63 protein-coding genes and 1 pseudogene (1 of these 64 running past the window's edge) are annotated in these 57,671 nt (G+C 39.8%); 10 read left to right on the top strand and 54 right to left on the bottom strand.

Annotated features, from left to right (window positions below; translation table 11 throughout):
* The 8 genes from POF51_RS29775 to POF51_RS29740 form a co-directional block, all read right to left on the bottom strand.
* Positions 1-4,283, bottom strand: partial view of a polymorphic toxin-type HINT domain-containing protein gene (locus tag POF51_RS29775; protein ID WP_271756640.1) — the 5' portion only. It extends 1,237 nt beyond the left edge of the window; only the first 4,283 of its 5,520 coding nucleotides appear in the window; its start codon is at positions 4,281-4,283; the stop codon falls past the left edge of the window.
* Between the two features lie 645 nt (positions 4,284-4,928).
* Positions 4,929-6,623 (bottom strand): YcdB/YcdC domain-containing protein, encoded by a 1,695-nt coding sequence (locus tag POF51_RS29770; RefSeq protein WP_271756639.1) that lies wholly within the window; start codon positions 6,621-6,623, stop codon positions 4,929-4,931.
* Positions 6,624-8,304: 1,681 nt separating this feature from the next.
* Positions 8,305-8,577, bottom strand: a complete 273-nt coding sequence (locus POF51_RS29765; RefSeq protein ID WP_271756638.1) for a hypothetical protein — start codon at positions 8,575-8,577, stop codon at positions 8,305-8,307.
* A 32-nt stretch (positions 8,578-8,609) separates the two neighbouring features.
* On the bottom strand, positions 8,610-9,098 hold the full coding sequence (locus POF51_RS29760) for a hypothetical protein (RefSeq protein ID WP_271756637.1): 489 nt from the start codon (positions 9,096-9,098) through the stop codon (positions 8,610-8,612).
* A 412-nt stretch (positions 9,099-9,510) separates the two neighbouring features.
* Positions 9,511-9,954 (bottom strand): LPD11 domain-containing protein, encoded by a 444-nt coding sequence (locus POF51_RS29755; protein ID WP_271756636.1) that lies wholly within the window; start codon positions 9,952-9,954, stop codon positions 9,511-9,513.
* 476 nt (positions 9,955-10,430) lie between these two features.
* Positions 10,431-10,856 (bottom strand): hypothetical protein, encoded by a 426-nt coding sequence (locus POF51_RS29750; RefSeq protein ID WP_271756635.1) that lies wholly within the window; start codon positions 10,854-10,856, stop codon positions 10,431-10,433.
* Positions 10,857-11,369: 513 nt separating this feature from the next.
* Complete coding sequence (gene dinB, locus POF51_RS29745) at positions 11,370-12,611, bottom strand: DNA polymerase IV (protein ID WP_271756634.1); 1,242 nt, start codon at positions 12,609-12,611, stop codon at positions 11,370-11,372.
* Positions 12,612-12,826: 215 nt separating this feature from the next.
* Positions 12,827-14,632 carry a DUF4365 domain-containing protein gene (locus POF51_RS29740; protein ID WP_271756633.1) on the bottom strand — a complete coding sequence of 602 codons (1,806 nt, stop codon included), beginning with the start codon at positions 14,630-14,632 and terminating at the stop codon, positions 12,827-12,829.
* Positions 14,633-14,763: 131 nt separating this feature from the next.
* Here POF51_RS29740 and POF51_RS29735 point away from each other — a divergent pair, with 131 nt between their 5' ends.
* Together POF51_RS29735 and POF51_RS29730 are read left to right on the top strand one after the other, a co-directional pair.
* Positions 14,764-15,645 carry an ATP-dependent DNA ligase gene (locus POF51_RS29735; protein ID WP_271756632.1) on the top strand — a complete coding sequence of 294 codons (882 nt, stop codon included), beginning with the start codon at positions 14,764-14,766 and terminating at the stop codon, positions 15,643-15,645.
* A gap of 229 nt (positions 15,646-15,874) precedes the next feature.
* The gene (locus POF51_RS29730; protein WP_271756631.1) at positions 15,875-16,828 is read left to right on the top strand and encodes a hypothetical protein; all 954 of its coding nucleotides are present in this window, start codon (positions 15,875-15,877) and stop codon (positions 16,826-16,828) included.
* 236 nt (positions 16,829-17,064) lie between these two features.
* Here POF51_RS29730 and POF51_RS29725 read toward each other — a convergent pair whose 3' ends face one another.
* On the bottom strand, positions 17,065-18,588 hold the full coding sequence (locus POF51_RS29725) for a hypothetical protein (RefSeq protein ID WP_271756630.1): 1,524 nt from the start codon (positions 18,586-18,588) through the stop codon (positions 17,065-17,067).
* A gap of 544 nt (positions 18,589-19,132) precedes the next feature.
* On the opposite strand from POF51_RS29725, the gene POF51_RS29720 reads away from it, so the two are divergent.
* Complete coding sequence (locus POF51_RS29720) at positions 19,133-19,303, top strand: hypothetical protein (protein WP_271756629.1); 171 nt, start codon at positions 19,133-19,135, stop codon at positions 19,301-19,303.
* Positions 19,304-19,324: 21 nt separating this feature from the next.
* Here POF51_RS29720 and POF51_RS29715 read toward each other — a convergent pair whose 3' ends face one another.
* The 18 genes from POF51_RS29715 to POF51_RS29630 form a co-directional block, all read right to left on the bottom strand.
* Complete coding sequence (locus tag POF51_RS29715; RefSeq protein ID WP_271756628.1) at positions 19,325-19,498, bottom strand: hypothetical protein; 174 nt, start codon at positions 19,496-19,498, stop codon at positions 19,325-19,327.
* Positions 19,495-20,637, bottom strand: a complete 1,143-nt coding sequence (locus POF51_RS29710; RefSeq protein WP_271756627.1) for a hypothetical protein — start codon at positions 20,635-20,637, stop codon at positions 19,495-19,497. Before POF51_RS29710 ends, POF51_RS29715 begins: the two co-directional genes overlap by 4 nt.
* Before the next feature lie 222 nt (positions 20,638-20,859).
* Positions 20,860-21,018, bottom strand: coding sequence for a hypothetical protein (locus POF51_RS29705; protein ID WP_271756626.1), 159 nt, complete (start codon positions 21,016-21,018; stop codon positions 20,860-20,862).
* A gap of 160 nt (positions 21,019-21,178) precedes the next feature.
* Entirely contained in the window at positions 21,179-22,159 is a 981-nt protein-coding gene (locus POF51_RS29700; RefSeq protein WP_442869624.1) for a DNA adenine methylase, read from the bottom strand.
* 100 nt (positions 22,160-22,259) lie between these two features.
* Entirely contained in the window at positions 22,260-22,865 is a 606-nt protein-coding gene (locus POF51_RS29695) for a hypothetical protein (protein WP_271756624.1), read from the bottom strand.
* A 118-nt stretch (positions 22,866-22,983) separates the two neighbouring features.
* Complete coding sequence (locus tag POF51_RS29690; protein WP_271756623.1) at positions 22,984-23,562, bottom strand: hypothetical protein; 579 nt, start codon at positions 23,560-23,562, stop codon at positions 22,984-22,986.
* Between the two features lie 89 nt (positions 23,563-23,651).
* The gene (locus tag POF51_RS29685) at positions 23,652-24,008 is read right to left on the bottom strand and encodes a hypothetical protein (protein ID WP_271756622.1); all 357 of its coding nucleotides are present in this window, start codon (positions 24,006-24,008) and stop codon (positions 23,652-23,654) included.
* Positions 23,992-24,336, bottom strand: a complete 345-nt coding sequence (locus POF51_RS29680; protein ID WP_271756621.1) for a hypothetical protein — start codon at positions 24,334-24,336, stop codon at positions 23,992-23,994. Before POF51_RS29680 ends, POF51_RS29685 begins: the two co-directional genes overlap by 17 nt.
* Positions 24,337-24,495: 159 nt before the next feature.
* Positions 24,496-24,960 carry a single-stranded DNA-binding protein gene (locus POF51_RS29675; RefSeq protein ID WP_271756620.1) on the bottom strand — a complete coding sequence of 155 codons (465 nt, stop codon included), beginning with the start codon at positions 24,958-24,960 and terminating at the stop codon, positions 24,496-24,498.
* Positions 24,961-25,262: 302 nt separating this feature from the next.
* Positions 25,263-25,676, bottom strand: a complete 414-nt coding sequence (locus POF51_RS29670) for a hypothetical protein (RefSeq protein WP_271756619.1) — start codon at positions 25,674-25,676, stop codon at positions 25,263-25,265.
* A 109-nt stretch (positions 25,677-25,785) separates the two neighbouring features.
* Positions 25,786-26,136 (bottom strand): hypothetical protein, encoded by a 351-nt coding sequence (locus POF51_RS29665; RefSeq protein ID WP_271756618.1) that lies wholly within the window; start codon positions 26,134-26,136, stop codon positions 25,786-25,788.
* A 681-nt stretch (positions 26,137-26,817) separates the two neighbouring features.
* Positions 26,818-27,177 carry a hypothetical protein gene (locus tag POF51_RS29660; RefSeq protein WP_271756617.1) on the bottom strand — a complete coding sequence of 120 codons (360 nt, stop codon included), beginning with the start codon at positions 27,175-27,177 and terminating at the stop codon, positions 26,818-26,820.
* Positions 27,178-27,398: 221 nt separating this feature from the next.
* Positions 27,399-28,904, bottom strand: coding sequence for a hypothetical protein (locus POF51_RS29655; protein ID WP_271756615.1), 1,506 nt, complete (start codon positions 28,902-28,904; stop codon positions 27,399-27,401).
* 266 nt (positions 28,905-29,170) lie between these two features.
* Positions 29,171-29,836 carry a hypothetical protein gene (locus tag POF51_RS29650; protein ID WP_271756614.1) on the bottom strand — a complete coding sequence of 222 codons (666 nt, stop codon included), beginning with the start codon at positions 29,834-29,836 and terminating at the stop codon, positions 29,171-29,173.
* A 23-nt stretch (positions 29,837-29,859) separates the two neighbouring features.
* Positions 29,860-30,063 carry a hypothetical protein gene (locus POF51_RS29645; protein WP_271756613.1) on the bottom strand — a complete coding sequence of 68 codons (204 nt, stop codon included), beginning with the start codon at positions 30,061-30,063 and terminating at the stop codon, positions 29,860-29,862.
* 211 nt (positions 30,064-30,274) lie between these two features.
* Positions 30,275-30,526 (bottom strand): hypothetical protein, encoded by a 252-nt coding sequence (locus POF51_RS29640; RefSeq protein ID WP_271756612.1) that lies wholly within the window; start codon positions 30,524-30,526, stop codon positions 30,275-30,277.
* 80 nt (positions 30,527-30,606) lie between these two features.
* Positions 30,607-31,332, bottom strand: a complete 726-nt coding sequence (locus POF51_RS29635) for a hypothetical protein (RefSeq protein ID WP_271756611.1) — start codon at positions 31,330-31,332, stop codon at positions 30,607-30,609.
* Positions 31,333-31,365: 33 nt separating this feature from the next.
* Complete coding sequence (locus POF51_RS29630; RefSeq protein WP_271756610.1) at positions 31,366-31,707, bottom strand: hypothetical protein; 342 nt, start codon at positions 31,705-31,707, stop codon at positions 31,366-31,368.
* A gap of 308 nt (positions 31,708-32,015) precedes the next feature.
* On the opposite strand from POF51_RS29630, the gene POF51_RS29625 reads away from it, so the two are divergent.
* Both POF51_RS29625 and POF51_RS29620 read left to right on the top strand, forming a co-directional pair.
* The gene (locus POF51_RS29625; RefSeq protein ID WP_271756609.1) at positions 32,016-33,080 is read left to right on the top strand and encodes a tetratricopeptide repeat protein; all 1,065 of its coding nucleotides are present in this window, start codon (positions 32,016-32,018) and stop codon (positions 33,078-33,080) included.
* 220 nt (positions 33,081-33,300) lie between these two features.
* The gene (locus POF51_RS29620) at positions 33,301-33,771 is read left to right on the top strand and encodes a DinB family protein (RefSeq protein ID WP_271756608.1); all 471 of its coding nucleotides are present in this window, start codon (positions 33,301-33,303) and stop codon (positions 33,769-33,771) included.
* A gap of 151 nt (positions 33,772-33,922) precedes the next feature.
* Here POF51_RS29620 and POF51_RS29615 read toward each other — a convergent pair.
* Together POF51_RS29615 and POF51_RS29610 are read right to left on the bottom strand one after the other, a co-directional pair.
* Positions 33,923-34,164, bottom strand: a pseudogene (locus POF51_RS29615) (hypothetical protein).
* 12 nt (positions 34,165-34,176) lie between these two features.
* Positions 34,177-34,518: a YolD-like family protein gene (locus tag POF51_RS29610; protein WP_271756607.1), complete on the bottom strand. Its 342-nt coding sequence runs from the start codon at positions 34,516-34,518 to the stop codon at positions 34,177-34,179.
* Between the two features lie 491 nt (positions 34,519-35,009).
* On the opposite strand from POF51_RS29610, the gene POF51_RS29605 reads away from it, so the two are divergent.
* Genes POF51_RS29605 through POF51_RS29595 form a run of 3 tightly spaced genes read left to right on the top strand, consistent with a single transcriptional unit; the run spans position 35,010 to position 35,824 of the window.
* Positions 35,010-35,279, top strand: a complete 270-nt coding sequence (locus tag POF51_RS29605; RefSeq protein ID WP_271756606.1) for a hypothetical protein — start codon at positions 35,010-35,012, stop codon at positions 35,277-35,279.
* A 42-nt stretch (positions 35,280-35,321) separates the two neighbouring features.
* Positions 35,322-35,525 carry a hypothetical protein gene (locus tag POF51_RS29600; RefSeq protein ID WP_271756605.1) on the top strand — a complete coding sequence of 68 codons (204 nt, stop codon included), beginning with the start codon at positions 35,322-35,324 and terminating at the stop codon, positions 35,523-35,525.
* A complete protein-coding gene (locus tag POF51_RS29595; RefSeq protein WP_271756604.1) occupies positions 35,522-35,824 on the top strand; it encodes an AsnC family protein in 303 nt (100 codons plus the stop codon). The genes POF51_RS29600 and POF51_RS29595 overlap by 4 nt, the downstream gene beginning before the upstream one ends.
* A gap of 673 nt (positions 35,825-36,497) precedes the next feature.
* Here POF51_RS29595 and POF51_RS29590 read toward each other — a convergent pair.
* The 24 genes from POF51_RS29590 to POF51_RS29475 all read right to left on the bottom strand — a co-directional run bounded on the left by POF51_RS29590 (position 36,498) and on the right by POF51_RS29475 (position 53,445).
* The gene (locus POF51_RS29590) at positions 36,498-36,716 is read right to left on the bottom strand and encodes a hypothetical protein (RefSeq protein ID WP_271756603.1); all 219 of its coding nucleotides are present in this window, start codon (positions 36,714-36,716) and stop codon (positions 36,498-36,500) included.
* A 16-nt stretch (positions 36,717-36,732) separates the two neighbouring features.
* Positions 36,733-37,584 carry a hypothetical protein gene (locus tag POF51_RS29585; protein ID WP_271756602.1) on the bottom strand — a complete coding sequence of 284 codons (852 nt, stop codon included), beginning with the start codon at positions 37,582-37,584 and terminating at the stop codon, positions 36,733-36,735.
* A 381-nt stretch (positions 37,585-37,965) separates the two neighbouring features.
* Positions 37,966-38,202, bottom strand: coding sequence for a hypothetical protein (locus POF51_RS29580; protein ID WP_271756601.1), 237 nt, complete (start codon positions 38,200-38,202; stop codon positions 37,966-37,968).
* Positions 38,192-38,830, bottom strand: coding sequence for a hypothetical protein (locus tag POF51_RS29575; protein ID WP_271756600.1), 639 nt, complete (start codon positions 38,828-38,830; stop codon positions 38,192-38,194). Before POF51_RS29575 ends, POF51_RS29580 begins: the two co-directional genes overlap by 11 nt.
* A gap of 78 nt (positions 38,831-38,908) precedes the next feature.
* A complete protein-coding gene (locus POF51_RS29570; protein WP_271756599.1) occupies positions 38,909-39,649 on the bottom strand; it encodes a hypothetical protein in 741 nt (246 codons plus the stop codon).
* A gap of 441 nt (positions 39,650-40,090) precedes the next feature.
* A complete protein-coding gene (locus POF51_RS29565) occupies positions 40,091-40,942 on the bottom strand; it encodes an HNH endonuclease (RefSeq protein ID WP_271756598.1) in 852 nt (283 codons plus the stop codon).
* Between the two features lie 152 nt (positions 40,943-41,094).
* The gene (locus POF51_RS29560; RefSeq protein ID WP_271756597.1) at positions 41,095-41,526 is read right to left on the bottom strand and encodes a hypothetical protein; all 432 of its coding nucleotides are present in this window, start codon (positions 41,524-41,526) and stop codon (positions 41,095-41,097) included.
* 122 nt (positions 41,527-41,648) lie between these two features.
* Positions 41,649-42,596, bottom strand: coding sequence for a helix-turn-helix domain-containing protein (locus POF51_RS29555; RefSeq protein WP_271756596.1), 948 nt, complete (start codon positions 42,594-42,596; stop codon positions 41,649-41,651).
* A 251-nt stretch (positions 42,597-42,847) separates the two neighbouring features.
* Positions 42,848-43,048, bottom strand: a complete 201-nt coding sequence (locus POF51_RS29550; protein WP_271756595.1) for a hypothetical protein — start codon at positions 43,046-43,048, stop codon at positions 42,848-42,850.
* A gap of 92 nt (positions 43,049-43,140) precedes the next feature.
* Positions 43,141-43,434, bottom strand: a complete 294-nt coding sequence (locus tag POF51_RS29545) for a hypothetical protein (protein ID WP_271756594.1) — start codon at positions 43,432-43,434, stop codon at positions 43,141-43,143.
* A 33-nt stretch (positions 43,435-43,467) separates the two neighbouring features.
* A complete protein-coding gene (locus tag POF51_RS29540; RefSeq protein WP_271756593.1) occupies positions 43,468-43,764 on the bottom strand; it encodes a hypothetical protein in 297 nt (98 codons plus the stop codon).
* Positions 43,765-43,803: 39 nt separating this feature from the next.
* Positions 43,804-44,160 carry a hypothetical protein gene (locus tag POF51_RS29535; RefSeq protein ID WP_271756592.1) on the bottom strand — a complete coding sequence of 119 codons (357 nt, stop codon included), beginning with the start codon at positions 44,158-44,160 and terminating at the stop codon, positions 43,804-43,806.
* 388 nt (positions 44,161-44,548) lie between these two features.
* Complete coding sequence (locus tag POF51_RS29530; protein ID WP_271756591.1) at positions 44,549-44,788, bottom strand: hypothetical protein; 240 nt, start codon at positions 44,786-44,788, stop codon at positions 44,549-44,551.
* A gap of 136 nt (positions 44,789-44,924) precedes the next feature.
* Positions 44,925-45,971 (bottom strand): phosphoadenosine phosphosulfate reductase domain-containing protein, encoded by a 1,047-nt coding sequence (locus POF51_RS29525; RefSeq protein WP_271756590.1) that lies wholly within the window; start codon positions 45,969-45,971, stop codon positions 44,925-44,927.
* 195 nt (positions 45,972-46,166) lie between these two features.
* Complete coding sequence (locus POF51_RS29520; protein WP_271756589.1) at positions 46,167-46,475, bottom strand: hypothetical protein; 309 nt, start codon at positions 46,473-46,475, stop codon at positions 46,167-46,169.
* Between the two features lie 143 nt (positions 46,476-46,618).
* Entirely contained in the window at positions 46,619-48,103 is a 1,485-nt protein-coding gene (locus POF51_RS29515; protein WP_271756588.1) for a DNA cytosine methyltransferase, read from the bottom strand.
* Between the two features lie 43 nt (positions 48,104-48,146).
* Positions 48,147-48,413, bottom strand: coding sequence for a hypothetical protein (locus POF51_RS29510; protein ID WP_271756587.1), 267 nt, complete (start codon positions 48,411-48,413; stop codon positions 48,147-48,149).
* Positions 48,414-48,560: 147 nt separating this feature from the next.
* The gene (locus POF51_RS29505) at positions 48,561-49,124 is read right to left on the bottom strand and encodes a hypothetical protein (protein ID WP_271756586.1); all 564 of its coding nucleotides are present in this window, start codon (positions 49,122-49,124) and stop codon (positions 48,561-48,563) included.
* 175 nt (positions 49,125-49,299) lie between these two features.
* Positions 49,300-50,286, bottom strand: coding sequence for a DNA cytosine methyltransferase (locus POF51_RS29500; protein WP_271756585.1), 987 nt, complete (start codon positions 50,284-50,286; stop codon positions 49,300-49,302).
* 202 nt (positions 50,287-50,488) lie between these two features.
* Positions 50,489-51,010 (bottom strand): hypothetical protein, encoded by a 522-nt coding sequence (locus POF51_RS29495; RefSeq protein ID WP_271756584.1) that lies wholly within the window; start codon positions 51,008-51,010, stop codon positions 50,489-50,491.
* 257 nt (positions 51,011-51,267) lie between these two features.
* Positions 51,268-51,699: a GNAT family N-acetyltransferase gene (locus POF51_RS29490; RefSeq protein ID WP_271756583.1), complete on the bottom strand. Its 432-nt coding sequence runs from the start codon at positions 51,697-51,699 to the stop codon at positions 51,268-51,270.
* A gap of 85 nt (positions 51,700-51,784) precedes the next feature.
* Positions 51,785-52,153 (bottom strand): hypothetical protein, encoded by a 369-nt coding sequence (locus POF51_RS29485; RefSeq protein WP_271756582.1) that lies wholly within the window; start codon positions 52,151-52,153, stop codon positions 51,785-51,787.
* A gap of 572 nt (positions 52,154-52,725) precedes the next feature.
* Complete coding sequence (locus POF51_RS29480; RefSeq protein WP_271756581.1) at positions 52,726-53,007, bottom strand: hypothetical protein; 282 nt, start codon at positions 53,005-53,007, stop codon at positions 52,726-52,728.
* Between the two features lie 3 nt (positions 53,008-53,010).
* Positions 53,011-53,445 carry a DUF6884 domain-containing protein gene (locus tag POF51_RS29475; RefSeq protein ID WP_271756580.1) on the bottom strand — a complete coding sequence of 145 codons (435 nt, stop codon included), beginning with the start codon at positions 53,443-53,445 and terminating at the stop codon, positions 53,011-53,013.
* 464 nt (positions 53,446-53,909) lie between these two features.
* On the opposite strand from POF51_RS29475, the gene POF51_RS29470 reads away from it, so the two are divergent.
* Entirely contained in the window at positions 53,910-54,182 is a 273-nt protein-coding gene (locus tag POF51_RS29470; protein ID WP_271756579.1) for an HU family DNA-binding protein, read from the top strand.
* A gap of 150 nt (positions 54,183-54,332) precedes the next feature.
* Entirely contained in the window at positions 54,333-55,082 is a 750-nt protein-coding gene (locus POF51_RS29465) for a helix-turn-helix transcriptional regulator (RefSeq protein WP_271756578.1), read from the top strand.
* Between the two features lie 207 nt (positions 55,083-55,289).
* Here POF51_RS29465 and POF51_RS29460 read toward each other — a convergent pair whose 3' ends face one another.
* The gene (locus POF51_RS29460; protein ID WP_271756577.1) at positions 55,290-56,729 is read right to left on the bottom strand and encodes an amidohydrolase family protein; all 1,440 of its coding nucleotides are present in this window, start codon (positions 56,727-56,729) and stop codon (positions 55,290-55,292) included.
* Between the last annotated feature and the right edge of the window lie 942 nt (positions 56,730-57,671).

Raw genomic sequence — 57,671 nt, 5'->3', positions numbered from 1 at the left:
CTAGATATGCTGCTGTTGTAGTGAGAGATTAGGTACTGGACATCATATTCTTCAGTTGGGTTTGTATTTACTACACTTATCGGTAAAGTAATTGGATACTTTGGTGCATCAGAAGCCACGATCTTGATAAAGTATACGTCGGTTGGAGCCCATTGGCCGGGGTTTACTTTTGTATAGCGGCCATTCCAAGTAAACGTTTGAGACGTAGCCTCTAGGTTAGTTCTAGTCTCTTCATATACGACTGTATTCTGCCTTAGAACTTGAATTTTGACACTTTGATGGGGATCAGAAAATCTCCATTGTACTGTTAACGATTTTTCAAAGCCTGGCGTGGTATCCAGGGCGAAATTACTGGAAATTCGTTTTGGCTCATGAAAGCCTGCCTGATAGCTGCCACCTATCTCCGTCGATAATGTGGATATATCCGATTTAGTAAGTATTTTTTGGTCTTTATTCCAAACAACTTTTGCATAGTAGGTTCCAGATGTCTCAGTCACAAATAACGTATTTTGTTCATCCGCATGGAATGTTTGGAGCATATTACCGTGGGAGTCTTCCAGGATTAACATGTTATTTGTGACATAAAGGTTCATGTAAGCCATTTCTTTTGCTGTGAGAACGAAGTAATCAACGTCATAACGGGATGATAATTGATCAGTGTATATTTCGTCCCACTCAGCAGGAATGGCTCCTTCTCTTTTGCTATCAGCATCCACAGCTTCGACTGTAATACGAGTATTCAGACTGCCATTGGGAGCGCTTAATTTCAAATAATATGTCGTACCTGCACTCAAGTGATTTTCAAGCTTCGAGAAGAGTTTTCCATATGGACCATCCGGAACGTTATCGTTTTCTGCCAATAATGTTGTGAATGTTGCATCAGAATATAATTGAAGGTACGTATCGTTTTCGGGTCCTTCATTCTTATTTGGGCTGGTAAAAAATCGATAGTTCCCAGAAGCCGAAGGAGTAAATTTGTAGTACAAGCTCTTACCAGAGTTTGCTGTTACATCTATAGACTCATTTTCTTTCAAAATTTCAATATTTTCAGGGTCTGGGTTAGGAGATGGCGATGTAGAGGAGGGCTGCCATGGTTCTACCCCTTCTATATTGATCGTAACCACATCACCAGAAGCTTTGTTTTGATCGGTTATCCGAATAAAATATATCCCTGAACTCAAGGGAGTATAAGTAAGAGTATCACTCGAAGAAGATATAATTTTTGAACCATTTGGGTCATCTAAAAGAGTTATTGATCCTGTCCAACTGAGTCCTTTTTGCACTATTTTGATAGTTTGATTTGCTTGTGCCTTTACAATGTACCAAATGTCTTTAGATGAGCCAAAAGTATCTGTCTGAGGCGATGGGAACGATACTGGTGTGGATACGAGCCATTCATACTTATTTTCTCCACCACTTCCTCCAGTTAGCATCTTGATATAGTACGTTCCACTTGTCGCGATCCTTACATCCATACGTGAAGTAGTATCGGATAGGATTTCTTTTTTTGCACTATCATACAAAACCCAGCCTTCAATCGGAGAGGTACCTTTCCCCCAAAGATGATAATTGAAGCCTGCTTTTAATTCCGTCCGAAAGAAGATACTATCATTACTCGGAGTGGAAAAAGTAGCAATCGTTCCTTTTATCCCATCTAAAGAAACAGAATATGCTTGGTTAAGATCAGATCCATCACCAGCTGTGATAGAAAATGTCTTTCCGCTACTCCCCGAAACTACTACAAAATAGGTACCTGTTTCCGTAGGCATAAAAGTAAGAGTGTCTAAAGAAACCGTTTTTAGAGCAGCTTTGTTCGGATCATCGTATAAGTACTTACCGGTACCAAAACCACTCAAACCTGGTGTATAAACTCTTAAGGTATGATTCGCTTTTGCTTTCACTTGATACCATATTTTCTTTTCAGGCCCAATCGTATAGCTTTGAGGCGTAGATATAGATATAGGGATAGATTTAAGAATATAGTATTGATGCTCCCCAGCATTCTCACCGGTTAACAATTTAATGTAGTACGTTCCACTTGTATCAACTTTGATATCAGTACGTGCAGTAGTACCAGATAAAACCTCTCGTTGTGTGCTATCGTACAAGACCCAGCCTTTAGCTAATGGGTCTCCCCAAATGTGATAGTTATATCCCTTTGTCAACTCCGCAGTAAAGTATATACTGTCGTTTCCAGGACCTGAGATTTTCCCTATATCCTTCTTGTCGTCTTTATCAAAAACGATTGCATATGGTTGCTCAAAGCTAGATCCATCACCAGTAGAGATAGTAATTTTTTGTCCACTGTTGCCCTTTATTTTAATATAGTAAGTACCGCTGGTTTTGGGTGTATATGTTAAGGTATTCTTTGTTGTGTAAGCTAATGATAGTTGAGTTGGATCACTGTAAATGTCTTTAGAGGTCCCACTCCCCTGAAGATCTGGTGTAAATATGCTAAGCGTATGATTCTCTTGTAGTGTAATAGAATACCAGTTATTGCCTGAAGCTCCGATCGTGTCTTCGACAGGACCAGGTGTTCTTAATGGTTTGATCTCCTCTGGAAGAACGGAATTCAATGCATTCTTTTGTGAGGTAATTTCTACCTCATTCGAGAGAATCATTTCACCGGTTTCAGTCATACCAGTTACTACATAGTATCTAGATTCATTTGTAATTTGATCAGAGGCATGATCTACATAGGAGGTTTCCGTTATTTTTGAAATTATCTCTTCATAACTTTTAGAATTGCTACTGCGAATTTTTACACTATAACTTTTAATTTTGTCATCCGTATTCCAACTAAGAGCATTTCCATTAGCAGTAGGAGTTACATCAAGATGAATACGTTTTTGAGAATCTGCTACAGAAATCCCAATTTCTGTCATCTTGTCTTCATAGTAAGCACTAATCAGTGTTGTTCCTTCAGCATGTGCAGTTATCTTGCCATTACTAACACTAATTATCGTTTCGTCTTTTACCTTCCAAAGAGCCTCGTTTGTAACGTCTTTCATTGTGCCATCTGGATTTTGCAGCTCAACGGTTACGTGTTTTTCACCACCTACATGCAAAGCCACATTGTCAAGAGAAGGAACTAGTATTGATTTATCCTGATGTATCTGTACAGAAGTTACATTTGATACGGTTTGTGATCCTTGGGCGTTTACCCCCATAATCCGATACTCATAAGTGGTTCCCTCTTGTAATGAGGAATCCTTATAATTTGTTTCCAATATTTCATCCGTTATTTGTTCAAAGTCCTCATTCCCAACTCGACGTTGCACAATATACTTTACGTTTTCTGACCATTTACTCCAGGACAACTTGATTTCCTCATCTTCTTGTTGCGCAATGAGGTGGATGGATTCATTAGTACTAACGAAAACTTCCATTTGGATTTCTTTTTGATTATAAAAACCGGTTATCTTCGTTTTCCCTGCATGGAGTGCCCGGATCTCGTCGTTGGATATTGAAATAATACTTTCATCTTCGACGTTCCATTTTACCTTACTGCTGACATCTAGAAAGGTACCCTCTGTAAACTTCGCGATTATTTCTACTGATTTGGATTCGCCGACTTGAAGGTCAAGACTAGTAGAATCTGTTTCTAATGTAAAGTCATTATGTCCTTTCTTCATTTTGATTTTTACTGGCTTTGAAGCAACGGTATTGCCATTAGATAAGTGTGCTTCAACCATATAGTAATAGGCTTTGCCAGGTTCAACGGTATCATCAGAAAAGCTATTGTCCCTCAGATCATCTGCAACCTCTTCGTATTTCCGGTTATTTACTCCCCGCTTCACTGTGTAACTTGCAGCATCTACATTTTCCCAGCTTAGAATGGCATTTCCGTCATTTTCACTTGCCTTAATCTCTAGGCTTGATTTAACTTGAACGGGAATTTGTATTTCCTGTCCCCCATACTGAGCAGTCACAATAGTCGTCCCAATAGCTGTAGCTGTAAACTTTCCGTTTTCTATAGATACAATCTCTTTCTTTTTTTGGTTCCAAGAGACGTCTTGAGTAACGTCATCTCTATTGCTACCGGAGTCATTGTAAATGCGAACTTTCTTCCATTCCCCGATTAGTAATTCCACTTTTTCATGAGATGCGAATAATGAAATTGTTCTACTCTCATCTGATACTTCTTCATTGATACTTGGGAGATTTAACTTTTGCAAATCAGATGCTGATACTCTTTGCACAGTATTTTGCAGAGAACCTGTAGGAATTAAAAGTGTTAGTAATAAGACGGTAACTAAAAATATTCGTAGGTACTTCTTCAAAAAAACACCCTCCACTCTCCTTGTTTTTTACATAACAGATAAATGATAGGGCAAATTACAATATTTTTATATGAGTCTTTATTCCGATTTTTCCATAAAATCATAAAGTATCCGTAGCATCCACACTAACGACGAAAATATAAAGTAAACAGCAACCAACTATATTCCTTACTATTTTTATAGTCGATTCGATAATCTTGTTAATTTGCCAAATATTTATACCTGAGCAAATGTATTTTGGTATCACCCTTAGCAAAATAGGATGAAACCTATGCCAACCTTCTAAAAGGAGTACCAGCGTTACTGTCACCATCCGCAAAGTAGCGAGAACAAACTGCTTTTACAACCTTAAGGGCACCTTAAAACAAAACCAACCAGTTTTCACCGACTAAGGTGTAACTGGTTATTTAAAGTTTATCTAATTTTTGTTGCTCTATGTCTCCATTGATCCAATTAGTTATTTTCTATAATCCAAAGGATGCTTCGGTTAGAACCAACCAATCATATATGCTTTTTTGACTAGAAGGATTTGATGTATCGATGATATCCCAAGTGTTTCATCAAATTATTGATCATCACGACGCCCGTGCTAGGCGCACCAAAAAAGCCGATATTGCTGCGAGAGCAAATCGGCTTTTACGTCATTTATTGGCGGGACACCTTGACGAGATCCCCTGTCGAAGCATCGATAAAGCTATAGCCATTCTTCCATTTGCGCTGATAGACCAACTGTGGTTCGGGAGCTCTTTGACCATCATACTGCTCCCACACGTAGACCAGTTCCAGGTCAATTTCTTGTTGGATCGTTTCTTTTGCTTCTGCTGCACTTACCATCTTCTTCGAATCTGGAAGGGTAATGCTCGGGTTGAGAGGGTGGAGGTTTAAATCTGTAATCGTACCCGTTGCCTTATCTACACCCACCATATATGACTCGTCAGATACTTCGATCCCGTTGCGCTTTCCGAGGAAAGTGAATGAATACTCTTTATCATCTTCCTTATCCAGCTTGTTCTTGTCTACCCACTCCGGAATATCATCTTCAGGAGTCTCTACGATAAGCGATAGCTCCGTTAACGCCGGGTCAAGATATGGTACGAGTGCTGCGATCGCTCTTTTCTTCGCTTCCTCTACATTGATTTTCTGCTCTGTTTTTCGTTCGTCGAGCAAATTCAGATTGAAGTCGATGAGCCGATCACTCTGTTCATCTGTCGTGAGGCTAACCATCTCAAATGCAGGCGTACCTTTATTTGAATCGTTCATCCAACGATAGGATTCAATTGTCTGAAGTCCTTCTAAAAGATTGTCCTTGTGATCATCGTAATCAAAGGTCGCACCTGAAACATCAATACCAAACTGTGTTTTCAACCATTTCTCTCCTTGTTCGCGGGAAGCTATTTTGATGCTTTTCCCTTCTCCTTTTACACGAACACTCTCCTCTGCCGGTTCGGCTTCTTCCCCTATGACTTTGCCGGTTAGAGCATCGATCCAACCAATGGTATTCAGTTGATAAATAAGCATCGGTTTCTTTTCTGCCGGTTTTCCATTTTGAGCATAGGAAATCGGCTGCCTCGATACGTATATCAGGTCCATCTTAAGCTTGTCCTTATAGATTTTGATAGCTTCCTCAAGTGTTATCGCTTTTTTCGGATCAGGCCAATTCACTTTGCTAGGATCGATGAAATTATACGCTTCATAGCTAATAATATGGCCAGCATGATCAACGAATACGGATATAGAGTTGTTGGACAGAGGGAGGTTATTGATGAGAGAGTGGTATTTCACAGTGGAGTGAGCCCATTCCAGCTTGTTGCCCTTCCCGTCACCTGATCCTGCTTTTCCCCTGCCAAGTTTTTGTTCGGCTTTCAGCTGTTTTGCTTCCGTACCGAATAAGTCCTCAATAAAAGTTGAAGCCTTGTCTCTAGCAAGCTTTTCTTCCGGATAATCAGCTGAAGCCCATGCTGGATTTTGGATATCCATGAAAAGTAGTCGGCCCGTATGCGCATCCAGCTCAAGGGTAACGAATGAGTATGCGTCATACTCTTCTTTTTTATCTGTTTTTGGCATGTTGGTGAGCCTCAAGCTCCAGATCGGTGCCGGATAACGGCGAAAGCTGTCTTCCTCATAATGTTTATCAATTAGTCGATACCCTTTTAACTCTGGAATCGCCGCAAATAGCTTGTCCAGAGAATTCTGAACATCTTGGGAATAATCATTTTTTTGAGACTCTGCCTTTTTCATATCGCTTGCTGCTTGTACCGTTGGTTGATGGGGAGTCCATGCAGGTGCAGAGGCAAGTAAGCACGCCGCTATAACCGTCAACATTGATGGATTGAGTTTCATTGGGCACCTCCAAATAGTGTTCAGATTTGCGGATAAGTTAGGATTGACCTCACCAATGGTAAGACGGAGGGGCAATTAATCATGTCACATATCTTTCCATCTTTTCAACATAATTCTATTGTTCTATTTAAAAAACGACCTCGTGTTCAATGAGGACGTGTTGGTAACCACTCTATTTTTGAACATTTGTTTGGCTTACTCAAAATCAAGCCCACCCTTCATCTTCTTAGTATGCACCTGAGGTAGATGAATTCATTAGTCCTAACCAATATAGAAAGAATTAGGTCTCTCAAGCTAACATAGGTCTTCTATAGCAACGCTCAAGCCCGAACTATCCCCATCTCTTTCGTGCAACTGATAATGAATAGCATCTATTCAAATAAACCGGATCTATAAATTACAAATACTAGAGTTATGCGTAATTTTTATACATATACACATTAAAGAAATGGTAAAGGATGTGTAGTATAATTATATAGAAAGACTACTTCCCCCATTTCAAAAATTAACTTATATTGCTCAGTTATGCTTGAGCTTCTGGTGTATTATAGGCATTACTGATTTTCTGAACTACTTGAAAGGAGATCGTTATGAATTATTTCACCTTTTTAAAAAATCATTGGAAGATGTATTTAATAGGTGCCGTAGCTGTTTCCTTTATTGCGATCGTGATCAGAAGCTTACTCGCATTCTTTCTGACAGGGAATCTTCCATTCGGATTATATTTAATAGAACTTGTAATTTATATTATTGGTTCATTCTTCATTTCTCTGCTATTTACATATTCTAAAGTTAGAAACGAATCTAAGTCTTAGTTGGTTATCTCGTTTGTAACTTCTAATCTATTACACAACCAGTTAGCCATTAGATGATTGAGTTTGGCAAAAAGGGCCCGCAATAGGCCCTTCCTGGTATGCCGTATTAGACCGGGATTCCCTTTCTACCACCAAGGAATCCTGGTCATGTTAGGGCATTAAGAGGCCCTTTTTTCAAGCACAGATTTAAAATGACCTACTTCACTGTCTACCCTTCTACCTTTGATCCACAGTTCAGCATCTTCCGGAATAGTAATATCCTCTTCTACAACTCGTTGAGCTCCAGTCCACCAGAACATCCATCCCTTTAAACCATTGGGACGCCTTATCTTTGATCTTGGAATCTTGAAAATGATGCATGCCTCGTTTCTCTCAAACACCATGCCCGAAAAGATGGCATTAATCCAAGTTGGTCTTCCAAGTGATACCCAAACGGCCATCCTGCTATGATCAATGAATCGTGTCATCTTGTTATTGGGTATAGGATAATTCGCTTGAAGGGAGCGGGAAATCCATTTAGATTTGATGCTTTTTAGGGTACCTCTGTGTGTTACTACTACTGTTCTTTCGATAAAAATCCCTCCTTTTCTGTTCTGGTTATCATAATACACAGCCTTGAGTAGATTTATTCAATTTAATAGATTAATAGATTTGATTTTGACTTCTTTGTAGATGTAACAATTAAAATATACAGATAAGGAACATCCATCTAAATTGCTTCCCATTTATTGGTGATTCAGATTATAGAGTTAATTCCCTAAATGTTTATACCTAAGTAAATGTATTTTGGCATCTCCCTTAGCAATGTAGGAATGAAACCTATGCCATCCATCTAACAGCCATTCACCTTCCAAAGTAGAAACTATTCATGGATATTTACTGTCACCATGATCTGTGTTGTCACCCGACCTATATGTCGCATGATAGTCTTCAAAGGTAGAAAATTCCTCCATGAGATCAGGTGTTTTTTCCATACAGAGTTTTCTTGCCTGTTGATTAGAGATAGTTTCAAGCTTAAAAAGTATGTCCCCGACATTCCCTTTACCTTCTTCATCAAAGTATGGGCAAACATTTACAGCCATTTTTGCTATGTCAGGTAATTGGGAGTAATTCATCCACTCTAAATGAATATTTTCCAAACAAATATCAACCTTTCATTCGATCTTTCAGGCTACCTTCTAAATCTACTTTGGACATATCCTGAGACTGCGCGAATTTGTTCTCCCAACCAATTTGTATCTTGTAATTTTGTTTGTCGAATCTCTGTTTTGAAGGAGAATCTCACTGGCTTTCCATTTAGAAAATAGGTTCGTTCCCAGTGGCATTCTATGATAGGTTCTGCGGAGCCTGATTCAACATAACAATCACATTTCCCATCAGAAAAATAGGATACATCGTTATAACCGAAATCCTCTAAGATTTCCTCTACCAGGTTCTCTATAGAATCGAGATAACTTAGTCCTAAGCAGCAAAGAACTTCGATACGTGTCTCAGAACAAGTAATCATATTTAATCCATCATGACTTATTATGCGTCCATTAAAGTCATTAGGTAGTTTTCTCACTTCACTGTTCGAGTTATATTCAACGTGGTCGATAAATTGATAGTTCAAATCATCCTGAAATGAGATTATGCAAAGATTTGACTCATGTATTTTCATGTATTTCCTCCATTATCGTATTAGGGAAAGAAAAAACGCCACCTATGGGCAGCGCGTTTTCGTCTGTCTGGTAATCCATCCTTTCGCTTGCTATCGTCTTTTGGCTCTATAAACAAGCTTATTACCGAGCCACACGTCAAAATCGTAACCGTCTGGTGTATTGGGGTTATGAAGAGTCTTGTATTTCATAAAATCAGATCTCCCTTTCAAATACATACATGCTTACTTGAAAAGCCATGAATGTGGCAACTTATTCTACGGTGTAAGAGTCATTTCGTAATGAGGAACCGTAGGAAACTCCTGCGTGAGTTCGGAATACCTTACTTGAAGTCCTCGCGCATAGTCAATTTTTCTCTCGTTCTATATTGCAGTCCCTGTTATTTACCGGAAACGAAAAACATCCTTCTTGCGCTCACTCGCTCATTCGTTTTTCGTAGTCAAGGATGCCTTCGTACGTCAACCATTCCGGCTTCTGCCCTTCAGTGAAGGAATTATGAATCTCCTTCATCCTCTCGATATGCTCCTTCACGCTCCCCCCGCACAGACGGCTCTTGTTCCTGTTTCCATACCCAAGATAGTAGTCACAATCGCTTCTTAACCTGTCCAGCATCATGTAGTTAAACCTGTGCGGGTTCTCTGCATACTTCGTCTTGAACACCACAACCAAGTCGCTCTTGATTGGAGAACACGGTTCGCCGTCGAAGTCGTTCCCACAGCTATACAATGCGGGCGTGTCGCACTTACCAAGCTCTATGTCCTTCCATAGCGAACCCGTTTCGATGCACTTATAGACGGGTCTGTCCCAGTCGTCAACAGCCATGTATTCCATCGTTCTTACGTTTGCCGTTGCTTCCATTCTTACCAACTCCATTCGTTTGTTTTAGGGGTAGGCTCCCCAATGGGATACAAGTCAATTAGACTCCCGTTCAACTCAATAATCCGAATACCCATATTTTCTAACTTCATTTGCCCACAATAAGAACAACGTTCATTATTAAAAAAGGCAGCAGTTGAAAGAGCTTCCCCTCATTTATCGAATGGACCATGCCAGAAGATTTCTTCGATCGTAGTTTCCACACTATCGAATAGGTTAAGAATGCTTGAATAACCATGCTGTTTAGCGTAACTTTTGAATTCCGCTAGAATCGCACAATATATCCATCGACTTGCTCCATTAGGGTTTACATGCGAGGGTATACGCCCTAGATTCTTTTCTGCTATTTGTTTACCTACTTTTAGCACTTCGTTTCTAATTCGAACCTGTTCAATATCATTCATGGCTGCACCTACTTCATCAAGAATGAGAAAAGCCTACATAATTGAAAGAGCCATTTAAAAGACATCAACTTGAGTAAAAATCTTCATTAAGTCTTGTAAAGTAGGTACATAAACATCTTTAATCTCCAGCTCAATTACATACTCAGCATGATAGATTTGAATACCGGCATAATGATCAGCAATGCTTGCCTCACTTCCGTTCTCATTCTCCGTTCTCGTATAGATAATCACATTATTATGCTCAGAGAGTGTGAATGAATCATCTCTATAGTCCGTGACAACGTTATAGCAGCTTAATACCTGAAGAAGTACTTCGGGGATCTCTTCCGGGCTACTAATCCCGATTGTTTTAACTTCTTCAAATATAATCTTGGTATGAGAATCTTCAGTACCGTTTAGTCTATATCCGACTCCCTTTTCCGCATGATCAAATTCCACTTGTTTTACGATGGAAAGCTCTACTTGTTTAAAACCTTGCATATGAACAGCTCCTTCTCCTAATTCTTTTTGATCTAAGCACTAATCCAAAACAAATAAGCAAGAAGACAAAATTTATCTTCTTGCTCGCAATTCACAACGTTCTACTTAGTACGATACAAAGGCTTGCTATACTTTCTCCCTCCTTAATAAAGTTCACCTAACACCTTTTTGGACAATAAAAAAACGACCTGAAGGTAGCACAATGGAAATCCATTCATGCGACCAACAGGTCGATTCATTGAACCCGATCTCTATCGGGTGAAAAGGCACATAGGCATTCGTTAACAAAAAACACTTAATACTCAATACATCTATAATATACCATGCTTCCATTTTCAATGAAAGCAATAACACCCTACAATAATGATCTCTATCTTATACCTATTATGCTGAGTGAGCTGTGGTGCGCTACTTAGTAAGAATAAACTTGGGTATCCAGGTAGGTTGTTCCAATGCTATTCGAAAGGTGATCATTTCGTGAGTCCTACAATGATCGGACATATTGTACTTCAGTTACTTGTAATGGCCACCGATCTTCCGAGCTCGTTCTTTCGCCTGACCTGATTCTAACAACGAGGAGGCTCTCAAGATAGCAGCAGTACCATATCGGTCCCGGATATCATCCATGGCATGGGCTAAAGACTGTCTTTTCACATTGTCTGTAAACAAATTCAATTGCAGGACGTTATCAGGGACAAGTTGACCGAGATTGACACCAATACTGCGTACCGGAGTTTGTTCCCAATGGCGATTAAAAAGGAAACAGGCAGCCTGGTATAATGTCATAACATCATTCGTCTGCTCTGTGAGCTTCATTTGCCGATTAAAACCTGTTCCTGCAACCAAGTCAGCCCCTCGACAACCGACAGTCAGAACCGATCCCATTAATTCTTTGCTCCTCGCACGTCTACAGACTTCCTCCAGGAGCTCCAATAGAATTGTCTTTATGTCAGCAAAGGTGTGAAAATCTCTAGGGAGCGTTATCTGTTGGCCGATTCCTTTTTGTACATCATACGTATCCATTGAGACAGGAGAGTCATCGAGGCCATGTGCTGTACGCCATAGAACCTCGCCATTTACTCCCCATCGACGAGCTAATATTTGTGGTGAGAGCTCCGCTAACTCTTTGATTTGATAAATTCCCATGCGATGGAAATGACGTTTCATTCGAGAACCGACACCAAACAACTTATCGATTGGTAACTTCCAGAGTGTATTGGAGAGCTCCTCCTTCTTTAACCAGAAAACACCCTCTTCATTTTTCTTGGCGAAATTGTCACACGCCATTTTCGCGAGCACCTTGCTCGTCCCAATTCCTACCCTACAGTTGACTCCGGTCTCCATCCATACACGCTGCCGAATCTGTGCGGCCATCTGCAACGCATCACCAAACAGGTGAACACTGCCCGTTACGTCAAGAAACTGCTCGTCTATTGAAAACGGCTCTACCAAATCGGTAAATGACTCGAAGATCCTTGTAATCTGCATCGATCGTTGAATGTACACTTCCATGCGTGGTCGTATCACTACAAGCTGCCGACATTTTTGCTGAGCTTGCCATAACGCTTCAGCTGTAACAACCCCATATGATTTTGCGATTGGGCATGCTGCTAAAATGATACCGCTTCTTCTCTCTGGGTCTCCAGCAACAACAACAGGTTTATTTCGAATTTGTGGATTAGCAGCTTTTTCTACACTCGCATAAAAACTTTGCATGTCGATTAAAAAAATGATTCTCTTTTTTAATCCGCTCATAAAATACACCCCTAAAATAAGATCGTACGTTCGCATTTATTAATCAGTATATCAAACATACGTTCTTATTATAAGTGCTTTTTTAGCAGTTAATTGTATTGGCCATTAGTCCCTGTAAAAAAGATGTAACAGTTTATTGGACATTAAAAGACATCCCTTCGGATTCCTTTGTAATGGGTTTGGATCACCATGTGTAGAAGCTGGGAAATCAAATCCTACTCCTTTATTATGTCTTTATACAACTGATAAATAGGGTAATCCACATAAGTATCTCGCTTTTGCTGATCCATTCTTCCATAAGCCATTTTTGCTTCAAGTTTACTTTCTAGCAATACGCTAATGCAGAAGTGTAAATCTAAATATGCTTCATACTTAAATTGTGTCTTCAGTTTAATTAATGATTCCATTTCATCTAAAGAAAGTTGTCCGTTCTTTCGTTTTCTTATTTGGTTTAAATTAACATTGATAATAGCTTTGTTAAATTCGTTGTATGCCGGGTACCTTTCGTCACTGTAAATCATATAGATATGCTCTGCGGTATCCAAGAAGATACTGTCATTAGTCAAATCATATGCCCTAATACATGTTATACAAAACTCATTTGTTAATTCAAAAGCGGAATCATTTCTATAAGGATCAATCTGATCAAAAGAAGCACGTAATATCTCATGATTAACATTTAACCCAGCAACTAGGTCATCTAGTGGCATAAGGGCATAAATACTATGTGGAAACTCATCCTCCCCATCTACTACCAACTTGCATGGCAATTTAATTACTTCCTCGGAGAATGCATTCACGAGTTTCTTCTGACCTGAGTTCGTGCAGTAAAAAACGATCCACCGGTCGCCAACTTTTAATCTATGCATACAACTGTCGGTTAGCTCATTGATGCCATCCCAATTTGCGCGTAGTATGACATTAACCAATAATCTAAACATTTCTTTTAAACTTGGGGTAGAGTCATCTTCAGTAATTATCGTGTTTTCGTTAATATCTAGAAGGGTGAACACCTTCAGTACATTTACATAGAGCTGATAAGATTGTTCCAAATCTTCAATAGTTTTCTTTAAATCTCCAATATAATGATTCAATGAAAACTCTGAACCTGCTAAGTTAATAGTCTTACCTGTAAGTAAATTTTTTATTAGAGGGATGACTTTCAATTGGGTAGGTAAAGAGTGAAATTTTAAGAATCTTAGCGAAAAATTACTGGTAAATTTCTTATCGAAAGCAAATTCCAGCACATCATCTATCACTAGCCTAATTGTATTCTCTTCCTCTGTTGATTTCACATAGTATGTGTATGTTGTACCATCAATTTCGATATTCTCATCTGTTTTAGTAGTCACTGAAGAAATGCGCCCGATATCTAACGGAACTTTTAAAGTATCAATGATTCCATAAAGCGTCCAGTCATGATCAAAGATATTGCTCGTCGCTTCATTGTGAGGATTAAAAGTTACGCTAGAGAAAGTAAAGCCACCTGGGTATGCTTTATCTGGAATAGGTTTGTTTTCGATAAGCACTTTAGGCTGATTATCTCTTTCTTTTAGGAATCTTCTGCATATCTCTTGTAAAGAAGTTTCGTAAAGAGGCCTGAGATCGATACTTTTGCTTTTTTGTTCTTTGATTTCGCAAAACTTAATGATTTTCGCTAACTCAACCGGTAATAATTGCTTATAATATATTTTCGATTCGTCCTTTTCATTTACTTCGACTACCAGCAAAAGAACTCCATTGCTATTGTAATAATTTTGATAATGACTGACTTTCAAAGAAAATGTCCTTTTATTCCCAGAAAACTCTTCCACTTGATTTCCTTTAACTTGTATTGGAACTGAACCTATCAGAGATTCAACGGTTTCTGAATCATCAATGAACACATCGATACTTCCATCAAACGATACTCCTTTATCACCCTCTGGTATGCTTGCGATTAAGAATGAACCTGGTTTGTTCGCTTCATGTTTGATCGCTTGTACCGCAAGTCTTTCAATTTTTCCATTCGACAGCTTCATTCTAGCGATCCCTCATTTACAATAAAGATGATTACATTTAGTATATCTCATCTACACTAAATTCTCTTCCATTGATTCCATATACATAACGAAGCTCCTGCATGATAACTTGGCAGTAGGAGGCTTTTAGAATGCTAAACAAACCAATTAAACCAATGCTACTACAACCGTCAGGTGAGGTCATGGCCGAAACAGGCTGGTTACACTCTCTAAAATGGGACGGAATCAGAATACTGCTTCATTATGATAATGGTAAGACTCGCGCTTTCACGAGACATGGAAACGAAGTCACTCAGAGCTTCTTTCCAGAATTGGATCGAATCAAATTGCCAATCCAAAATGCCATATTTGATGGAGAGGCGATTTGTTTAAATCCTCAAACATCTCCTCCATCTCCTTGCTGGGAGGATGTCATGAGTAGATCACAGACCAAAAAGGAACAAGCAGTGCGTCAAGCATCAGTGTCTAAGCCCGTACACTTTATCATTTGGGATATGTTGTTTTATAATAATCGATCCATCTTAATAAGGGATTTCCTAGAGCGTAGACAATTGCTGGAACGAGCAATTGTTAACACAGACGAGATTTCGGTCACGACACTATATGAAGATGGCCAATCGTTATTTATGCGTGCAAAAGAACTTGGACTTGAAGGAATTTGCTCTTACAATGTAAAACCTGGTGGAAACTCGCACTATTATTTAGATTCGAGACCAGGGAATGTATGGGTCAAGACCAAAGCTTATCAGTACGCAAAATGCCAGATTACCTCAATTAGAAAGAGTAAATTTGGGTGGGGATTATCCGTAGATGGCAGATATGTTGGAATGCTTGAATTTCCTCCATCATCAAGCATAGTCAAAGAGGTCTATAGAAGAACGAATCAAATAATTCGTGAAGAAAACAATGAGTGGATAATCCTCGATCCAGGTGTAAGTGCTCGGATTAAGTTCCAATGCTATACAAAAGCAGGCAAACTACGATCGCCAAAATTAGAAGAGTTATGTAGTTAAAACGCTTGCTTATACTTCGCTTTACACGGCCATAGGTCAAAGAATGCCAATGCAGGATAATCTCCATGCTCTTTCGAATAACTCCTCCCTTTCAGCCTGAGGATTCTCAGGCATTCTACATATACACTCCTGAAGAAAAAGCGTTGTCATTAAAGGTAAACTTTCATACAATGACTTCAAAACCTAACTACCATCATTACTACAATTTATAATCTGAAGGAATGAGATAATGAGCAAAAACAAAAAAGGTCCGAAGAAAGGTAAGCAAGGTCATGAGCAACCAGAAAAAGAGGGCACCTCACAAGCCTCTCCCCTAAGATGGCCTTCTTTTTTTGATGCATCAATTCTATTAGCATCCTTAACAGCTGTAGCATACATATCAGCGTACTTCTCCCTTCTTTCAAAATACCGTATTGCCAATATTCCCAAAGAGTTTATAGATGTTTCTCTTAATGATGTCATACATCTGGGTAGTATCTTGTATATGCTTGTATTTGGATTGATCTATGTATCTTGCCTATTATATCCATTTAATAAGACAGCAACTAGAAAAGGCTTGTTTGTAACTAGGATTACATACCATAGTGTTCCTCAATGTTTCCTGATCATTGCATACGTTTACTTTCCAATAACGCCTTACACTTATATGATTCTAGTAGTTGTCACACTAATAATTTTGATGTTACTTGACCTGTTTATAGGTATTACCTCAAAGCTAAGTGCATTAGTTATGAAGTACGTTGGTGGTCCGTTTTTGCTTGTTCAATTCCTGCTAGTTGCTCCTATTGTAGCTACTTCATTTAACGTAGTGTATATCTTTAATCAGCGCGAATTTGTAGAAATAATACCGAAGAATACTAACTTAGAGTCATCCTATACAATAGAGAACGGTATAAAGAAAGGTATGACAATTACTAAGGTGACGACCAAAGATGCTGTTTCAACCAAAGACGCTTCTGAGATTCTTCGCCAGTTAAATGAAGATGAAAAATTGCTATCTTATGCAAAAAGACAAATTATTCTCGGACAATATGGGGACAAGTTTATTGTACGCACGCTAAAGATTTACAAGAACTCGAACCGCATAGAATATACACCTACAATCGAATTGATACCGAGAGGATCAGAATATGACTTAAGTGTAATTCGATTGCCTTCTCAACTCCCAATGTCCGGTTCATAACCGTTGTAAGGTGATACATAAACCTCTAACTGTTCACTGAAAATAAAGTATTAGACCGGAATCCCTTATGGTACAAGGAGTTCCGGTCTTCTATTTCAATAGAAATTTGAAGTTAGTTTAAGACTCAACGTTAGAATGAAGCAACCAATGGTTCTAAACAGAATAATAGGTTTTAGACTGACTCATTTAACTATCGAACCCGATAACTTAAATAATATGGCTGGATGGATGATGTTTTACTGTTGCACAGGTTCGATGTTAACAATCATATCGAGATACGTTGCAGCCCTTTGCTCCTTTTTCCCATCCGCTGTCTCAAAAAACACTTGAACAACCGCTCGTACAGTCTCTCCCGTATCATTTGTTTTCAGTAGAATGGCACGCCGATGATCTTTTGTTATTCTTATATATTTTTGCCCAGTTTCTCCAAATACCCATGACACTCTGATAGATACTTCTTTATTTGGTATCATGCCATCCTTAAGTTGTACGATCCTGTCTGTAATGTCTTCTCCAGCGACCACTTCAGGTGTAATCGTGGCACGATCATTGTACTTTAACATTTCTTGTCTGATTATATCAAATGCAATTTCGTCAACGATTATACCATCTAGTCTCTTTTGGACATCTTCCCTAGATTTAAAAGGTTCTTGCTCAACCGTTGCAATCATTTTCCTATAGACGAAATATTTTATATCCTCCGATAGTTGCTCGAAATCTTGACTAAAACCAAGATTTAGTGCAGGCGAATACAACGCTTCTCTCATCAATTCAATACCGATCATAAGTTCGCTTGTTTCTCTTGAATCTTGCCAATTTTGCACATGGATTGCATTAATTTTTGCCAAAGCCTTAGCAACTTCGTCATCATCAAGGTTAATTACTCTGACCGTAAGCGTAGTACTTCTTCCACCATAAGATATCGTAACATTCGTGCTTCCTTCTTTTACTCCCGTTACCGTCCCTTCGAACACAGTGAAGAGCGTTTTATCTTCTGGCGTCCACTCTGCTACTGCTGAAACGCCAGATACCCTTTTGTCATTAAATATTGCCTCTACATATACATACTCGCTCTTGCCAACCGGCACTTCAATTGATTTCTGGCGAAGTACCAATTTGGAAGGCTCTTTGCTTAGTTGGACTTTTACATACATCTTGACAGTTTTTCCGCCGAAACTCGCGCTTACGCTTGCTGTTCCAGGTTTCAATGCGGAAATCAAACCTGCTTCTACAGTAACTATTTTGGTCGATGATGGAGTCCAAGTTGCTTTATCAGTGACAATTTCTGTAGTTCCATCCTTGTAAAACACTTTCAATTCCACTTGCTGTTGTTTATACTCTTCCAACTCAATTCTTTTACTATCCAATATTTCTAGTTTGCTAATTTCCTTGGTTTCTGTGACTTTTACACTTAACGTGGCCAATTTATTTTGGTACTTAGCTTTAATGGTTGCAGTCCCCGGTGCTATCGCTACGATCTTTCCATTCTCAATAGTTGCCACTCTCGGTTTGCTGCTTGTCCACACCGCCTTATCATTTACCAATTCAGTCGTTTTATCTGTATAGACAGCATTCAAATCGAGCTGTTGTTCCGTATTTTTTATCATTGATACTTTATTGCTACTTACGGTCAGGGATTTTATCTTTTTTTCTACACTTTCTTCTGCTGAAACTTTACTTATTGTTCCAAGCAATCCGGCTGTCTGTGCACCAAACATAAAGATAGATATTGCTACGATAATGGCTAAAAACCGTTTCATCTTAATTCTCCTAAGTTGTAATAGATTGGATATCATGTAAAAGCATTCTATCAAAGTGGGCTTTCTTAAACAAGAAGATTAAACAGCCTTAAATTAATGGCTGTTAGAGGGAGGTCTATGTCTACGGAAGAACTCCTCTAATCAAGGGTGACGTAAAACTGCCCGTTAGCGTAATGACGCATCGTAAGTCTAATAGTATATCGTCTAAAACAATATTTTCACGGTCTAGCACTTTATTTCGCGAGTCTACATCAATGTTTTCTTCGAATACTATTACCTTTATCACTTCTTGGAGCGTTCGATACTAAACGCTGTGATCTGAAATAGTTTTAAAGATTACCCCCAAAAAAGAAACAGCGACAATTCAAGACGAGATTATCAAGTCTTAGACTGTCGCTTTCCGATTCAACTACACAGTCTTCAATATCGGTGTTCTAGAGTATTAAACTAGACTTCTGTATCTGCATAAAATCATATCTATAAATGGGCTACGAGCTTATGCCTCCATCTGTTTCTGGCAATACTGTTGCTTAGGAGGTGCGTAATGAAAAATAATAAGAAAGTCATCATGTTTCCATCGTCAACCCCAAAACTTCCTCATTATTCGGATACTTTAAGTGCTGAAGCGGAGCGCAACCAAAAATTTATTGAGGATGTCAAACGTCGAGCACATGATATTATGCAAAATGCAAAAAAAAGAGACAGGGAGCAGTAACGCCCATGCCTCTTTTTTATGTTAAGTTGTTTTCTTTGTTGTAGGGGGAATGATTCCAACTCTCGCCATGATCTCAGCTGCACGTATTGTACGCTGCTGGAGGAATTCCTCGGTCTGCTTCGCTTCTTTTTCCATAATCTCCTGGTAATAAGGAAGCGCAACATTATTTGGTTTCAGGGCTGTATTGGCACTCATACCTGATCCTCCTTCCGCTTTACAAAACGGCTTGATAAATGCTTGTCCATCAAATTACAATGTGCTTCGACGATTTCATAGATAGATCGTAAACTTATTATACTACGAGTCTCATCTTCTTCAAAGAAGAGATTGTCAGAATCCAAGTGAAAGTTAACTACATATTTACGCCCATTCGTTAGTCTGATAAAAAAGGAAGCAATCTTTCTCCGTTGTAATGGTCCCGCGTCAGTTTGAGCGAAATACGTTGGAGAATGGATGGCCTTTACTGAAGAATAATCCTGATTATCAGGATGATTTGTATCGATCTCCAAAGGGAAATTACCGCTTGTACGGTCCTCATCCATGTAGATGAGCATATCTCCTTCCAGTCGATATAGCGTAAACGGTGCAATAAAGCTGAGTGATTTTGTATCAAACAGGTTATTGGATACCCTGGAGATATTGCGGCTAACCCCTTCTAAAATGACGTACATGTATTTCATACGATCTTGATACATATGTGTTAAATCAGTCATCCTAGATAGTGTAAGTTGGAGCTCTTCATAAATCTCGGTTAAGCCCGTCAAATAAGAATCTCGGTCCTGTCTTACTACCTCTAACTCCTGATTTAGAGAATCGTTCCTTAATTCCCGATAGAACCATTCAACTACTGCCTTCAATTCTATTTGCGTTTTTTGCTTTACAAACGGCTCGAACAGCTGGTATTCTGCCTTTCTTAGAACACGGAATGCAACAATATGGAAGTCCTTTTTATTATCGAACTTGGCCATTTTGAGGAAATGAAGAAAGGCGCTAATCACATACCAGACTAAGAATACAGAGATTCCAATTGCTAGTTTGTGATCCATAACGAATTCTTTGGCAGCTTCGAAAGAAGTGAGGAGGTAACCTCCTCCCAATAATGCAACCGTAGTAAGAATCCCTTTTATCTTGGTTGCTTTAAAGAGATGAACAATGTTGTTGAATGGAGCAAGAGCTAGTTCACCAAAAAACGATCGAAGATGTTGTTCATAATGGGCTGTTCTAATTGTATCTAATGCATCATCAAATCGATGTGCCATACTCTGTAACAGGGTGTGGTAGAGTTCTTTTTCATTTGTTTCCGTCTGATGTGCTTGTTCTTCTTTTTTTACCATGGTATTCCTCCTTTAAAATACTCTTTACTAGATTTTTCTAAAAAATGTAATTTCCCTTCCTCCTCCTGGTTTTTGGACAACAAAAAATCGACCAGGACCGGAGGCATCAACAAAGAAACGCTGATGCGACCGACTGGTCGATAACAAGTTACCCGAGTTTGCTCGGCATTACTGGTGCGAACACCTTAAACAAAAATAAAGAAATGAGCTGATAACCGTATTTTACCACATTTCATAGATTGCTTCATCTATGTAGAGAGGACTAAAATTGGCACTTTCCGCAATATGAAACTGCGTAGAAGCCATGGCACTCTTTGCCGGGATCATCATAGTATCCTTCAATAAAGGACGCACCACAAAATTCGCAAGTGGCCCACTCATATTGATCTTTACCTCGTACTAACTCTCGAATTGTTACACGTAGCATGTATGTACTCCCTTTGTTTATCCCACGGAAGCGGGGTCATACCCGCACCGTTTGAGTATGATAGTTTGAATGTCGTAACTAGGAGATCCCTTATGTGGGCTTTTCCACTATGTACTAGATCGAGTAAACACGACTGATCTTTTCAATCGTAGGGTATGAGTAGATCCGCTCGATTAAAGGGTCGTTATCGTAGATTAGGATAATATCCGCTCCTGGTACTCCACGGTACAAGCTTTCTAGAAGCATATTCAGGTCCAAATGATCCGCTTCTGTGTAATAACACCTGTATAGCTGCTTACCCTTTTGTACATAAGGTGGGTCAAGAAAGATGGTGGTATCTGGACTCCAATACTCTTCTTCAATCAACTCGCATGCATCGATATTTGATACCGTGATGCGTTCACCCATCTGATGAATCCGTTTTATACGTTTACACAGATCAACTGGGTTCCAGCGTGACAATAAAGACTCCCGAGTCCCCTTACGACCTCCAAGAGGATTGGCAGAATAGATCCCTGAATAGGCTAATCGATTTCCTAAAAGAGTAGCCCATGCAGCCTCGATGATATTACATTCTTGATAGTCCGACTTCACAAAAGTTTGAGCTTCAAAATAATCCTTATGGGTGGGCCGAATCCATTGTACCGGATAACAGAGTTCATCAGGAGCATTGATGATCGACCAAAACAAGGCATAGATTCCAAAATCCAAATCGTTTAATAAGAGCTCGCGAATTACTCCCGCTTCCAGCATAGCTAATTCAAAGCTCCCTCCACCAGTGAACGGGCTAACTAAACGCGTGGTTGAGTTTTCTATCAGCTTAGAATACAAAAAGGGAATAATTTTTGCCTTTCCACCTGGAAATCTAAGAATTGATAATCGCCTGTTGAAAGATATTCTCTTCGAATAGGTAGCGGGATTTTCCCCAGCGTTTTCCTCCAGTAATAAAGTAAATCTGTGCTGTTTTACATCTTGTTTTATATAGGTATACCCATCGCAACAATCACAGAAGAACCCCTGGTCTAAATGATCGATTTCCGCTTCTTCTTCGCTATATTCCTGACCACAGAATCCACACTGTAACAATCTGATCACTCCCCATAAAAATAGAAAACTAGGGGAAGAAAGAATCCCCTAGTTCACGTATGTTTTCTGTTTCCGTTCCTATGGCTCACAAACAAATCCAATAGACGAGTCAATCATTTTCTGAGCAGCATTCTTCAGGATTATCCCCATCCACTATTTTTACGGATACACCATTTGGCACCTGTGTTGCCTCTGCAACACCACCTGACACCTCTATCACAACGCTAAGTTCCTCAGCCTTTACTGATATTCTCGTTCCAACTGTATCACTGACATTCAATAGTTCGTCTGGATAAGCAGCTTGAAGAAACATCTCATAAGTTACACCGGTATGCTTCAGGAAAGCGTTCTTTGCTTCTTCCATGGCGCATTCTCCGGTAAATATCATGGGGTCCAGAACAACGTCCTCAAAAACAGGTACAAAAACCGCTATCTCTCTTTGTTCCTTCTTTTCTGGGATAGATTGCAGAACGCCATCCCCTAATTCCTTATTTGAATCGTGAACATTTTGCGATAGAGCTGCTTCGATCTCACCGCTACGCTCCTGAATTTGCTTAAGACAATCTGATTCTCGATTGAGATTATCCCAAATACCAACTACGCTTACCTTTGATTCATGTAACCAGTTAAACTCGTCTCGTAACGTAAATTCTTGGGACTCAAGATAAGTATCATCATATTCCACAAGTACAAACGCAAGCTTTTTCGTTTTCATTGGTTGAGCTCTCCTCATCCACCCCTCTTTCGACGGGGTGGTTAATTTTGCCCCGTCGTTGGGCTGAATAAGATACAATCAATGATCAAACTATCTGAAGAATTTTAATGTGTAAGCCTTAACCAATACGGTTATCGCTCCATTTATAATCATGAAGTAACCAGCCCACACCTATAGAGTGATGCTTGTCAAACCATTTCCAAACATCCTCTCTTGATGTTCCGCTCTTGAACATACGCCAGTTAGAAGCTAAGTATAGATCACCGCCTTCTTCCATAAACGTAACATTCTCAAGTTCTTCCCAAAGTAATTCAATCTCTTTATCTGTAGAAAATACTTTCTGAACATAGACAGGCTCTTCTTGATCCAATGAGTACACGCGAATAACATGGCAATCGACTGCCGGGTCAAACTCAACAAGAACGAGACCCTCACTAAATATTTCAACCCAACAACCTGGGTATTCATTTTCATCTAGGTTAGATTCTGTTACTTTAATTTCAATACTTCCTATGGGTGTTGTAATACTTAGTAAATCCGGGTGCTTTGTATTTCGATATTTATTTAGAATGTCTTTTGCTTTACAGTACCTACATATATTCTTATTTGGTTCACGTGTGATATCACATTCACAATCATTTGAATGAACCCCGTCAGTTCCAACAAGCATTTCTAATGCCCTAATAAGTTCAATCATTTTTCTACCCCTTACACATCCCTTTCGATAGGGGGATGTTGAATAAGCCCCCTATCTGGGCTGGAAAGAAGGTCACTGATTATACACAGTCAAACAATTCGATCTGGACATGTCTGTACTTCAATAGCCCTATCAATAAGCTCTATTTCCCAATCTGATAAGTTTGGGTAATACGTAAGTGCAATACTATAAAGCTTGCCATAATCCACAAAGCTGTTGTCCTCTAACCAGTCTTTTGTTTCCTCATCGGAAGCCGATAGAATTTCTTTTGCAGCTTGCATTGCAGGATATCTTGGAGACTTTTTTAATACTTCTTTTACTGAGATGATTACTGCTGCTGCTCTTTTTGATAAAGCTTCAAAGTCTTTGCCCGTTGTCTTCTCCATATTCATGCGAATTGCTACTAATTTTTCTTGAAGACCTTGAATCTTATCTTTCGTCGTCAACTTCCACTACCTCCTCGCATTCGGGCCTACTTACCTTTTTAGTGCTTAAACATTGCAACTCTAAAATAGGTAACCCTTTGACCAATTGGCTTCTGCATTCAGGACAAATCGGCTCATTACAACATCCTCCATCCGCATGGTCCAGATGATCTTCAGTCACACCAATTGTTCCATCCTCCAATCTGTTTGTGTAAAGGCCGTCCAATGTTGCTTGAAAGTAGACATTATTATCTTTATCCACCTGGCCATTCCCACCACAGATTAAGATATGTTCAATCTCACAACCGCTCGGACAAGTATATGCCTTTCTAAAACCTTGTTTTCCCATGAATACATCCTCCACTTTCACTCCCCTCCGAGAGCGGGAAGTGATGAAAATGCCCCGCTCTCAAGGGATGGAAAGTGATTCTAATGACTGTATTACACAATGTTCACTGTATTGACAGCCACTCATATTTCCCGACTACAGATAATCTTCAAATGGTTTCTAGAACGGTAAGTCGTCATCCGAGATGTTAATTGGCTTACCTGCTTGGCTAAATGGATCACCAAAAGGATCGTTATTTCCCTTATTATTTGACGAGTGATTCGCTCGGCGCTCTTGATCCTGATCATTTTCCTGTTCACTATGAGGCCGACTACTCCCCAAGAATTGGACATTCTCAGCCACTACCTCAGTTACATACACCTTCTTGCCTTCTTTATTATCGTAAGAGCGAGTTTGCATTCTTCCCTCGATGGCTGCCTGTCTTCCTTTACGTAAATAGGAAGCGCAATTGTCTGCTGTTTTTTGCCAAGCTACGATGTTAATATAATCCGTCTCGCGTTCACCTGCTTGATTGGTTCGTTGCCGGTTTACCGCTATCGTAAACGTGCAAACCGCCACACCGTTTGGCGTATACCGAAGCTCAGGATCTTTCGTCAAATTTCCGATAAGAATAACTTTGTTCATCTTACCAACTCCCCTCAGAATAGAAGCGCTTTTGTAGACAAAGAGCTCATAACGCAAAAAAGCCTGAAGGCAGAGGAATAGACAAATAGTCTAAACCAAGCCTTCAGGCTTATACGTACATTCTCCGATTCTAATCGGATATCATGAGCAAATTGCCCGTAAACAGCGTCAAAAAAACACTTTATTGGGTCTTATTGTATCAGATTCACTTATCAAATGGTAGATATTTCGCGTTACTATTAAATTTGAGTATGACCTGATGTAACAATAGACTTTAAAACACTTATTAGTAGAACGATCACTTAGTTCATATAATAGACTTTCTGGCAAGAAGGAGTTACACATTGAAATTGTGTTACAGGCCCTTCCTCCTCATAACGATTTTTCTTTGGATCGTAGTCGCCAGCCTCAACGAATGCCTTCTTGACAGGAACAGCTGTAAATAATAAACATGCGGGGCAAAACTTCTTCGGTTCCATTGATTCTGAGGAATGATCTTTCTCTTTCTCTAGTTCTTCCATACTTAATAGTCCTGTAGATTCTGTTGAGATTACTTCTTGAAATCGAATTTGGTCATTTTTTACTCCATGACTTCGCATTAATTTAATCACGGCATCCTTCTCAGCTTCAGATTGATTTGTTCCCTTACCTGCAAAAGTTTGTTCAGCACCGTCTACCAACAATTGAAACGTAAATAAAAATACTTCTCTCATCATACTGTACTCTCCCCTTATTCAAAGTTAAATGTTCACTTAACAAATTATTAATCATCCTTTGTCAGACCCACAGGATACAAAGCAAGTATCTGAAAGGTTGTATCGTTCTCTATGCTTCTCCAGCAATCAGTACCGTTACATTTTCCTCGAAGTCTTCATCTTGACCAGCCATGTACAGACTGTACAGTTCCATGGCAGCTTCTTCTAGTTCAGATAATGTAAGATCTTCTACAGGGACATTGAAGTCAAACCAATAAAAGGCATCCGTATTGAACACCATGGTTTGGTCAGAGATGAAGTCTCCACCCCTGTACGTTACGTTAAAGATATCTCCATGTTTTACTATGATCGTTGTTTCATTTGATCGATTCTGAAAAAAGTAATTAGTAAACGTATACTCAAAACCGTCATTCATAACTGAAACCTTCATATTTGATAGTTCGCGTTGACTTTGTACCATCTTTAGATTCTCCAGTATTCATAGTAGGTTCATGTTAAAAATGGAGCTCTTTCTTGTCCTAATCGAATTCAATCATTAGATAATCCGCCTCCTGACAACGCAAAAAACCCGCTGGCATAGGAAAGACAGATTGTCTATTCCAAGCCAACGGGCTTATTCCGCTAATCCGAATATTTCGGGTAAATGAGCATGGCGCTCTTCAATAATAACAAAATTTCTCTATCATTCCCCCTATTATAGCATGAAAATTAAAAAAGTATATTCGTCGGTTTACCTGCTGGATTCGTTAACAATAACAGCGTACAAATCACATTTTGAATCTTGGTATTCGAAGATAATAAAGCTTTAGACTGTAACTGTTGATTTGACGGAATCTTGAAGGACAAGAATCCGTCAGTTCGTTAGAAAAAGTAAAAGATTGACCCTACTAATCAAAACAGCGGTAGCCATGGACCAAAATAAAGTCTAGACTCCCGCATATTATTGAACTATCGTGTCCCGATAGCGTAGTGACTCCAGTTAATCTAAATCTTTATTTACTTAGTCTATAACTATATTTTTACAGTCAAATACTATATTTTATGAGTCTAAAACTAATAAAGCTTCAGTCTTTTTTACATAAGAAAAAGCATCATACCGTAGTATGATGCTCAACTATGATAACGCATTTTGATAGTACGACTAATCGTAACTTCTAATGTAACCTTTAACATAATATTCAGCTCCGACCGTCAGCTTATACAGACACGCTCCATCCATATAGTAGTTGGTGGTGAAAGTTCCATTATCTACTTCGAAAACGTTTATCGTATCGGCTTTCCAGGTTTTTCCACCATCGCAACTAGAGCTTACATGTCCACCAGCAAGGCTATTTGATGTAATGGTGACCCTTCCGTATTTGTGCTGCCCCTGTATTGGATCACTAGTAGCTGCGGTGCGATTGGCGGTAACGGTTGCTTCGGTTGGGGCTGCTAAAGCTAAAGTAGCTGAAAATGCCGAGAGAATTGCTGCAATTCCAAGCGTGATAACTTTTTTCTTCAAAGGAACAACCTCCTAAATATTCTTGATTGGAAGAAAAGGATTGAATTGCTAATTTCTACCATTTGACTTTTGTTTTATTATAATTCTAACAATTTAAATTGTAAATAATTCATAACTATTATTCTTAAATCGGTATTCATTAATTTCATAATCTTCATCCTCTAAAGCGCAAAAGCAACCTTAGATTACAGTTTTAAAATGCTAGCAGAGCCGACTTATACCTACGTGATTTTCCAATGCCTTTCCATCCAACTCAGCGCTTCATCTATCGTATATTGTACAAGATTTTCTGATTGAGTTAGTTTTACACCAAATTGCTGTAGTCGTTTAAGAGCTACTTCAGCATTGATTGAGGGCTCTTTCTCATATAGGTCGAAGAGCTGTTGCTTCCAAACTTCACTTGGAGTTTTGATATAGGCGTCACCTTGAAATCTCTTTGTATTCAACGATGTAATAAATTTGATACGCTTCTTATCTTCTACCGCTTTCGTTTTCGTTTCAGGTAGAGGGGGAATATGCGTTTGATCGTTCCACCTATCAGGATTATACCCGGCATTCAATCTTTGAGTTCTACGTTCATCATCGCTTTTAATATGCTCAGGTGTCCTAATATCAACAATGTCTACTGGTGGCCTATGACTATTCCGGTTACTCTTAAGATTGATAGGTGATATCTTCGGGCCCCTTATAGAAGCTCGCTTTAATCTCTCCTCCTCTTTATGCCTTTGTTCTTCCTCCCATAACTTTTCCATTCTGATTCTCTCTTGTTCCGCTTCCGCGACGAAATTTATCAACCCAACATGATATTCATCTTGCAGCTCACGATCGCTTTTATCTGAAATCGGAAACAGAAGCGTCTCCTCATTTACTCGAAAGAAATCTTCAAAACGAAGTGAAGTTGAACCAACAGGTAGGTATCCCCATCCCTGTTTTAGGAGCGGGGTATAACGGGTAATGAACACCGTACGTTCATCTATATCAATGTAATGAAGACTCATTACCTCAAAAGGTAGATGTACTTCATATCCAATAAATTGCTTCAAATAAGATCCTTCGTTAACTTTTAGGAGTGAATTCATGAAGTTTTCCCACTCTATGTCCTTCTCACTCTTACCACTTAGAATATTCTCCGCATCAGATAAAGAGAGAAAATACTGCCCTTCTCTACTCATCCATTGATTATCTATTAAAAAGTAGGAAATGAATCCTTGTTGGGTATACCCTTCAATGCGTTTAATGATTTCACGTCGATAAACGTCATTACTTTTTAAACCTGTTAGATAATCAATTGAAAGGACTCGACCATCTGGTAGTGGGACAACTAAGTCAGGAACGTGCTGAAGCTTTTGGCGATAGGTATAACCATCTTTCACCTGGATCTTACGGGGGGCATACACGCTCTCTAAATAGGTTCGGATGATTTGCTTACCAACACGAAATCTCTGCTCATGTTCAAGCGCTCTCGATCCCGTATAGCGCTGATAGTTCTCACTCCCAGGACATGAAATCCCTTTAGGATGACGGAAGAAGCATGCCCTATCTTTGTTTAGAACCATCTCAACAGGAGCATCGCAGCATTGGCAGTACAACAAACGCTTTCTTTGATGAATTCTATATTTCTCTTCGAGAGCTTTATAGATAGATGGCCAGCTATGTCCTTCGTTTGCTAAAGCTATGCGATCTGTTTGAATATCAATTTGTCCATGTAACCAATACGCTACTTCCATCCAGCACTCCCCCTACTAGCTATCTATTACCAATATATCACAGTTATTCATGAGTAATGGGAGGCATCTTACTATCGATTGGGTGAACACCCGCTTCCTTTTTTCCTAGTAGATAATTGGAGTAATGTTGTTTAATCGGATGATTGTTTCATTAAAACATTAAGGTAAAATTCATTTTAAAAACCTGCCAACGCAATTGATTATGGGTTAGCAGGTTCTCTATTCGGTGTCGGAAGCTTCTCCATGCGTACAGTAGTAGCCTCCATTCAATTATGTTCGATTTCTTCAGCTTTCTTTTTTTTAAAAACCGATCCCCGAATTTTTCTGGCATATCTTTTCAAATGAGTACGAAGTTGTCTGCTCTTATTAAGCTCCAATTCCTCTAAATAATCCTCGACCTTTTTAATAGCTGCTTCAGTATGTGTTTGAGCATTCGTATTAGCTGTCTTACAATCATTGATTGCCTGAAGCAAATAATCTTTTACCGGTGTTTGATGAGGTACACCATTTTGATCATAGTACTTATTCCATTCAATGATCCTTTGCCAGCCCGCTGCCTTCGTTTGAACAGTCCAGATGACATCTCGAATATGTCTATCGGTGTAATTTAGATCAATTTGAAGTGGAAGTGGTAAATTACGTAGTAAACCAGCTCTTACAAGCGCATCCCACGCTTGTAAACGAAAATGTTGAGAGATAACAGCAGCTGGGTCCAAAATTTTGTCAATAGCGGGACCATCTCTTAGCATATTTTTCATTTCATTTAGAAGCTTTTGATTATACTCCAGCTCATCAAGAAAATGCGAAAGATACGATATAGTGTTCTCATACTCGCTAACTGAGTTATTTAACTTAGCAACACGATAAGCAACATAAGCAGCTAGTGAAACAGAGAATACCTCTACAGCGATGTCGCTCCATATCTCATTCATTCATTGATCCCCCTCGGGCTATTTCATTTCCTTTTCCGTTTAAGGCCGTCCTCTCCAAATATCTTTCTGACCTGATTGTACTGCCGATGAAGAAGATCAGGAAATGAAAACTCAACCTTACCTTCACTTGTGGAAACCATAAAACATGGAAGTGAATTGGCAAGAAGCTGGTTTCTTATTTGATACGCATGCTTCCATTCAACTTCAAAGATAAACGATTTATTCACGAGCAGCGCCTCCTCACCAATAAGGTACTTGCTCAATATGGGACAAAAAAAGTTGATTCCTAGTGAGATTGCTGAAGCAAAAGCATTAGATCCAACTGGAAGCCTCCATAATTTACTGATATTCCCTATTATACCATTGGGTTATCAATTCTCCGCCACTCATTTACTAGGTATTGATTATAGAAATTAATAAAGGACTGGCGCATATGCGTCAGTCCTCTTTGTATTTATCCATATGCTCCATGGCTCTTTCTTCTATTCGAAGAATTCTGACCGTTAGATCGATTGCTTTAGGTGGGACATATTCCTTCAGCTCCACACATTTATCTCGAAAATGGGAATACCCGATGACCAAAAATGACTTGCCGTTTATATTAGCGTAAAACTGTCCGCCAATCTCTTTAATAGATGCTTTTACTCCTATCTCTTCAGCAATGGCTAGTAGTTTTTTAAGTCTATTCATATTAGTCCTCATTTCTTTGTGATACTATTTCGCAAAAGTGGACTTCTTCCCAAACATTTGTTGTCAAATCCTCTATTCTCTCACAGTAAATCTTTCAAGCATCTTCCTATCTGAAAGGTTCGTCCATATCCCTGATCTGAATTGTAAACATCAAAGATAAGAGAGCTGCTAAAACGGATTCCTTGAAATCCACGAACTTTCAACATGGCCCCCGAATCACCTATTAAAGTTAAGGAATCATCAATGACCGTGATCGATTCAACCCGAATGGGAATTGTTTTACATTCATATATCCAATCTTCTGGACAACGAACCTTTAATCGAATTGTGGTTTCTTCCAGCTTCCTAAATACTTCTTCCTGGCCTTCTTTTCCACTTAAAACAGGTAAATTTGCACGAGTAGAAACGTGGAACTGTTGTAAGAAGAACCTGGATCTTCCTACGAAATCGAGAACCTCTTTTGAATTATCTTTGCCTCTACCAAATTTCATACGAGAGTATTGAGCAGAATGAAGGCCATTCTCTTCGCTAATCTGTAGATTATGGGTGTGTAAAAATCGAATGGAAGAGTGATCAGAAGAAATCATCGTAATCCGAGGCTTATCCGATAAACGAGCAAAATGTAGGTCGCCAAATTCAACTGGTAACGTGAAAGATAAATAATCATCTTCATACACGATCGTAGCTGTTAATCGTTGTAACCCTAGAAACTCTAGGTACTCAAACAATCTCCAATGAGTGTAATTTTTTATTGAACCACCTATTGTTTCTTCAAGTAAAAACCTATTCGAAAAATGGGTATCCATATTTAGTTGCATCCTACTCACCTCAACATTTTTTCAATTAATTATGGACACCTCTTGGATAATTGAAGGGTCATAGATGATTAATTCTATCTCTCCAGAGATGTATTTCATGGCAATTGCCTGAATCCCCATTTGATTCACCTCATTTATCCAAAAATCATCGTCAATCTGCTCTTCTTTCATTTCCTCGAAATTAAAGTAGGTAACATATTCGTCACTAATGACCAGTTGCAAAATGCTTGAACCGAATATACAAGCCCCTTCCCGTGACGAGGTCGCATAAACACCTTTCCCATAAGATCCATCATGTGTTACAAAACCGTGCTTCAAAATGCTTTGACATGATTCAATCTGAGTTCCATGAAACCATTTCAATTGAATCAATCTCCTTTCTAAATGTGAGCAACAAAAAAAGGCCTAGTCAGCCCACACCAAAAAAGATAAGTGTGCAGCCAACTGGCCTCTATCAATTGCTCCGATCACGATCGGATGGTTTGCAAACATTTGAATATCATGAAAAAACAAGAACCGAACTATAACCACTATATCATCCAAACCTTACTATTAAAAGAAAGAATAAACGCTAATGTTCATAATATTTACAGTTTACCCATAGCACTGTTTCTATTTTGTTATTATAATATATGCACTTCATACTCATTTTTTGGAGGTTCATTTGAATCATGACTTCCTCATCTAGCTCACCAGCTCAACATATTCCATCCACCATGGTCCTCACGAAAGACCACGTCCAAATCAATTTAAGTAATGCAATGCGACTTCTCATCGAATTAGTGGAAAACGAAGAATGGCATAATGCATTAGCTTGGGTAAATAAGATTCCCATTGAATCCATAGAGAGTGCAGAATATCGAGGTACATATCTTTGGGCCAAAGCAAAATGCCTAGACTTTTTAGGGGAGTCAATCAACGTTGAAAGCATGTATCGAGAGTGTATAGAACTCCATAGACATGGTTCTGATCCATTCCAACTTATTCGTTCGTTGGTTTCACTAAGTTCATTTTATTGTTATAGAAGTAAACCCATAAAAGCAAAGCCACTGCTTAACGAGGCATTACATCTAGTTAAAACACACGAAATCAGTGGAAATATACATATATCCGTCCTGTACACATTAGGAATCATGCACGGTCGGTTGCGGCAACATCGTGTAGCCTTAGAGTTCTTTAATGAGATCGAGCAGCTGATCCAACAAAATCGATCTGGATTAAATAAAGGCTCTTATCATATGGCGATTGGTTACTCCTTGATATGTACCAAACAGTTTGGGAAGGCAGAGAATCACTACCTCCAAGCACACGCCCTCTTTACAGCATCAAGTGATCTGTCTCGCATAGGACTATGCTGTACCTATCTTGGTATCATCTACCGAGAATTAATGCGTTATTATCTATCCCATCAAAACCTAGAACAAGCTATGGATATCTTTGTCGCTCATGACATGTCGGATCAAGTTAACAAAGTAAAAGTTGAACAGATCATCTTGTTCTTAAAAACAAACAAATATGATTTGGCCAAAACGATATGTATGGATTTACTTACAAATAGTCAAGATACGATACGTGGTGAAGCACACTATTTACTGAGTAAGATTCACTATAGCGAAGGTAATATAGAAGAGTCTCTCCTCACACTCGAAAAAGCACTCCTTTATTTTCAAGACAACAATCACAAATGGCTGGCCGATGCCATCAGTTTCCGTAATAACATCAATTTAATCCTTTAATCAAAGCTAGTATCTTTTATCCGGGAGCAGGGTGTCTATCAGTTTTTTTTGCTTAATTTTTAAAGTTCCAGTAGTGGAATAAACATTTAAGGATTCTCCGAAGAAATCACTTTAGAGTGACTTATTATTGGTAAAAAAGAAGAAGACATTTATTCTATAACGAAGAATAATATTATCGAATGTTCCCTGCCACACGAATAATGCTGAAGGAGAAGATCGGATGGAAAAGTTGATCGAGGAGTACAGCCAAGACTATGCGCTGTTGAGAGAAGCCGTGGAAGGATTGTCTGAGGAAGAGCTGCGTTTCCAACCTGCACCGGACAAATGGAGTATCCATCAGATTGTGATCCATGTGACGGATAGCGAAATCCTGTCGACACATCGAATGAGAAAAGTCTTGGCGGAGGAAGAACCGCTTCTGCTATCATTTGATCAGAAAGCTTGGGCGGACAACCTGGGATACGAACATTTGGACCGCGAGCAGCATCTGCTCCTGTTCCAAATGCTGCGGGCCAGCATGCAGCCGCTTCTGGAAAATCTGACTCCCGAGCAGATTGATCGGGTCGGGGTATATCCCGATGGAGCGAGGTACATGTTCAAAGAGCTGCTGCAATCGCGCGTCCAGCATGTCCGTGACCACCTTGCCCAGATCGAGCGGGTAAGGCAGGCATATCGGGAGGATAGGCTATAGCGCTAAATAGTAGTTGTGATTAAACTAACGGGAATCAATTACATAGTAAATACATCAGAGGCTGTCGGTATTGTGATCCGGCAGCCTCAATAAGCTATTGGGCAGGATAGTTTACATCGCCTTACCATATCCTCGATCTTCTTATGTACCTCTATTCGTAACTCACCTTCATAATGTCCAAGAATGGTATTTTCCGTGTTGTTCCGTTTCGTCTATATGAACTAGCCTTGTACGTGAGTCAAGTACAGTGATCCGTCCGCGCACTTTCTCAGGCATTCCCCAAACAGTCAACGCCCTTTCGTCACCATCATCTTTAGCTTCAATGAGTTGAGCGCCCAACTCCTCCAACTCAAATTCATCGCGGGTCGGTCGCTTTGGTGTTGCCTTTGCCATTCAAATCCCCCCTTAGCTTCTAACATCAATAATGGTATCCATCGGAATCCATTGGACATCTTCGACCGTAAGCAGCTTTACTTTTCTTGTATTCTCATTGATCCCTGGTACTGCTCCCCACATAGTGCAAATAGTGCCTAGCTCGTTTTTCTTATGTTGCCACCATGTGATTGAAACTGCTTTTTCGCTTTGTTGTGCTTCGCGTAGTCGATAGTCAAATGATTCATGCTCGTCTTGTTCAATGACAGGCATAGGTACGAGTTTGTCATCTTCTTTCATCTGAAGGTACAATTCGCGTTGCTCCGGTAATACAAATCTTGATGATCCGAATAAGTTATCGATTTTCTTTGCCATTATTACCGTCCCTTTCGCTCCCATGCTTCGTATACTTCCATCTTATCAGGATCTCCGCCACTCGATCTACTCTTCTCGTGCTAATGCTTCAAGCACCGACATCACGTCTTCGTGGCTTCGTCCGGTCTTTACGCATATCACATCAATACTCGGAGGTTTCGGTTTCACAGCCGAGTAGTTTCCGATCACCCGTAGAATCTATCGTTCGATATCAGACAACACACCTATCCCTCCTTCGAATAAGAACGTTTGTTCTTGTATTATATGAGAACTTTCGTTCTGAAATCAAGGTAAAAACATTCCATTATTCCAGATTTTTTACATTACGTTCGCATTCGTTCCCGTTAACTAGTTGTTAATGTTTTGGTATGATAGAGACATAACAAAGACATGGGAGCGATTAAGATGAGAAAACATACGAGTTTGTAACAGCGAAAGGTACTAAAGCTGCTGTTATATCTGACTTCGTACACAATCTTTTTCTTAATGGCATGAAAAAAGAAACTGGTGTTAACGGGATAGTAGCCGTTGTCATTAATGGCCAACAAATAGCTGCGCGTTTTGATAAAGTGCAAGGCATGGCCGGAGCAAGTTTTGTATTCAATAATAAACCGGCGTTTCTTCCAGTACCTAAAGAAATCCTAGATGAAATCCTTGCAGATGAAAGAGAAAGAGATGCGACTCGTAATGAAATTGCGAAGGAACAAGCGAAATTCGACAACCAACTTGCAGCCTTTAACCAAATGATGGATCAAGAGTAACCAATAATCATAATAACGGATGGGATTGAAAGGATGATGATCATGTTGAGTAAATCTATGGTAAGCCGTATCCGGAATCACAGTGAGCTTAGCAAGTACCCACAGACTTTTCAGGCTCTGATTGGAAAAGTAAGTTCTATGGATACAATGGGCATGAGCTCTAAACAGATTGCGGCAATGATGGACGAAATGTATAAGCAAAACCATAACGGATACATGAAGGCGCAAGGAGAAGTACAGATATGAGCGATATGTGGCAAGGTACAGGAATATGGGCAGGCTGGCGGTTGACGACGGATCATTCTGCCAGCTCGTACAACCAACTGGTGCTAGTTTCCCCGGATGGACGGGCATTCGGTCCAGGTGATATTACTGGAACATACTCTCAGGCTGATCTTGCAAAAGCACTAGGAGTCTCCAGATCCGCTATCGCCCAGCGTATTCAACGTGAAACACTTCCGCCATTTGATGGCCAGGGTAAAAACGGACGTGATTACTGGCATTTCGAGACGATACGACACTTACTTTTGGATGATAAACAGTGAATAGGAAGCGAAACACAAAGCACTGCGTAATTTGTGGATCAGAGTTTGCTACCCCACCTAGCTCGAAGAAAGTAACATGTTCTAAGTCCTGTCAGATCGAACGAGCAAGGCGGGCGAACACCGGTCTACCTCGTCGATGGAGCGCCGAGAAGAAAACTAACCTTTCCAGACTCGGACAAACTGACAACCTCAAAAAAGGTACTGTCGCGGCGCAAAAAAGTACTATTGCTGGACCATTTGAGACACATCGTAATGCATTAATTTGGGTGATTCGGTCACCAGAGGGTGTGACGTATACGGTTCGTAATCTCTCTCTGTGGATACGCGAACATATAGACTTCCTTCCGGGTACAGTGGCACAAGCTCGCAGCGGATTAATGCAAATTAAACGATGTATGGAGGGAAAGACAAAACGGCAAGTTAGTAGCTGGAAAGGTTGGACCTTAGTGCGTTGGGAAGTTCCCGACGAATAAAAATAGCCCTCCCCGGACCCAAAATCCGAAAGAGGGCTTTCGCATTAGTTGAAATGGTTGTTGCTCCATGCAAATAAGTGTTTTTTGAGTAATTAAACTCAATTAAATGCTAATGTATTTGTTTTGTTATTATTATAGGAGCAATTTGGTAAGGGATATTGCATGACGTAGTTTCGATTGTAAAGTTTCTTCTCCTCATCTCACTTGTCTTCTTTCAAAGCATCCTGAGTGGCCTGTATTATCGCGCTGTTCCATCCATTTGCCCAACCTTTCGACCATTCTTTAAGTAGATTGATACTCTCTCCTACCTTATGTTCTTTAAGGTGTACTTCTAAAAACTCTATATCCATAGCGGGAGCGCAAGGCTTCCCTTGCTCAAATGCTCTTTTTCCGTATTCAAATGCTGAAATTACTGTCATGGTGATTGGTTCTCCTTTACACTACATATGCAAATGCAAAAAATGGCTTACTGGCTCTATAGTTCTCTAACCAAGATCGAGAACACTCCATTTCATAGTTAATTGGTTCAACTGCTAAGCACTGCAAAATCCGGTATACCAAGGTTTCAGGAGAAATGACTCTTTGATGACGCATATAAGGAATACTCTCAAAGCCTTCTCCATTTACAACACCCAGATTGATCTCTCCTCCATTATCATCGAAATACATCATCAGGTTCCCTGTGTATCCATGTTTAGATAAGGCATTAAAAGGAGCCATCAGATACACGGTCCTACCTGTTAATATTGGCTGAAATCCAAGCCCATACAAGAGCTCCAATACCTGTTCCCCGTATTCAATTCGAGCTCCCCATTTTACTCCAAGAGAAAAGACTCGTTGCTCATCGAAATTTGCCCATTCGTCTCCATTGGTAAACTTATGATTGCAATCCGGGCAAAAAAGTTGTTTAACCTGTTCTTCTGATGAAAAGCAAATGTAATTCCCCCGCTTCCAGGTGTAGGAAAAGGATCGGCGTTGATGTATACCAACGAATTCATCGATCGTATGTAAACACTCAGGGCAAACTGTTCTTCCAGCGAAATCAATTCCATATTCAAACTTATTGTCTGGAAAGAAAATTACATTAGTCTCATCTAAGATGGTTGCATCATTACAATCATCAAAATCAACGGTTATAGAAACGCCAACAACCTCACCTAATGAACCGTAGTTGTAATTGAAGCCTACAATTGTACCTGTTCTTTTAGGAAAGGACGACTGGGTAGATCCCATTACCTTATTACCTATTACGATAGAATTAAGAGTTATCCGAGAAATCGGCTGCATATGTTATTCCTCCTTGGAAAAGTAGTCAGATTCATCACATGGAACAACCATTTCGTAGAAACTTGGATAGTTCAATGTCTTCTCTTGCGTACTCCGAAAGATATTGTTCTTCGATCATTCGTAACGCGTCCGTTCCAGTTTCGTATTCCACATCACTGTCTCTTCTTCGGTATTCACAAATCACAACTTGGATTTTTAAAGTCCGGCCCCAGAGAAAGCGAGAGGCAGTCACATAAACCTTATGGGTTATACTTGCAAGTAGCTCATTATCTATTGAAATGCATCTTGGTTCCATAAACATTCAGCCTCCGTTTTGGAAAAGTAAGAAAGGTAGACGAACTCCAAAGAGAAACCATCCCCTTGGAGTCACTTCGAAGGATGTTAGAGATTTGCTGAAATCATGGATGCATTTTGAAGGGAATACTCTTCAATAAATTCCCTTAATTTTGGAACCAAGGGAATGACTTCTTCGTAATAATTCATGTCATTCGTAATCATTAAGTCCATAAATTCTGTGAGTCCAACCGCTTTATCTGTGTTGTTCGAGTGTACAGCAAAGGCGCCCTCTTCATAGGTGACAGTAACCCGGTATGGATACACTCTAACCTTAACCTTCATTTTCAAGGACCCCACGAACTTCACGGACGCCACTAACTATAACCGTGTTAGGAACGTATCCACTGGTCGTAATCGGCCGTGATTTAACATTCCTAACTGCGATTTCTGCGGACGAAGCGATTACTCTGACGGTTTCCGCAACTAACCACCCGACTTCAACATCATATTCTTTCACGTCAAACTCGCTGTGAGGAAGAACACCTATGAACACCCAAATTTGTTCGGATGAACGCCGTTCAATTCGTTCTAGGTGATAGCTTGATGAACAGTGACATACCCGATATAACTCGGTAGAATCAATGTCTTGGTTAGTCATTCGCACATAGTAGTATTCCGCAATATCATCATGGTTTTCGAACGTAATCGAAGCGACTGAAGCTTCTCCGTACAGGCTCGTTAAATGCTGCACGAGGCGTTCCTGGTACATACCATGTGTAGCTACTTCATTGTTCTCTTCATCGGGTACTACTCCCCCAAAAGGATCAAATTGCTGTATCGTTTCGGGGATCAATATACTAGAGAGATAGTATTCCACACCATTTGCGACCTCTACCGCATGTTCTTCAGAACGGATGTCATCATAATTGTCTTGAACATAGGCCTTCAAGAAAGTGAGTAATTTACTCATACATAGCCCTCCTATTAATCACCTTAATTTGTTTAAAACAGGTATGATTTGTAAGCCTAAAAGAGAAAGCACCACCAATCACTCTGGCGCTGCTTTTGCTCTTGCTACTTCATTTCCAAACCTTACTCGCATATCTACATCAATAATCTCTCTTTCCTCACGAACTAGACCAAACAAGGCACGAATAAAGCCGAGTTCAAACCGTCGAAACTCTTCTTCAATACTTTCTAGTCGCCTTTTATCCTCATAGAGCGTGTAGAACCGGACTCCTTCTTGCGCCATCTCTTTAAGAGCAAGCCCTGTTAGCTTAATTCCGTTAAACATGACAAAGAGGCGTTTTTCTTGTCGTACTTTATGACCTTGTCCTGATCCAATAAACCTTCCTATGCAATAAATCGCTGTGTTCTGTATGTTTTCTACTGATACATGAAGAGCCCGATTAAGCTTGACATGCCTCATCGTTGTTTCATAGTCCATCAAACTTGTAGATGTTTTTGAATCATCTTCATACCCATATTGATACTCGATCGCATATGGAACAGTGACAGAGTAAATGAACCCTGGAAGGATTTCAGGTGGATTGCTGCAATAAGCTACAGCTTGAGTTTTAAGATTCTTTCGCTTTTCTTCGTTTTCATCTCGAATAAAATTTTGAAGAAGTGGGAGGATTTCGGCTTTGATCTTTCTCGATCCCTTCCCTGTCACCTTGTCAATAGGGCGATGGGAGAATGCGTTGTAGCTAGTAACACTAACTTCAATGTTGTCCCCACTGATTTGATACTCAAAGCTTCCGATGCGATTTACAGTATAGTTCGACATTATGCTTCCACCTCGACTTGATTAATTTCATAAAAAAAGATGCTCCAATCATAAGGAGCATCCAACAGAATATTTCTAGCGAGTCATACTAAGAAATGATAGTCTTCAATAGCTTTCGAATTAACGCCTCCTTTATCATTTTGGTTCCCATTTGTCCCGGAAAACAAAAAAAGACCCATTTGGAAGGCATAATGGAAGAAACCCATCTTGCCGACCAAACAGGTCGATTCTAGTAGATCCGAAACTTTCGGGTAAAGGTACATTCAACAGAGAAACACATTAATTGATAACTGACTTCTATGTTATCACAGTTTTCGTTCTAAGCAAATAACTGTCATATGTCCAAACCGATTAACTTAATAGGTACAATCCCGCTTTCGAAGACAGCTAAAACTAAAATACTTAGAAGAGCGTCAATTGAATCTGTGCTGAGAACTAAAACTACTCTAAGTGATAATTCAAGTATACAGGGAAACGAGTATCGTTCTTTGTTATAAAGAAAAGATTCCCCTCCAGATCCCTATGTAATTGGTCACATCCGCCTTCGAAGTAATGCAGAACCTTATGGTGGTGTGGGCATACAATGATGGCATTTTGAGCAGTATCTAGTTCGCCATGTTCCTCTTCGTTATAACTTGCGTGTTTTACCGTGGATATTGGAACGATATGATGCAACTCGGTGTAGTATCCATCTTCAGTGATGATCCTTGGAATAGGAAATTCGGGATTACACAATTGGCAGGTGTCCATATATAGTCTTTTTAAATGAATAACTAGAGCCTTAGATCTTTGGATTCTTTCTATTTTTTCAAGTGTTGTTGTAGTAAGCACGTTAGAAATTTTGTGTATCTTTACTAAAAGTTCACCTTTACCATTCTGCTCGGATTCCTCCAGCAAATTAAACAATTGTGTTTCGAAATTTAGTGGTAATGGTAAATAGGCGTAAACGGTACGATGGCTTTCTCTAACTAATAGCGCGAATCCCATCTCTCTTTTATAACTTGGGGGCGGTATCAACCAATAACTCTTTTTATCAGGGATCGCAAAGCGATAAATTCGATTAGAGATCATTTTTAATAATACATCTCTGTCTTCATCACTTATGCTTTCGCGTACCCATTTATATTCTTTGTTTGTATGATCGTAAGCACGCATAGCAGCGCTATATGCTGCATTGTATTCCAAGCCTAAAAAGTTGGCCAATGAAGTAACAGTAACACGGTATTCGAAATGAAGTTCAAATAATAGACGATGATCATGGGAATACTTCCATCGGTTGTCATCATAGTTCATAAACGCACCTCTGAATCAAGAAGTTTCATCTAAGAAAACTCTTGTTTGTCGTCAAAATTACATAGATCGAACTTAAACTATACTATCCTATTGCATTTTTTCTCATAGTGAATATATCAGGCAACCACGTACCAATATGATAGAATTAATAATTACATAGCCGTAACTAGTTTTTTAGCACTATATGATCGATAGTGCATAAGTATATGAACCGCTACAATGACGAGGACTGGAATAAAGTAAAGAGAGAAACTTTTATATAAAGCCCATCCTGTTGTGAAGAAAGGTGAAGCCATCCAGAACAATTCCCACTTTAAGGAGTAATCCTTGATGTAGTCCTTTAAAATCAGTGTGGCCGATTTAAGGTACAGATTTAGCAATGAAACCATTAAAGCGAAACTGATGATATAAGTTGAGAGATCGTCCATCTCATGCCACAAATGTGGGGACTGCTCATAGAAGTATCTCCCCAACAATCCAAGAGTAATAGCTGATACTGTAAGGAACTTGCTGAACTTTCGAATGGATTTGATTTCTTCCTGAAGATCTTTCTTTACGTTTTTAAATTTTCGTGTCAAGTTCATCTGCTATCCCCCCTACTCCCAATACGAAGTATTCTGAATAAAGTTTCTCCTAGTCTTTCACAAAAACAAAAAAACTCCTCAGACGATATGTCGAAGGAGTTTTGATGCTTATCCATAAGCTATTACTTTTCAAATTTTGAGCTGCAATCTTGACATACGAACCCGGTGTCTCTCTCTAACTCATCTCCAGTTTCACATATGCTGCATTCACCATATTGAAATAGCTCCCCAAATTGTAGCGAGGCCTCTATCACTCTAAACTGAATACTCTTAAAGAAAAATTCCCCTTCTTCCGTTCTAACTAGCTCCAAAAAGTCATCTTCGCTATTCCCCCTCAAAAATGGCTTTGCTTGAGAACGAACAAGGAAACGTACATCCTTCAGCCGAGTAAACTCATTCTGTTGATCCGTGATTTGTCCCGTCTTTATTGTTGAGTTCACCCATTTCATTCCCGTTAAAAACACATTCATGATCTTGGAGACAAATACATCTGGGCACGTTAAGAATGGCAAACCGGAAACGTCCTCAATGATCACTGTGTTGATCCCATCATGAGTATGCTTTTTGGGTATAAATTCAACCCAGCATACCGTCATAATCTCGTCAGAGAAAAAACTAAGCGGTACTCGGACATTACCATCTGTTCTAACTGAATTAGAACGAATATGTCTATTCAAAATGAGTTGCTGCAAACGTTTATTATTTTCTTCGTCACCATGATGACATCCAAGTTTATAACTTTCACTCAAAATATCTCGATAGAGATCGTTCATCGCAAGCATAATGGCTGGAGCTAAATTACCGGCATTTGCAAAATCAAGAAACATACCATTCTCTTTTGCTTGGGATATAAATGCGCAAAGATACTCATTCTCATGATGAGTTTCCGCCTTTAACAGCGCTTCTTCAATCCCCAAAATGTGTGCAAAACTAATGACTTCTTTTTCATCCATACGTCTTCGGCCGTCAACCAGTAGGCGAATCCTCTCCAAGGATATACCAACCTTGTCCGCAAACTCCTTCAGTGTCATACCGGTTTCTTGTATGTGCAATGCGAGATCTTTCTTCATCTTCATAACCCCTTTGTTAGTTAAGATTTGATCTATCCTGAGATTGGCACACCCTTCATACTTCTATATCTTCATTGAGATTTGACCATCCTCTTGAATCACACATGGCTATTTCGGTAGCATCTTGAAATTCTCGAAGTTTTTCTCGAACGGGGCCAGAGGCAATTCATCATGGAGTTCCGGAAGCTGCTTTAACGTTAATAGAACTGCACGTTGGTCATACAGTTCGTGCTCCCCATTTCCAAAATCAATTATTCTGATGCTATATCAAAATAAGTCATCCCATTCGCTCCGACTCTCCCCTCTGAGACTAATCCAGTACCCCAACAGTTGGAGCATTTCTCACTGTCAACAACACCAATACCTTCACAATCTTGGCATGCTGTTAACGGAGGAATCGGGAGTTCGGTTTCTTCAGGGTAAGCATCATTATTCTGAAATACATCGTTCATCACATTTCTCCTATGCAAAAGAAGAAGAGACCCTCTTTTTACATAGGAATCCCTCTTCAAATAGATTCTTGGTCCATTCCGCATAACCACAGCTACACCCTTTCAATCGAGAATGTAACCTCTAATCCATCAAAACTATTAGAGATGGAAATGTGTCCATGGCTACCATCATCATTCGCATGCCAATCATTGATTTCGTTAATATGTCTTTTATACTTCTCTCGGAACTGAGAAACTGCTCCGTCGATCGAACTAGATTCAAAGATGTCATATCCTACATTTGGTGATTCATAGAAAAACCAATAAAAGGCTTCTTGATCATCAGGCGTTTCCTCTTCGCTTTGGTTTCGATTCAATATAAACTTGTAAATTGACATTTCATACACAGGAATGCTCCTCCTTAATGAAATCCAGTAGATCTAATTCATCTGTTCAATGGAAAAGACCACATACTTCCCATCGAACTTATTACAAATAATGAGAACACCTTTTGTACCATCCTCATTTAATGTGGAATCGAAGGTCATTTTAATTTGCTTCGTGTATTTTGACTTAAAAGCAACCATAGCCCCTTCTATTTCTCCAGCAGGTAAAATGTCATGATCACTACCGGTACTCTCAAAAAAGGCCCATGAAAATGAGTTTTGATCATCTTTACTCACTGCCTTACTTTCGTTATAGGCTACAGTGAACTTATACTCTCTTATCTGGCACATGAAATCGTCCTCCCTTACTTTTCAACAGTTCATGTCTTCTTAGGTTTTCGTTCTATCGATCAGCTGCAATCTCTTGGCGATTTCAAAGGTAGCAGCCAGTTGAGATGCTGTTATCGGGCCAATTCCTTCAATTCTCAAAAAGTCTTTTTCTGTCATGTTCATGAGCTGATTGATCTCAATCCCATTCGCTAACCGCTCACAAACCACTCGTGCCTTCGGTCCACGCAGAATCGTTCCCAAGAGATACTTCATCGTGACTCCGCCAGCTCCAAACTCAAAGATAAAGTCAGAGCTAATACGGGCGAACGAAGGCATCACCACGGCCTCTTCAGCGCCGTCAATGGTCAGTTGATAATACTTTTTACACTCTTCTACTTCACTTTCCGATTTCAACATATATCTTCACTCCGTTTACCTCCCCGCTTTTGGCGGGAAAGTAATTCTCCCTACCAAAGGGGTGTAACACAGTAGTTGTATGGTCTTAATTAATTCTGCTGATTAAAAATAAGAAGTTTGCTCCCAATCCCTCCTCTTGGTTTTTTGGAAAAACGCAAAAAAACCCAGCAGGAGATAGGATGGAATAAAACCATCTTATCAACCCAACTGGGTCATACATTTTTCCCGAAATCTTTCGGATCTGCAACATGCAATAAAAGATAATCAACAAAGGTTAACAATCTTATATTATCATATTAGAAGGTTTGTAGCTATATCCTTTGATTACCTGAATTATTGACGTGGAAATTTCTAACCGCATGTGTAGAGATATAATTTGAACCTACTGTTATTTATATTGGAATAAAGAATATTCGGCAGGAATAACGGTGATCTTATCCATTTCAAATAAATCAATCTCCCCTGCACCGTTCTCACTTGCTACCTTATAAAATTCCCTGTAATTCCAATTTGCAGGAGTTATCCCAATATCATGAATCCTTTTTGAAACAGCTTCAAAAGTTTCCTCTTTTCCCTTTAATTTTCTCAAGGCCTTAAATTCTCTACCCCTATATGTGAAGCTAGTCATTTTACACACTCTCCTTGAATTCATCAACTTTATAATAGTGATCAATAATTTGTTCATTCATCACACTTCTCATGATTGTTATACTGATAGGTTTTGAAGTGTTTCCTTGCCGTAAATTCTTGATTCATTTTTCAAATCAAAAGGAAACGAAACACCCACATCCTCCTATATCGAACATATCCATTTGGATACCTTTTACTTCTACATCCATGTTAAAATCTCGAAGTAAATACGGCTTGGACGGATATTTTATTTTCGTTTCTTCTATTCCCTCTTCGTTCTTCTCTAATACAACAATTGGGTCTCCGCTTTTTTTCTTCATAAAACTATACATTCTTATGTTCATTTCTACAGAACTTGCAGCTGGGTGAATATACACCTTCGGCCGAGCAGCCCTACCATAAAAGTAGTCCCGATAAGCTTCATCCAATTCAGCAAGAAACATTTCTCTTACCTCTTCGTTCCAACCATCTCGGCCGTCTGACTCCATATCTTTTAAATAGCGATAAGAAGATACATACAAACTCATATGGTACTCCTTCTCCAAGAGGTCCTGATAAACGAATGGCATTTTCTGTTTCAAGTTAGAGAAATGAGTTCTGCCCGCTTTTACGCATCGACCATTACAATTGTTATGCGAAAACCCTAGATGATACAATAAAGGCTTTTTGATGTTATACTTTCTTAGAGTTTCATCATGGTCTATATGCTGTTCAATTAACGGCATTTTCACCACGAATGGATGCCAATTCTCTACAATGGCTTTCTCTCGATGAAGCTCCTCAAAACCAATGCCAAAGTATAAGATGGCATTCTCTATGAAATCATCATTCTTCAGATATTGTTGGTTGCGCCATTCCTCAATCGCTGGTCGTTTCCTTTTCTTTAAAAAGTCAGATGCAACTTTCATCTTTAGCACTTTTGAACATTCCCCAATCAAATTGTTGAACACGAGCTTCAATTCAAACATCAATTCGATTGGATTAAGCCCTAAACTGTGTATAAGCATCGGGAGCTGTAATTTATCCGAAGCCTCTTTAATAAATCGGTACAAATCATCATTTTCCCAAAGTGTATCCGTAAAGTAGAGGACAATGTTATCGTCAGGAAACTTACACTTTACATAGTCTGCTACTGAGAAACTAGCTAAGCCGCCACTCATAAAGATGATATGATTAAGCATGCGTACCTCCATGGTCTATTTTTCTAAAATATGGATCTCGTGCAGTAACGAAGAAATACCGTTAACTATGACAAGGTCATAAATCTGCTTAGAGTGTCCTTCCTGAACAGTGGTTGCTTTCTTTTCCTTAAAGATTCAGATGCAACCTTCATCTAAAGGAAGTTTAGGTTACTGCAAATAATAGAAAAACCGCGATTAATCGCGGTCTTTCCAGATAATATTGTGAATGATATGCAATATTCGATCTACAATCTCAGATGGAACACCTTTCTCATTCAATTTCGACCCTAACGTTTTTTCCAGTGGAAGACTTAAATCGTAGGACTCAACCCAAACATCATTCGTCTCATTAAACCCCTCGCAGTCATCATATGTGATGTTGCATCCTGCTACGACTTCTTCGTTGAAGTTAATTGATTTGACGTTACCGCCACCATCAATCCACAAACTATATACCATACAACCTCCACCGGTATTGATGTACTCTTCGTTAGTAATATTCATTGATTTAATACCTCCACTATTAATCTACTTTTTCAATCAGCTTCTTACACTCATATATTCTTCAAAATGGATTTAAATTGTATTATCACTTAGACTGTGCATAACACACGGGGGGTATAACTTGATCGAAGCCTCTCAACGAATCAAAGTAAAGGAACCAGCTGCGCCTTGATGGTCTTGGCTAGAAAACGAGATACTCGATAATCTACTGCATTCTTCAGCATTTCAAAGATAGCAGTCCGACTTCCAAGAAAGATAAAATCATCGGGTAGACTAAAGAGCCTTGCTGTTTCTCTTACACTGATATAGCGTTCGAGTGTAGGGTGAAAAATTACGTGGTCTTGTACGTGAGCTACCGTATTTGCTTGACCATCTTCTTTCAAGCGCATGCAATAGTCAGTGAACTTCTTCTTCGCCGACCTCAAATGAATGGGTACGTCTTTTATACATCCACCTTGGGGCACATGGCGCATTCTCTCTAGAATCAAAGGTGTTGGTTGGAAAAATACGTCTTGTTGAGGAGCGCCTTCAATATTTTGAAAGGCCTGCTTCACTGTCCGATTCTCAAATAGAAAAGGAAGCTCTATTTGAGGTTGTGCGCCACAAATCCCCAGTATAAAGGAACGTATTCTTTTCTGAGCAGAGCCTAATTGGGTAGCATCAATAAGTCTTGGGATAATGTTGAAATTAGAAAGTCTTTCTTTGAATCTTTTCACAAATATCCCTTTCTTTACTGAGATAAAGTCCTCAACATTCTCAATCAAAAACGCCTTTGCTTTACTCCAATTAATGATATCAATGGCTTTTTCTACAAGCGGGTAATGCTCTTCTTCACTATCTCTGAAGTTCGTTTTTGTATTTAACCTGCTGAAGTTGACGCAAGGTATCCCAGCTGCCACGAATTCTACTTGTGGAATATCTTGTTCAGTCAGAGCCATTACATCACGCATGAGAATGTGATCGCCTATATTCTGACGATAGGTTTGGATATGAGAGTCACGCATGGTCCTCGCATCAAAGCGATCGTTAGCAAATACGATATCGTAACCTTCGTTTTTAAATCCAAGGTCTAGGCATCCGCTTCCGCTAAAAAGTGAAAGCATCTTGATCGCTTTCTCTTTTAACGATGGCCGTCCAGAAGTTGAACTCTGGTCAATCTCCATTTGATTTGTCCGAAATAAATCAAAAATCGTTAGTTGATCATAATTGGCTGCTTTCGCAAACTCATTTACACTAATAGAAAATCTATTGTTTTCAGCTTGAGTTTTCTGGTTTCTGACCTCATCTAGACAAACGACTTTTGATTTGGTGCATGCTTCTTCAATGACTGTAAAGAGGATTTTTCCTTTTGAAATCTCCATCTCCACTTTTTGTTGTCGAGCAAAAAAGGTTCGTATCTCTTCACCTTTGATATCTATAACCGGAACCTTTTTCCCGGTTCTTTGCGTTGTTTGAGCTACTTTCCGTTTCGAGTCTCTCCCAACGGTTACAGTCACAGTCTTATTTACCTGATCCACTGTATACTGTATAGGTTGACCGATACCAAACCCATACTTACATAAGTACTGAGCCTCTAAATACAAGCGTTCTTTAATGGTATACCAACGTTTTTTTAGAGCATTCTCCATTAGTCAACACCTCATGTTAGAATTAATTAATTGTCTCCAACAGCTACTTTTTGTTCTGTGCAAAATCGTTACATTTGTAGACCCCATCAACATAAATGGCAACCAAATAGGTAATTTCCATAGGCAACTGGCTCATAGCTTCTTTCAACTTGTATCTGGTTCTACGTTTGATTTTGGAAGGTATTCGATCTCCATTTTGTGTGATGAAGTCCACACGAATTTGAAAATCCCATCTGACCGGTTCAATAGTTGCACCTGGACTTATCTCTTTCCGAATGATTGGAACTCTTGTTTCTTGTTGCATAGTCATTGTTCACTCCTCATTTCACTAGGTTTTATGAGTCAAAAGAAAAGAACCCGTTAGGGATTTGGGAGGCTTACGCCATCCTTATCACATAACAGGCTCTCTATTGATGAAGCTTGCGAATTAGATTAGGTCATATTTACAAATCAATGGTTACGATTTGCGCTTCATATCCTCACCGTTGTCTTCCTCTTCTTTGATATTCTCATTTGCCCCATTGGTGTGCTGCTCCCACCTGTCTTGATTCCAACCGTCATCCCAAATGAATTCGAGTTCGTACTCCCCCGTCTCCGCATTCCAGACGATTTCGTAGTATCCCGGCATCATCTCGTAATCATCATCATTGCCAGTAAACTTGATCCAGATTGGAATGACGCCGACCAATTTGTCTTTTCCACTTTCGCTTGGCAGGAAGTACAGCATGGCGTAATCGTTCATCCACGGCACTTTGTAGCCCTTCACGACATCCTGATCCGTGAACCAAACAAGCTTATCTGTGCCTTTCACAATCGCTTTGAACTTCGTCTCGTCGCCATTCACGCTTTTTACAAAATACAACTCTCGATATACATCTTCGCCGTGTTCGATTCTCAGATCCTCCAAAACCTTTTCTGCCTTGGCTTCATAATGAGTTTCAGCCTGTACAGACGTAACTCCGAAGTTCAATAAACCCAAAGCAAGCGTCAATACAAGAACCAAGCTTTTCAGCGTTTTCATGATAGGATACACCCTTTTCTTTTATTGGTTTTAACTTTACCATTCTTTCGCAATTGATGCTCTTCTTGCTCGGCATATTTTATATCGAAAGATGTGTACTTTGAAGAGTGTACTTAGGCTCTCCAACCACAACATCCATAAATAAAAATGCCCTTTCTAATAAGGTATCGTGATATTAACCAGTCCTTAGAACCGCTTTGAGCTGCTCATATATTGCTCTCGCTAATGCCTGACCAACTGGATATGCAACTCCATTTCCTACCAATCGATACTGTTGTGTAATCTTGATCTCTAGCGGAATTACATACGAATCCGGAACATCCATTAAACGAAGCATTTCACGAACCGTTATCTTTCGGTTCTCCGAAGGATGTAAAAACTCTCTTCCATCTTTTGCGATATGAGATAGGAGTGTATGACACTGTTTATCCCACTGTAATCGGCGTAATGGATGCCATTGGTTAAGTTTCGGGTTATTGGTGATATGAAGTATTCGTTCAGGGGAGGGACTCGTCCAAGTGACAACATGATTAGGGATACTTCCATCATTCAGATCCAGTTCTGAGGATTCTGTTGGAGCGGGTAAATCCCATATAGCATCACGGACGTTTTTGCGGAAAGATCGAGGTCTTGGAAATTGAAAGGTAAATCCTAAATCAAACCGAATACCTACAATAAAAAGCCTTTTTCGGTCAGATGGATTACCGTAATGAGTCGCTTCCATTTCTTCGTAAGAAACTAAGTACCCTAACTCTTCGAATGAGTGAACTAGTCTATGCAGAGTGTCAGCATGCCTGTTTTTCATTCCACTAACATTCTCAAAAAGGAACACCTTGGGCATCTTCTTCCTTACAATTTGAAGATATGTCCAGACCAGGTTACCACTATCTCCAACTTCACCACGGTTCGCTCCGCCTGACGAGTAATCCGTGCAAGGCGGACCCCCTATATAGAGATCTGCACATGGAATGTCATCGATATCTAATGCGGTTATGTCTTCAATCGCAACATGATCCCCAACATTTTCTTGATAACTTCGAGCAGCTGAAGGATTGACCTCATTTGCCCAAATGATACGAAATAGATCCTTAAATGCATAATCGAGTAAGCCCCCACCTGCAAAAAACGAGCAAGCAGTTAACTTCTGACCAAGCAGTGACATCGTATAGCCCTCTCTTCAAATAAAGCTCACAGGCTTTATTGAGAGGACAATCGATCTGGAAAACATCGGGATGCTTCCTGCACTTGCAAAAGGGCTTCCAGTTAGCTATTCCTAACGCCCTGCCCTTTGCTGCAACGATTTTATGGAGTACTAAAGACTTGAGACGCACCTACCATTTGTTTACCCGTGGCACAAGGCGCTCTCACTCCCCCAACCCATTTACAATGGGCAATGTCATGGACCTTTTTCGTTTCCTTTCCAGGCGCAACTCTCTTTGAACCGAAAACCAGGTACTGTCTCGATACTTAGATCGATCCTCTTCAGCACAAAACAACTCCATCGTGGAGGCGCAATTCTTTTCGCCTATTGCTTCACATTCATTACAATACTGTTCCACGAATCGTTGAGCTTCGCTCACTTCTACTTCATAGAAGGATTGAATGGACATCTTCCCAGTAAAGAAAAGCCCATTCTGTATGTACTCTTGGATCTTGTTCTTCTCAATCGCAAAGACACTAGTGGTGTCATAACGAAGGGATGAAGCAAAATCGGAATACAACTGAATAGGCTCTTTTCTGCCGTCTACTGTTTGCTTGGCATAATAGATGCTTTTCCGCGCTCTATTTACCGGGAAGCAGTAGTACGTTTCCTCACAATGGATGATTTCTTGAAACTTCCCTGTTTTCTTCCCAAAACTGTTAACATGAACAATATTGGGCTTCATATTGTCTCTCACCTCCTTTCAAATATGCTCTCCACGCAAAAAAGACCTGCTGGAAAGGCATGATGGAATAAACCATCAAACCGACCAGCAGGTCTATACAAGTTCCCCGAAAAATTCCGGATGTACTAGTGGAGTCAACATAAACAAGAAAATAATGTTTCTTGATATAGTATAACCTATGTCTCTTGTAGTAGCTATTAAATTTCTTAGTTGGAAAGATAACATTTCTATCACTTACTGACAGAATGGTTTACTCTTTAGGTCACTTTGAACACTACAGTATTTGTATCCTCCCTATAGAATTCTTCATCAGCAACAAAGCCGTTAGATAAGAAGAATCGCTCCGCATCAAAGGTGAAAGGATGCGCGGATATGTATCCTTTCTTGATACTTTTCTTTAATAAACATAGGACATGTGAACCTATTCCTTTCGCTCTAAACTCTGGGAAAATGAACAAGAAATCGATATGGTAAATGGTTTCATCATCTGAGGTGGTGAGGTTCCTGCCGGTGCATACTCCTACTAGTTGATTCCCAAACATAACACCTGTGCAATTAATGTAGAATTCATTAATTAAGCTGACAAGATCTGCATCTTCTAGCGATAGTTGCTCATAATTGATCATCGATTGTAGCTTCTCAATATGCTGTAGAGTTAATGGAGTTAAACTAGTTTTCATTTCATTCATCCGCTTACCTCCATTACGAGTGGTTAATTTGAACAACTATCCATTGCCACTGGATAAGCAACTCTATCTCCTCTCCAACAATCCATCACGTATATTTGATAAGGTTATTCCTGATATACGCTCTGATCGAATCTAGCTCCCCCAACTTAAGTGTCTCCAAAACCCCTTGATCCATCAGCTCGCAAAGTCTTTGAGGAGATGTTGCAAGAATTTCAGGTTCATTGAACTCATAATCCTCTTCGACTACTTCTCTAGTAATTCTGCCCCTAGCATCGAACATGACATTGTCAGAGCCAATGCAGTATGCATGAACAAGAGCGGTATCAATTTTCATCCCATCTTTGTCAAACCACGCCTCAAGATCCCAGAATAGTTCAATAGAATACCCAAGTTCTTCTTGTAAGGCTAAAGCAAAGATGTGACATCTCCCATAAAGATAAGTGTCCAGATTCATAGTAGTTCTCCTTCTCATTCAAAATAAGTTGACCTCTTATTGAGGTTAATCTGCTTTGGGGACACAATCTAATCAGCTAACAACTCAAACAAACTTGTCATATTGATGGATAATCTCAAATACCTTTCTATCTTGACTGAACTGCCCGCCCTGGCTATCACTCCAACAATTCCACTTTCGTATACATTCACAATCAATTACACCATCTCAGTCATACCTTGCATTCAACAACTTTTTGGCTATTCTGATGCGAACTTGTGCTATACCTACTTATCGTTAAGCTGAAATGTGTAACCCGCTGACATAACATACAGTGCAACTATAATTAGTGGTGGAGTGGACTACAGGGGTGAATGGACATCTTCCCAATAAAAAAGCCCATTCTGTATGTTCCAAGATATTGTTTCTCCATTAGCAAAAGACACTTGAGGTGTCATGCAATTAGAAGAAGCAAAATCTGAATACAACAGAATAGGCTCTTTTTTGAAGTCCACTATTTGCATTGTGTAATAGAAGCTAGTACACGAACTATTTAACCAAATTATGCAGTACGATCCTCACATTAGATGATTTCATAGTTGAAATGATAACTGAAATGGATATCCGTTTGCTTTACCTTCTTTACGATTTGACTTCAGCTGTTTTTCTGTAGTTTGAACTTGTCCGCTATTAATAGATCTTTGTTCTAATGATATCTGCTTCAGTAGGTCATCAATATCATTTAAACACTGTAGATAACCACTACTGTAAGTCGAATGACTACTACCATGACTGGCCAAGAACGCCCACAAACTATATTTCTTTTTATCTTCTTGTATCCTGCTTTCTAATTTCTTGAAAATGTCTTCAGCCATTGGTTACTCAAACCCTTTCAGCTCTCGTGTATAATACCCCAACTGCTCTCCAATCCCTAAGCCCTTTAAAGGCACCTCACATTCAATTCCCAGACTCTCTAATATTGGGATTAAATCCTCGCGGTATTTTGATCCTGCTAAGAAAATGGCCTTTTTCAATGGGAGTTTTGCAAGTTGTTCATTTACAATCTTTGCCCATTGCTTTCGCTCTATGGAACTGAGATTGTTCAGAGTCTTCTCATATGGCTCAATCACCTGATCCAGAGGAAGAAGGCCATATTTTGCTGACAGGATAAAGATGTGGTCTGGTTTTAAATGTTGCTTTGCGTAGCACAACGCTTTCGAGAATAATGAGGAAGGTGAATACATCATTTCAGCTTCACAAGCCAATGGCTGCTTTTTCTTCGTACAACTAATTAATACAACAGTGTCTTTCATTCAACTTACCTCCTGCTTTTCTTAATAATTGGGTGTTTTCGGTCAGCTGCAAAAAGGGACAACCTCTTCGGACAAAGCAAAAAGCCCGAAGGGAGAAGCCACAGCAAAAAACACTGAGGAACTTCTAGCCTTCGGGCTAGTGAAACGAATCCGAATCCAATGCTCGGTAAATGGGCGATTGCTCTTAACAGCTTGAAATGAAGAAATGCTATGTAAGCCTAATCTTATCAAATCAGCACTCACTGGACAAGTTCACTGTAGACTTCTCATTAGAATTGATGTCAGCATTGAAATGAAGAGAAAAATACAGCTTATTTAAAAGGAAACGCCCTTCTGGGTTTTACATATGATATAGAGCCTACAGGATCGAGATTACGGATTCAGGGAAACAAACGTTCCCAAAACGCTTCCCTTTCCTCGCCTTTCCTAGTAAAATAAGAGGATATCGAGGAAAGGGTGTTACGATGAATAAAACAGAATTGATCGCAAAAGTTACAGAAGCGACAGAACTTACAAAAAAGGATTCCACCAAAGCAGTTGACTCTATGCTGGAAGCAATTGCCGATGCTCTTAAATCAGGCGATAAAGTATCTCTTATTGGTTTTGGTAACTTCGAAGTAAGAGAGCGGGCAGCTCGTAAAGGACGTAATCCTCAAACGGGTGAAGAGATTGAAATCGCTGCTTCCAAAATGCCAGCATTTAAAGCGGGCAAAGAACTGAAAGACAGTGTAAAGTAAACATTCAAATACATATATAGCTTCGAAGTGAAGGCCCTAACTGATTCATTGTTAGGGCCTTCACCACGTCACTAGTGCATCCATGTCACTACTATGCGAACGTACGCTTTCTTGTTAAAATCATAGTACTAACCTCAAAGGGGTAAAGTTATGACAGTTAAAGCAAAGGAATACCCCACTTGGGAGTTAGGTGGGATCATAAAAAAAGCAGAAGTGATTATGTACATTCTCTCTGTAATAAAAGCAGATTTGCCAGTAACAGGTATGGAGCTGGTTCGTCACGCAAAAGAGCTTAATTGGTCGGTCAGCGTTACTCATGTCTATAAACTATTAAAGAGCTTAGAAAAACACGATCCAAAAAAGGAACGATTTCCTATTCTCTCATCAAAATGGCTGGATGATGGTTGCAGAGAGCGATTATACTATTTACTCCCTTTAACAGGAGAAAACTTCGCTAACCATGCCATATCAACGATGCTTGAACGCATAGATCGTGTACATCAATTAATACGCAGTATCGAGCGGGAGCTATCTATAGATTCATCAATATCGCCAACCCCGATTCCCGATTCTCAAGAACTTCTTTCTGTTCGTGATTTGTACCGCGTTTGCCTTCTCTCACACGCGCAAAATGGCATTTCTATCCGTGATCAAATCAAAATCGGTGCTTTTGGGTTACACATAAATAAAGACCACTATCGTCTACAAGCTGAGTGGTTGGCCACTAACAACTATTTTGCATCTTCTACGGATTCAATAACATCTGAAGGTGAAGGGTATCTATTAGATTTAAAATCTCAATTAATCGCGCAACTTCCATATGCAAAACTACGAATAAAAGATTTAAAAGAATATCCAACCATATACCAAAGGAAAAGAATGGTTAAATCTCATCCATAAAGGCCTCAAACATAATGAATCCCCCAGACGTGCTACATAAGAGGACTGGGTGTTTTATGTTAAAAGGAGTATATTCAACAAGATGAACGGAAAAATGGCTGGTTCGGTAACTTTAAGAGCTACATCCAACGGTCATTTGTTCTTATCCGATCCATCAAAAGCAACCTTTCCGTTTGGATGACCCCGGCAGAAAGGTTGCTTTTGATCCTAGTTTTGCGATTTGTTTTTGTGGAATTCTAATGTTTGTTCCACTTCTTTTACTTTGTTGTATACGTCGGTCATGTCTTTTATATTCGTCTGATAGTCATAGGTCTTCAGCATTTTGTTTTCTACGATGATTTTCCCGTTGACGATAACATCGGTTACGTTTTGCGGGCCGGCAGCATAAACAAGTGTCGCGTACGGATCGTAGGTTGGGAATGTGTTCGGAGCGTGGACATCGACAATGATGATGTCCGCAAGTTTACCTTCTTCCAAGGAACCGATTTTGTCTCCGAGGCCTAGTGCCTTGGCTCCTCCGATGGTGGCCAGCGCGACTACCTTGCTTGGCGGCATCAGACTTTGGTCTTTGTTTACTAGTTTATGGACGCGTGCGGCATATCCCATGGTTCCAAATACATCCATTGTGTTGGAGCTCATTGGTCCGTCCGTCCCCAGTCCCATTGCGATGCCTGCCTGATCGATCTTGATGGCAGGAGCAACACCTGTCGCTCCCTTTGTATTGGCGATCGGATTGTGGGCAATGGAAGCCCCTCTTTGTTTTATCAATTGGATATCCTCATCTGAGATGTGGATGGCGTGGGCCAAAATAGTGTTGGTGTCCAAAATGCCGATTGAGTCAAAATATTTGATCACTGAATCGGATTTCACACCAAACTTTTTCTCGATCCGCTGCGTCTCGTCTGCAAACTCGGCTGTGTGAATGATAAACGGTACCTTGTATTTGTCAGCCAGTGCCTTAGATGCCTTGAGCATCTCAGGGCTTACTGTGAATGAAGCATGTGGAGCCACGGCAGGTATAATCAAATCATTGTTTTTATACTTCTTAATGAACTCCTCGGCGTATTGGAGTCCACCGTACGGCTTTGGAGCATCTACGACCGGAAAACTAATGACGGTCTCTCCCAGCACTCCTCTGATTCCAATGGTTTCTGTCGCTCTCGCGATTTCGTCTTCGTGATAGTACATATCGGAGTAGGTGGTCACTCCACCCATGGCCATTTCGATGACACCGTGGATGGACGCTTTATAGATCAGGTCACGGGAGAGGAGATTGCCCTCCAGCGGGAAAAAGACTTCGAACAGTCTATTTCCAACTCCCTCCTCCCCGATGCTGCGGAAAGCGACCATCGGCACGTGGTTATGGGTGTTCACCATGCCGGGCATCACAATATCTCCGCCTGCATCTACAACCTTGGGTGCATTGTATTCATCCGCCAGCTTTTCATTGCCGACAGCCACAATCTTGTTGTCTTTGACAACAATTGTTCCGTTGGCAAAGCGATCCTTCTTGCTGTTCATGGTCAGGACATGTCCATTTTTAATGATGAGGTCAGCATTTTTCTTCTCGATAGCCTGAGTCGTTGAAAAAGTTACCGAGACAAGTGCTACGGCCATTACGGATAATAAAGTCCATTTCTTCTTCATGTGATTCCTCCAGCCGAAATATTGAATTGAATAATCATTATAACATGTTAGAATATTGATTCAATTGGATTTAACTGAATGAACCTACTGTTATCGCGTTAATTCTATTTTTCTCCACACGGGGCTATTCTCTTCTTACTACTCGTCTAATTCAGTTTGCAAATGTTTATATACCCATAAAGTCCTAACTCACTGAGAATTCACTGCGAACGGTCTTGATAGGCAGCATCGCAACTCGTAAAAAGATGGTCAGTTTCATACCAAGAAAATACCTTGGTGAACTTGAAACCGAATAGAATCTATCCGCGTAAGCAGTCAAAGTACCCGCGCACTTAAGCATCATTGGATAATTCATCTCTGTCCCGTTTGGCGCTCGGTGCCGATACTTGGTTTTGACATATGAGGCAACCTTTCGAACTTTGTGGCTCCATTGCATCATCATAAGGTGTCGGGATAATTTGAAAATCCAATAGAAGTTCCCGAATTCGAGCCTAGGGTTGCTTGTAAACTTTCCTCTTTTGAAAAGTTGTCAAGGATACGAATAATCCTTACATTACGCTCCCCCGTTATCTCCATTTGTCTTTGAAGCTCTTGGTGATGTGGATACTCGAAGTCTTGATTCACGTCAATGCGCCTTCCACCGCGATTCCCATTCGTGTGCCATTCGATAGTATCTCCATTTTGACAATAGGTTCGTACTTGCTGTGGAGAAACACTCCAAATCGACCATGCTCCATTCAAACTGCTCCTTCTGCGGCAACTCCTCTTGTCGGCCGCACTTACGTGCCCGTTAGTTTAATGAATCGCATGGATTTTAACACTTATTTTTCAAGTCTAATTTCCAATGAACACGGGGACGTATTTGCATAAAAAAAGCCATCCCTTAAAGGAATGGCTGTTTCATTCATTCAAAACCGGATCTGCATGATCAGTTGCTAAGTG

Source organism: Brevibacillus sp. AG, from assembly GCF_028369215.1.
Classification (GTDB): domain Bacteria; phylum Bacillota; class Bacilli; order Brevibacillales; family Brevibacillaceae; genus Brevibacillus; species Brevibacillus porteri.
This window is presented reverse-complemented; position numbering and strand designations above follow the sequence as displayed.

Coding starts and splice junctions, on each gene's coding strand:
- POF51_RS29770 (WP_271756639.1), bottom strand. CDS start 6,623: ATGAAACTCAATCCATCAATGTTGACGGTTATAGCGGCGTGCTTACTT.
- POF51_RS29760 (WP_271756637.1), bottom strand. CDS start 9,098: ATGAAAATACATGAGTCAAATCTTTGCATAATCTCATTTCAGGATGAT.
- POF51_RS29755 (WP_271756636.1), bottom strand. CDS start 9,954: ATGGAAGCAACGGCAAACGTAAGAACGATGGAATACATGGCTGTTGAC.
- POF51_RS29750 (WP_271756635.1), bottom strand. CDS start 10,856: ATGCAAGGTTTTAAACAAGTAGAGCTTTCCATCGTAAAACAAGTGGAA.
- dinB (WP_271756634.1), bottom strand. CDS start 12,611: ATGAGCGGATTAAAAAAGAGAATCATTTTTTTAATCGACATGCAAAGT.
- POF51_RS29740 (WP_271756633.1), bottom strand. CDS start 14,632: ATGAAGCTGTCGAATGGAAAAATTGAAAGACTTGCGGTACAAGCGATC.
- POF51_RS29735 (WP_271756632.1), top strand. CDS start 14,764: ATGCTAAACAAACCAATTAAACCAATGCTACTACAACCGTCAGGTGAG.
- POF51_RS29730 (WP_271756631.1), top strand. CDS start 15,875: ATGAGCAAAAACAAAAAAGGTCCGAAGAAAGGTAAGCAAGGTCATGAG.
- POF51_RS29725 (WP_271756630.1), bottom strand. CDS start 18,588: ATGAAACGGTTTTTAGCCATTATCGTAGCAATATCTATCTTTATGTTT.
- POF51_RS29720 (WP_271756629.1), top strand. CDS start 19,133: ATGAAAAATAATAAGAAAGTCATCATGTTTCCATCGTCAACCCCAAAA.
- POF51_RS29715 (WP_271756628.1), bottom strand. CDS start 19,498: ATGAGTGCCAATACAGCCCTGAAACCAAATAATGTTGCGCTTCCTTAT.
- POF51_RS29710 (WP_271756627.1), bottom strand. CDS start 20,637: ATGGTAAAAAAAGAAGAACAAGCACATCAGACGGAAACAAATGAAAAA.
- POF51_RS29705 (WP_271756626.1), bottom strand. CDS start 21,018: ATGAGTGGGCCACTTGCGAATTTTGTGGTGCGTCCTTTATTGAAGGAT.
- POF51_RS29695 (WP_271756624.1), bottom strand. CDS start 22,865: ATGAAAACGAAAAAGCTTGCGTTTGTACTTGTGGAATATGATGATACT.
- POF51_RS29690 (WP_271756623.1), bottom strand. CDS start 23,562: ATGATTGAACTTATTAGGGCATTAGAAATGCTTGTTGGAACTGACGGG.
- POF51_RS29680 (WP_271756621.1), bottom strand. CDS start 24,336: ATGGGAAAACAAGGTTTTAGAAAGGCATATACTTGTCCGAGCGGTTGT.
- POF51_RS29675 (WP_271756620.1), bottom strand. CDS start 24,960: ATGAACAAAGTTATTCTTATCGGAAATTTGACGAAAGATCCTGAGCTT.
- POF51_RS29670 (WP_271756619.1), bottom strand. CDS start 25,676: ATGATGAGAGAAGTATTTTTATTTACGTTTCAATTGTTGGTAGACGGT.
- POF51_RS29665 (WP_271756618.1), bottom strand. CDS start 26,136: ATGGTACAAAGTCAACGCGAACTATCAAATATGAAGGTTTCAGTTATG.
- POF51_RS29655 (WP_271756615.1), bottom strand. CDS start 28,904: ATGGAAGTAGCGTATTGGTTACATGGACAAATTGATATTCAAACAGAT.
- POF51_RS29650 (WP_271756614.1), bottom strand. CDS start 29,836: ATGAATGAGATATGGAGCGACATCGCTGTAGAGGTATTCTCTGTTTCA.
- POF51_RS29640 (WP_271756612.1), bottom strand. CDS start 30,526: ATGAATAGACTTAAAAAACTACTAGCCATTGCTGAAGAGATAGGAGTA.
- POF51_RS29635 (WP_271756611.1), bottom strand. CDS start 31,332: ATGGATACCCATTTTTCGAATAGGTTTTTACTTGAAGAAACAATAGGT.
- POF51_RS29625 (WP_271756609.1), top strand. CDS start 32,016: ATGACTTCCTCATCTAGCTCACCAGCTCAACATATTCCATCCACCATG.
- POF51_RS29620 (WP_271756608.1), top strand. CDS start 33,301: ATGGAAAAGTTGATCGAGGAGTACAGCCAAGACTATGCGCTGTTGAGA.
- POF51_RS29610 (WP_271756607.1), bottom strand. CDS start 34,518: ATGGCAAAGAAAATCGATAACTTATTCGGATCATCAAGATTTGTATTA.
- POF51_RS29605 (WP_271756606.1), top strand. CDS start 35,010: ATGAAAAAAGAAACTGGTGTTAACGGGATAGTAGCCGTTGTCATTAAT.
- POF51_RS29600 (WP_271756605.1), top strand. CDS start 35,322: ATGTTGAGTAAATCTATGGTAAGCCGTATCCGGAATCACAGTGAGCTT.
- POF51_RS29595 (WP_271756604.1), top strand. CDS start 35,522: ATGAGCGATATGTGGCAAGGTACAGGAATATGGGCAGGCTGGCGGTTG.
- POF51_RS29590 (WP_271756603.1), bottom strand. CDS start 36,716: ATGACAGTAATTTCAGCATTTGAATACGGAAAAAGAGCATTTGAGCAA.
- POF51_RS29585 (WP_271756602.1), bottom strand. CDS start 37,584: ATGCAGCCGATTTCTCGGATAACTCTTAATTCTATCGTAATAGGTAAT.
- POF51_RS29580 (WP_271756601.1), bottom strand. CDS start 38,202: ATGAAGGTTAAGGTTAGAGTGTATCCATACCGGGTTACTGTCACCTAT.
- POF51_RS29575 (WP_271756600.1), bottom strand. CDS start 38,830: ATGAGTAAATTACTCACTTTCTTGAAGGCCTATGTTCAAGACAATTAT.
- POF51_RS29570 (WP_271756599.1), bottom strand. CDS start 39,649: ATGTCGAACTATACTGTAAATCGCATCGGAAGCTTTGAGTATCAAATC.
- POF51_RS29565 (WP_271756598.1), bottom strand. CDS start 40,942: ATGAACTATGATGACAACCGATGGAAGTATTCCCATGATCATCGTCTA.
- POF51_RS29560 (WP_271756597.1), bottom strand. CDS start 41,526: ATGAACTTGACACGAAAATTTAAAAACGTAAAGAAAGATCTTCAGGAA.
- POF51_RS29555 (WP_271756596.1), bottom strand. CDS start 42,596: ATGAAGAAAGATCTCGCATTGCACATACAAGAAACCGGTATGACACTG.
- POF51_RS29550 (WP_271756595.1), bottom strand. CDS start 43,048: ATGAACGATGTATTTCAGAATAATGATGCTTACCCTGAAGAAACCGAA.
- POF51_RS29540 (WP_271756593.1), bottom strand. CDS start 43,764: ATGTGCCAGATAAGAGAGTATAAGTTCACTGTAGCCTATAACGAAAGT.
- POF51_RS29535 (WP_271756592.1), bottom strand. CDS start 44,160: ATGTTGAAATCGGAAAGTGAAGTAGAAGAGTGTAAAAAGTATTATCAA.
- POF51_RS29530 (WP_271756591.1), bottom strand. CDS start 44,788: ATGACTAGCTTCACATATAGGGGTAGAGAATTTAAGGCCTTGAGAAAA.
- POF51_RS29525 (WP_271756590.1), bottom strand. CDS start 45,971: ATGCTTAATCATATCATCTTTATGAGTGGCGGCTTAGCTAGTTTCTCA.
- POF51_RS29520 (WP_271756589.1), bottom strand. CDS start 46,475: ATGAATATTACTAACGAAGAGTACATCAATACCGGTGGAGGTTGTATG.
- POF51_RS29515 (WP_271756588.1), bottom strand. CDS start 48,103: ATGGAGAATGCTCTAAAAAAACGTTGGTATACCATTAAAGAACGCTTG.
- POF51_RS29510 (WP_271756587.1), bottom strand. CDS start 48,413: ATGACTATGCAACAAGAAACAAGAGTTCCAATCATTCGGAAAGAGATA.
- POF51_RS29505 (WP_271756586.1), bottom strand. CDS start 49,124: ATGAAAACGCTGAAAAGCTTGGTTCTTGTATTGACGCTTGCTTTGGGT.
- POF51_RS29500 (WP_271756585.1), bottom strand. CDS start 50,286: ATGTCACTGCTTGGTCAGAAGTTAACTGCTTGCTCGTTTTTTGCAGGT.
- POF51_RS29495 (WP_271756584.1), bottom strand. CDS start 51,010: ATGAAGCCCAATATTGTTCATGTTAACAGTTTTGGGAAGAAAACAGGG.
- POF51_RS29490 (WP_271756583.1), bottom strand. CDS start 51,699: ATGAATGAAATGAAAACTAGTTTAACTCCATTAACTCTACAGCATATT.
- POF51_RS29485 (WP_271756582.1), bottom strand. CDS start 52,153: ATGAATCTGGACACTTATCTTTATGGGAGATGTCACATCTTTGCTTTA.
- POF51_RS29480 (WP_271756581.1), bottom strand. CDS start 53,007: ATGGCTGAAGACATTTTCAAGAAATTAGAAAGCAGGATACAAGAAGAT.
- POF51_RS29475 (WP_271756580.1), bottom strand. CDS start 53,445: ATGAAAGACACTGTTGTATTAATTAGTTGTACGAAGAAAAAGCAGCCA.
- POF51_RS29470 (WP_271756579.1), top strand. CDS start 53,910: ATGAATAAAACAGAATTGATCGCAAAAGTTACAGAAGCGACAGAACTT.
- POF51_RS29465 (WP_271756578.1), top strand. CDS start 54,333: ATGACAGTTAAAGCAAAGGAATACCCCACTTGGGAGTTAGGTGGGATC.
- POF51_RS29460 (WP_271756577.1), bottom strand. CDS start 56,729: ATGAAGAAGAAATGGACTTTATTATCCGTAATGGCCGTAGCACTTGTC.